Consider the following 57,671-nt stretch of genomic DNA (forward strand, 5'->3'; position numbering starts at 1 on the left):
ATATGAACGCTTACACCATATCGCACAGGTGACCGCCCAGATCATCGCCAACAACTTAGCAACAATTCAGGATGCTGCCGATACGGCAGAAATTAGCTTAGATGATGTGATCGGTTTAATTGTCGACCAGATCATAGATGCACTAGAAATCATCGTCAATGAAGTTGAATTTGTCGAAGAGCAAGGTGGTGAATTTAATCCGGACGATGTTTTAGACTCAGAAGTGGTCACAGATGCCAGCACTGTACCTACCGAGAATTTAGAAGACCAGGTTGCCATCAGGGATGCTGAAGCAAGTGCTGCCGCAGCCAACCTAACTGAATTAGTATCCACCGATGGTATCAATATCTTCGAAGGCGGTTTTCATGGCGATATGATCGATCTCAGATATGCCACTATCTTATATGACTCAGATACACAGACAACTACCGAAACCCGCTTCAAGCTAGTTGAGGGGGTATTTGTAACTGATGATTCCAGCCGGGACAATGAAGATTTAATCCTTACCGAACAAGGCTGGGTTATGGGTAGTGATAACTTTGCCATTGGCGATCTCAACGATGATGGCAGTATCACCTTAGTGAATAATGATCTGCCCATACTCAGCGAAACCCTCACTGCCGAGCAACTTTCTATTGTCAGTCTTAATATAAAACTTTTCCTCGAGGAGAATAATGGCGAACTTTGGCATAAAGCTTTACCTGAAGAAACGACGTTCAGTGAAGGCGCCGAAGCATTCAAACTGAGCTTTAGTAACACCAATGATGTCTACTCTATCTTCAATTGGAATGATTGCGAGCCTGAGCATATGGTCGAAGGCATGTGTAACAGTGTCTGGGCCCATACAGCCGGCAGTGAGATGGATGGACCAGCCATAACCTTGGATAGTTTAGTATCAGCCATAGCCTCAGATGGGATGGTCGAAAATATTGTAGGTCCTCATGTCGCCTGGGATGGCAATCGCTCAGTGATTGCAGAGATGCTTGCTGATGGGACCGCTAACTTCTACAAAATCGAGTGGCAAGCCGAGAGCGACTCTGGAGAAGTTGTCAATATAGCCAGCTTGATTGCAACGAGTAGCTGGCTTGAAGCCACGATACATGGAAAAAGATTATTCCTGTTAACCATGCCGGAGGTTATCCAGGATTTTGGAGACAATGATGACCAGGATGATGTACTGCTACTGGTAGAATATCAAGGCGCTGTTCGTCGAGGTGAATTTGCTGAAGCAGGACAAGAATTTGATGACGATGAGTGGGTCTATAATTTAACCGCCAAGAATGACATTTTGAACAATGTCGATCTCACCTTACTGCAGAATATCACTCCACCTGAGCCGGATCATAGCGATTTTATTTGCCGTGATGGTGATTCTGATTGGGATGAAGTCAACGATCGCCCTAAAGAGGGAACCACTCGATCTTTTGCAGAATATTTGGCTCTCGTCGCTAACTGCCGCGATGGTGAAGCACTCTCCTTTGCCACCGATGTCATAGCCAATCATAGATTAAAAAGTTATGACTCAGACGGCAATATAGAAACTATTTTTGTGTTCAATGCCGATGGCACAGGTAGCATAACTGAACACGACGCCGAGCCTCCCATGGTTGAAAATTTCCATTGGGACGTCAATGCTTCTGGAGAGCTCATCATAGAGATGGGGAATTCGGCTGGGACCAATGATGTGAGAGCCGTGATCAGTTTAATCAGACAAGATGGCAACCACTATTCGATTAAAGGCTTTGTCGAAGATATAGCCTGGTCACCTATGGATGGTACTGCCGGAGAAGTCTGGAGTGAGAAATTAACCTTGTTTCCACTCGAACAACCCACTAACAACATTGCTGTCTGCACCCAGGGGGACTCAGACTGGAACGATGCAAGCGATCAACCCGCACTAGATACATTACGCTCTATGGCTGAATATGAAGAGTTTGTCGCAGCCTGTCGTGAAGGAGAGGCCTTATCCTTTGTCGCGGATGTACTAGCCGACCACAGACTAAAAAGTTTCAATGAAAACGGGGTTATTGAAACCACATTAGCGTTTAACGCTAATGGCACAGGCTTGTTAACAGACCATGAAGATGGGCAAGCCGTAGTGGAAGAGTTTGATTGGGTGGTGAATGCCAACGGTCAAATTATCATTGAAATAGCAAACTCCCAAGGCACTAACGACCTAAGAGCTGTTATCAGCTTAATCATGCAAGATGGTGATCACTTCTCGGTTAAGGGCTTTACCGAAGATATCGAATGGTCACCTATGGACGGCACCGCTGGCGAAGTATGGAGTGGAAAACTACAGCTATTCACCCTTTAATTGACTAAGAGACTAGTTCAAAGAATTCAACAATCTTTACAGACTAAGTTTAGAACCGAATCACTATGATTCGGTTCTTTTTTGCGTAGACAAAAATACAGCTTACCTGTAATGATTAGCCAGACATCGAATTAAATCATTTATAGAGAAACCTATGTGCGGCAGACTCAATTTTATCGACGATCTTTTTATGCGAACACTCATGCATGATTTGTCTATCGCGAATCCAAATGAGATGCAATTTAGCCGATTCAAGATGCCCACCAATGACATTAGCATAGTGCGTGAAATTGATGGGATCAGGCGGTTGCAAACAGCTACCTGGTGGCTATTACAAGAAACAACCTATGACAGTTTCAAACCTAGCTCATTCACCTCTTTTAATACTCGCTATGACAAGCTGAATCAGCAAGGTTCCGCAGGCTACCTCCCCTACAGAGAAAGCAGATGTGTTGTCTTAGCAAAGGGGTTTGGTGAGACAGAGAAGCAAGGGACGAGTACAAAATATTATGATTTTATCGCCCAAGATTCGGCGCTGACATTAGGGGCTCTTTATCGTGAATGGCACCACCCCAAGACCGGAGAATATCGCGTATCCTGTTCGATAATAACTAACCCGCCCCATCCGGATATGATGCCATATCACAGTAAGGCCAGCCCACTCATATTACCCCAAGGCTCTCACCTGCTCGATGCTTGGCTCGACAATGACAATCATCAAACGGATATGTTTTCAGAATTACTCAAACCTGCATTGAGGCATGATTTTCTGGTACAAGAGATACAGAAACCGAGCAGCTATAACAAGATGGGCGAAGCCATGCTACTCCGCCCCAATGACACATTTGCCACATAAACTAAGACTCAATTAAAATAAGTCTTAAGCCTGACTTCCTGCTCAAGCAGGCTCTTGTATAGGGTGAATTGATTCGCCGCACGCTCTAAATTATGATTCTCATGGTGTATATGAAAATAAATATCACCATTAAGGTGATCGGTCAGGAAGCGCACCCCTATCATCAGACAGATCACCCTGGCACCCAGCCATAAACTGGCTTTCTCATCTTGAGTCAGCACAGTTTCGAGTTCACTCAAATAACCACGGCAGATAGCGGCAAAGATAGATTCGCGGACATGAACATTCTCAAGAGATGTCGAGTCTTCCTCTTCTGGCGAGGTAAAGGTTCTCACCATGTCACCGAAGTCATACATGAGATGTCCCTTCATGCAGGTATCAAGATCTATGATAGCTAAACTGCTCATATCACGCTTATCGTAGAGCATATTGTTGATTTTAGTGTCGTTATGACATATTCGAAGAGGTAATATTGGCGAAACTTCGGCAAGTTCTTGCAAAATATCTTGCTGAGAAAATACGAAGTCAACCCAATCACAACAGGTTTCTAATCTATTATGCTGATCACTTTTTACCGCCGCTTTAAGCTGGTCTATGCGCCCGGGAAGGTGATGAAACTGGGGAATAACATCCTCAAGCTGAGTCGCATCAAGATCGCTTAATGCCGATGAGAAATGTCCGAATGCCTTGGCGGCTGAAAAGGCTTCATCTTCAGAACTCACCACATCTATGCTGTGGCTATGGGGAAGATAGTTAATGGCACGCCAGAAACCTTGTTCACCGAGATCGACAGCCAGCAGACCTTTATCGGTACGTACAGGCTTAACAACTTTAAGCGAATAGTCACTGCTCTTACGCTTTCTTGCTAAGTGTTCAGAAATTTTATAAGCATTTTCGACCAAGGCGTTCGGTGTCTTAAATACCTGAGTATTGATCCCCTGAAGAACGAGCTCACCATCACTCCAACGGACTAGGAAAGTATCATTTATATGACCATTCCCCAGAGGGGAAACTTTGGCATCGCTGGTCCGAATACCAAAATAGGGCAGCACAGACTGCCTGACAAAATCGATCACTCAATAACTCCATTTCTCTTATTATGTAAAACTCCTGAGAGTTTTTCTTTCACCCAGGCTACATCCTGAGGGTAAGTTACCCCGAACCAAGCTTCTTGTGCCATCGCCACTCGGATCCGCTTGCTTGACTTGCTATCACGCTCTGCATCTTGATGATGGATGGCATGCATACTCTGCTGCACGACGGCTGGCAGATAACACTCAGATTTAGCCTCCGAACCATGCTCTAAGATGAATCGATTTAGCTCAGACTCTATAATGGAAAATATATCTACAGAAAATCCCCAGCAGGTCATGGAGACAGGTGAAGCACTGTCTAGCGCTCGACGCTTCCCATCAAATTCGCCCGTTAAACCCTGATGTTCCCGGCGAATATCGGTCCACTCGGCCACCCCGGTTAAGCTCCCCAGCTCTACCCGGCATACGCCACGATTAACTCCACCATGATCGGACAGAGTCAGATGCAGTGGATAGGCCACCAGCATCCAATCATTGGGCGCAGCTCTCAAACCTTTGGCAAGCAGCTTAAATGCACTATCGCCATAATAATCATCGGCATTGATGACCGCCATTAGGCCTTTAACCTGATGGCGGGCAGTCCAAAGTGCATGGGCCGTCCCCCAAGGTTTTAACCTGTGGTTTAAATCCTGGGCCTTGGCTAATGCGGCATCAGGCAGATCATTCATCCGCTGATAACAGAAGCTATACTCGAAACTTGATGACACTCTTGGCTTGATGCGCTCTTCAAATAAACGCTCAAGTTGAGCCTCAAGCTCGGGCCGAATCACTAAGACGACTCGGGTAAATCCAGCCTGAAAGGCAGATAGAGTCGACAACTCCAGCATGGTCTCGCCATTAGGACCTAAGCTAGCTAGCTGCTTATCGCCACCGAATCGGCTGCCAAGCCCTGCCGCCATAATGACCAAGGTCAGAGGCGCATCGTCATCACTCATTAATTCAACTGCCATATACGAAATTTCTAGATATTAAAATACAAGTATACTGTAAACCCAGCTCAGCCAAGCAGTCTAAAGTCTAAGTGACATTTATTCCAGCTATAAATAGGGGATAAATGCGGCGTTTTTAGCCAGTGCGGACTGACTCCCCTTGAGGCTGAAATCATAGCCGCATAACTTGATGCTGCCACGCATTGCGATGTCCGAGATTATACCTTGAGTATCTAACGGCGAAAAACGCGCCTCGATAGACGTATCAGGCATATATTCCACCAGCATAGGTCGATAATTACTGCCATCGTTAAAACTCAAATTGGCACAGCTGCTGTCACCCTGTGCAGATGCAAGGGACCAGATCTCACCTTCTGCACGCCTCTCTCCTAACCAGCGAATGATCAGCACATCATTTTCCAGCAGCACGCTAAATCCGTCTGGGATTTTTGCTTCTCCTCTAACTGGCACTGGTACCTGTTTTGATCTTTCTTGAACAAGCTCGCTCGCGACTTGGTTATCAGAAGATAATGCCTCCAACAGGCCTCCTATAAGCACTAAAACACCCAGACCGGCTACGACACCTAACAATAATTTTTTATTCAGTTTGGCCCAATTAGTCCACTGCTTAAGTGCCATCGAGTCCGAAAATTTCTGAGGAGAAGATGCCTTCCATTGCTGATCATCCTCTTCACTCACGCCTTCATATGCATGAGGCTCTTCAGCGTCATACTCATCTAAATCTGCAACGCCCACATGACCACCTAAGCTAGGTTCTACCCTTCTGCGATTAGCGCTAGATCCAGTTGTGACTGCCGGGCCCACATAACCTTGATGATAAAATGTAGCCTTGCCAACGGGGGCGAGCCGGGCAAAAAACAGACTGAGTAAAACAGCGATAACAAGAATAACGACTGCTAGCGCCAGGCTAGCGGCATAGACGAGTGTCATTGAAAACAGCAATAGGGGGATTAAAATCAGGCAGGCATACCAAGTTGGTCGCGCCGCATCACGCATCCTCCTATAGGCACTCAAGCCAAGAACCGGAGCGAGTAAACAGCCTAACACTAAGAGGGCAGCACTTTGACCAAGGAGCACAAAACCAAGTGCTAAGATAAAATACACAGAGGCACTAATTACCGCAAATCTGGCACCGTTATCTCGGCCCTTGAAGCAAAAAAGTGATTGATATTGCATGAAAAAACACCTAATAAAATTAAATACTCTCACCTCAATGAGTTAAGAGTAAAAATGAAACGGCCAATAGGCCTCACATCCCTTAGGCACAATACACCTAAAATGGTCAAATTAACCGTATACAGACTAACCAATTTATTACTCAAAGTCAGTGCCAGCTTGAATAAAGCGAGTAAAGTGGCATTAAACTTGTTTCACTTATGAGTTCGCTCAAAAAAACGTTCAACGGTTTCAGATTAAACTGCCACTGGCGTCACAGGTACAGTCGAGCGTATAATGTACGGCTTCCCGATGCTCGGGAACCACATTTCGTTTTACATTTTTGGATGCTTACCCCATGACCGCACGCGGAAATCTATTTATCGTATCGGCGCCCAGCGGCGCAGGTAAATCCTCTCTCATTTCGGCATTGCTACAAGATAAGCCCGCCGATAAACAAGTTTCTGTGTCGCATACGACCCGCAAACCTCGTCCGGGTGAGGTCAATGGACAGCACTATCATTTCGTGACAACTGAAGAATTTAAATCCTTGATCGCCAAAAATGCTTTTTTCGAATGGGCCGAGGTGTTTGGCAACTACTACGGCACATCACGACAAGTGATCGAGCAAACCTTAACCGATGGCATAGATGTCTTTCTCGATATCGACTGGCAAGGGGCACAACAGGTCAAGAAAGTGATGTCCGAAGCCATTGGAATATTTATTCTTCCCCCCTCAAGAGCCGAATTAGAAAAACGCCTAACGGGTCGTGGCCAAGATAGCAACGAAGTCATCGCCGGCCGTATGGCTCAAGCTGCATCAGAGATATCTCATTATCGCGAATATGACTTCATCATCATTAATGATGACTTCGACACAGCTTTAGCCGACTTAGTCGCAATTATCCGCAGTCAACGCCTAACAGGTGCTGGCCAAATTCATGCACAAAATGATATGATTAAAGATCTGTTGGCAGACTAGCCGCCATCATGTACAATTTTGCGTCATTTTTTCATCCTAACACTGGAGTTCCACACATGGCTCGCGTAACTGTAGAAGACGCCGTAAACCAAATCGGCAACCGTTTTGATATGATCCTGGTTGCAGCGCGTCGTGCTCGCCAAATCGCTGTGCAGGGTAAAGACCCTATGGTTGAAGAAGAGAACGACAAGCCTACGGTTATCGCCCTGCGCGAAATCGAATTAGGTCTAGTAACAGCTGACACTTTGGATGCCGATGAGCGCCAAACTGTTCGTGAACGTGAAGCAGCAGAAATTGCTGCTGTTGCTGCGATTGCCGAAGGTCGCAACAACATAATATAAGGAGTACAACCACTTGTATCTGTTTGAAGGTCTCAAAGAGTCTGCATCAAGTTATTTAGAACCTGATCAGGTAGCATTACTCAAGCAGGCCTATCAGGTGGCGCGTGATGCCCATGAAGGTCAAATGCGCACAAGTGGTGAACCCTATATCACCCACCCGGTTGCGGTCGCCCGCATCCTGGCCGATATGCGTCTCGATCATGAGACGCTTATGGCCGCCCTCCTGCATGACACCATCGAAGATACCCCGGTCACCAAAGATGAATTGGCTGAAATTTTCAGTGAATCAATCGCCGAACTGGTCGAAGGCGTCTCCAAACTCGATAAGCTAAAATTTCGCGATAAGAAAGAGGCACAAGCCGAAAACTTCCGCAAGATGATGATGGCCATGACTCAAGATATCCGAGTTATCCTCATCAAGTTAGCCGACCGAACTCACAATATGCGCACCCTAGGAGCCTTAAGGCCCGATAAGCGTCGCCGTATTGCGCGGGAAACTCTGGAAATTTATGCTCCTATAGCCAATCGTCTCGGTATCCATAATATCAAGATAGAGCTGGAAGACTTAGGCTTCCAGGCATACTACCCTATGCGCTATCGCGTATTGAAAGAGGTAGTAAAAGCCGCTCGAGGTAACCGCAAAGAGTTAATCCAAAGCATAGAAGCCGCGGTACGTACTCGCCTCGAAGATACCAAGATCCCAGGTACCGTCAACGGTCGCGAGAAAAACCTCTACTCCATCTACAATAAGATGCGGAATAAAGAGCTTCAATTTCAGGAAGTCATGGATATCTATGCTTTTCGCATCGTCGTCGATTCCATAGATACCTGCTACCGAGTCATGGGTGCCATGCATGGCCTTTACAAGCCTCGCCCGGGCCGTTTCAAAGATTATATCGCCATTCCAAAGGCCAATGGCTATCAGTCATTGCATACCTCGCTATTTGGCCCACATGGTGTACCGGTCGAAATACAAATACGTACCGAAGATATGGATCAGATGGCGGATAAAGGAGTTGCTGCTCACTGGATCTATAAGAAAGGCAACTCGGCGCAGCCAGGCACGACGAGCCAAGTTCGTGCCCGCAAGTGGATGCAGAGTCTGCTCGAACTGCAGCAGAGCGCCAGCACCTCATTCGAATTTGTGGAAAATTTCAAGACCGAGCTCTTCCCGGAAGAGATCTACGTATTTACCCCTGAAGGTCGTATCCTCGAGCTTCCTGTTGGGGCTACCCCGGTCGATTTTGCCTATGAAGTTCATACCGATGTGGGTAACACCTGTGTCGGCGCTCGCGTTAACCGTCAAGCCTACCCCTTGAGTCAGCCGCTGATCTCGGGGCAGACGATCGAGATCATCACCGCCAAAGGTGCGAGGCCAAATGCGGCCTGGCTAAACTTCGTGGTGACCGGCAAGGCACGCGCTAAGATCCGTCAGCTACTCAAGAGCCTCACCGAAGACGGCGCGATTATCTTAGGTAAACGTCTACTCAATCATGCATTAGGCGAAACCAAATTAGACTCGATCGATCCACAGCAGATCGATAAAGTCGTAAACGACACTAAACATAATACCTTAGATGAATTGCTGGCCGATATCGGCCTGGGCAATGCGATGAGCATAGTGATCGCGCAGAGGTTAGTGGGCGATAAAGTCGTACCTCAGGAACATAATGATTCCCACATGATGCCTATTCGTGGCGCCGAGGGCATGCTTGTCACCTTCGCCAACTGTTGTCGCCCCATTCCGGGTGATGCGGTTATTGCCCACGTAAGTCCTGGAAAAGGCCTGGTCGTTCATATGGAAAGCTGTGCCAATATCCGTGGCTATCAAGGTGAACCAGACAAATATATCCCGGTTCAATGGGATAATGCCGAAGGCGTCGAGTTCCAGGCGAATCTGCGGGTAGAGATAGTGAATCACCAAGGTGCACTAGCCAAGATCACCTCAATTGTCGCCGGAGAAGGTGCCAATATTCACAGCCTGAGTACCGAAGAGCGTGATGGAAGAGTCTTCCTGATCAACCTGCGAATCTCAGTAAGAGACCGAATTCATCTAGCAAACGTGATGCGACGTATCAGGGTTCTGCCCGAAGTACTCAGAACATCCCGTAATCGATAGTTAACTCATCAAGACTAATTAGAGAGAGCGTTATGGCAGAAAAGATCATCATAGCAACCGATAAAGCACCACAGGCGATCGGCACTTATTCTCAGGCTGTTAAAGTGGGTAGCACAGTCTACCTTTCTGGTCAGATCCCATTAGATCCAAAGACTATGCAGATGGTTAGCGATGAATTTGAAGCTCAAGTCGTGCAAGTCTTCGACAACCTGACTGCGGTCTGTGAAGCGGCCGGTGGCTCTCTGAGTGATATCGTAAAACTTAATATTTTCATGACAGATCTGAGCAACTTCGCCACGGTCAACGAGATCATGGAACGTTATTTCTCTCAGCCTTACCCGGCTCGTGCGGCTATCGGGGTGAAACAGCTACCGAAAGACTCACTTGTGGAGATGGATGGAGTAATGGAAGTTTAATCCCTTTCTATTCTCGATCAGGGCGCTTCGGCGCCCTTTTGTTTTCCTTGCATAAATGCAGCTACAGATTTAAGAAGTAACACCATGAGCCCAGAACGTTTAGCACGTATCAATGAAATGTTGGATAACCGTCAGCCAGATCTCACCCTATGTTTAGATAAGGTTCATAAGACCAACAACATAGCAGCCGTGATCCGCACCGCAGATGCCGTAGGTATTCATCAAATTCATGCGGTATGGCCAGATATAGAGATGCGTGTCTCAGGTAATACCGCTTCCGGTAGCCAACAATGGGTGAAAACGATTAAGCACTATCATATGCATGATGCCGAAGCTGCGTTTCGCGCTCAGGGCATGCAAATATTAGCCACCAACTTCTCGGAAGATGCCGTCGATTTTCGTGACATAGATTATACCCGCCCCACCGCCATCATCTTAGGCAATGAACATGATGGTGTGAGCCCCGAAGGCATAGCGGCAGCGGATCAGCATATTATTATTCCCATGATAGGCATGGTGCAATCACTCAATGTCTCGGTAGCATCTGCACTCATCATGTATGAGGCCCAGCGCCAACGACAAGCCGCTGGCATGTACGGCAGTCGCAAGCTAGATGATGACTACTGTCAGATAAAGCTATTTGAACAAGGCCACCCCATCTACGCCAAGGCTTGCAAACGCAAGAACATTCCCTACCCAGGCGTCAATGATCTAGGAGAAATTGTCGCCGATGACATCTGGTGGACAAAAATGCGCTCTCCCGAATTCCACGCGGTATAGTGACTCAAGCTAGTTCACCCAGCATAGCTATTCGCGCTAGTTCATCCAGCTCTCTGGGCTGTTCTAGACTAAAAATTTGGTCTACTTGTCGGATAACAAGTTAGTTAAATATCTTTAGGGGTTAGGTTCATTTGGCGGTTTTGGTATTTGGTTAATTTTTTGGCTAACTAAGCTTCAATTTAATCTATAGCCTGCGGCTCGCTAAATGTGCAAACACTTCTGTGACTCGCCGCAAGCACTCTGACCTCCATGGACGGAGGAAATGCCAAATTTTGTATGGAACAAAATTGGCCCTGTGGGCTCTGCCGTTTCAAACAACTTCCATGTTTAAAGGCCACCTCTCGTTCGAAGAGCTTCACTAAGTGAAGCCTCACCCTGTCACGGAAGGTCACAGCCGCGTTTACACCTGAGTATTTATTTCTTCGATTTGAGTTCTACTGGCTTGTGACTCACTTCAGGACAGAAAGGTTAGTTATGACTTTCCAAGATAAGGAAAGATAAATTCACTAACCTCTTTAGAAGCAACACCAATATCGACTTTTATGCCTTCCTTTTCTAGCGTTTGAATACCCTTTCCATTATTCCTAAGATCAGGGTCTAAAATGGCAACTACAACTCTCTTAATACCTGATTTTACAAGAGTAGAAGCGCATGCGGGAGTTCTACCAACAAATGAGCAAGGTTCAAGAGTAACGTATGCAGTCACTCGCTCCATAGAGCCATCATAAACACTGAGAGCTTCGATCTCAGCATGGTTGTCACCAATTTTCTGTGTATAACCTTCGGCAATTATTTGTTCATCGAGAACTAGCACGCAGCCTACAGGGGGGTTAGGTTGGCATTCAGGCAAAGCTGTCCGAGATATCTTCAATGCTCGAAGCATAAATTTCTTATCTAGATCCATCTTAATAATCCTTTTAAACTTTTGCCATACATTAACAAATGTATGGCAAAAGTGATGTAGAAAGATAATCTTACTGGCGAAGATAACAAGGAAAGGGGCTGACATGAGTTACGAAACCTAGTAATGAAGCTAAATCGAAGAGACCCCATTCTTGTAGAGCAGCCAGGTGTAGATGCGGCTGCGAGCTTCGATTTCAGGGATGAAATCGCAGAGCGTATAGGGATATATTCACAGCGTCTCGCAGAAGTAGCTGCACTTAAGCACGCTGCAGGCGTTAGGTTACAATGAAGAATCGACCTTCAAACTACTACTCAATACCAACTCAGCCAGAAGCTAAAACAGAAAATGTCATCAGCCTTCATTCCAAGGCTAGCCCGATTTTGTATCGATTCATCTCACAGTTATTCAAACCATTTGTCATAGATCACAATTTTCGCCATACTCAAATTAATACCAACAGCAAACACAAGCCTTATAAAAACAAATGTTTGCCGATTGGAATGGAATTAACAATCACAAGTATGGAGTTGCCGATGGAATCACAGATCAAAACACCTGTAGAGATGCTCGACCACTGGGTCGACACACTCGGTGACTCGACCTACCTGAGACAACCGATCAATGGTCAATACCAAGATTTTAGCTGGCGCGAAGTACAGCAGAAGATGCAGCAGCTCGCCGGTGCGCTGAGACACTTAGGCCTAAAACCAGGTGATAAAATCGCCGTGCTCTCTAAAAACTGTGCCGAATGGTTTATCACCGATCTTGCCCTGATGCATGGCGGCTATATCAGTGTGCCCATCTACCCAACTGCCAACGCAGATACCATACGTTACGTGTTGGAGCACAGCGAAGCCAAGGCAATCATTATTGGTAAGCTAGATTACTGGGCCGACCAGGAAGCTGGGGTTGGCGGTGATATCTTAAGAATGGCCATGCCCTACGACACTATGCCGGCTCAATATAAGTGGGAAGGCTTACTTCAACTTGGTGAGCCCCTGTTAGATGCCCCATTTGCCACCCCAGAGCAGATAATGACGTTGATCTATACTTCAGGTTCCACCGGCAAGCCTAAGGGGGCTATTCAGACCTTCGCCAGCTATGCTTGGACCTGTAAGGCGGTGGTAAGAGATCTTAAGACAGGTGTCGACGACAGATTAATCTCTTACCTGCCTCTGGCCCACATCACCGAACGTGTGGCGATGGAAGGCTCCTCATTCTATTCCGGCAGCAGCGTCGCCTTCGTCGAGAGTCTGGATAGTTTCGTTACCGATGTTCAACGTGCCAGACCTACGGTATTTTTCTCAGTCCCCAGACTCTGGAGCCTGTTCCAACAAAATATTATCGGCAAGATAGGCAACAGTAAGCTGAACTTCCTCCTGAAAATTCCTATTATTAACGGCATCATTAAGAAGAAGATCCATTCAGGCTTAGGCCTGGAACATTGTCGCCTGCTGGGATCGGGCTCAGCGCCTATTCCACCATCACTCATACACTGGTATCACAGCATAGGTCTCAATATCAGTGAAGCCTGGGGAATGACAGAAAATAGCGCCTACTCCATTATCAACTATCCCTTCGATGCCAGAAAAATAGGCACAGTCGGCCGCGCCGTCGAAGGTTGTCAACTCAAACAAACCGACAGCGGCGAGCTCTTGGTTAAAAGCCCGGGCTTGATGACTGGTTACTATAAGCAAGATGAGCTGACCGCCGCCTCATTCGATGAAGAAGGCTACTTTCTTACCGGGGATCTCTGCTCCATCGACAGCGATGGCTGCGTGTCAATTACCGGTAGAGTCAAAGATAACTTTAAGACTTCTAAGGGTAAATATGTTGCCCCCGTGCCCATCGAGCGTAAGCTGGCACAAGATCCCCATATTGAACTGCTTTGTGTCATAGGTTCAGGCCTGCCCCACCCGATTGCCTTGGTGCAACTATCTGAAGGCGCCTCCCTGCAACCAAGAGAAGAGGTTCGTAGCTCACTTAAGGCAACGCTGGACACTATCAACCCCAATCTTGAATCCCATGAGACTGTAGATGCCATCATAGTCGTCAAGGATGCCTGGGATGTCGATAACGATGTGCTGACTCCGACACTGAAAATTAAGCGTCATGTACTGGAAAAAAGATTCACTGACAGGGTCGACGGCATACGTGGCGGCAAGATACGCTGGGAAGATGAAATAGACTAACTCTGACCATTTTCACTGCTTAATACAAAATAATAGAGAAGCACGCGTCCAGCGTGCTTTTACATTTAAGGTCCCAATCTGAAACCTATAGAAACATTAATGACATAATATGACGTTAATGTTTGCCTTATGGTGAAAAAACTTTAAGCTAGCTAATCGAAAATTTACCACAGGATAATTGGAACTAAGATGTTAATCGCTCTCTATATCATAGGTGGCTTCGTGATCCTCACCTTAGGTGCCGAAGCTTTAGTGCGGGGCGCCAGCGCTATCGCCCTCAGACTAGGTATTGCACCTCTGATTATCGGCCTTACCATAGTCGCCTTCGGTACCAGTGCCCCCGAACTAGCTGTAAGTTTAAAATCTGCCCTGGCTGGCAATAGCGGCATAGCCTTAGGTAATGTCATCGGCTCTAACATCGCCAACATAGGACTCATCTTGGCAATCACTGCCCTTATACGTCCAATCCAGGTGAAGTCACAGATGGTCAAGCGTGATATCCCCATCATGATCGCTGCCTCTATGCTCTTCTGGGGCTTACTCGTCGATGGCGAGCTCAGCTTCTGGGATGGCGCCCTGCTCTTCAGCTTATTAGTCGGCTATCTCAGCTTCAGCTATATCAGCTCACGCAATGGTGGTGACAGCGAAGAGATAGATGATAGCCCACAAAAACCTATGCTTTCTGTGTTGTTTATTATCATAGGGATCGCCATGCTCGTCAGCGGCGGAATACTCTTCGTCGATGGTGCTGTCGATCTCGCCAGGACATTTGGGATCAGTGAAGTCATCATAGGGTTAACCATAGTCGCCATAGGCACCAGCATGCCTGAGCTAGTCACTTCTATTGTGGCCGCGCGTAAAGGAGAGAGTGACATAGCCATAGGTAACATAGTCGGATCTAATCTGTTCAATATATTGGGTATCTTAGGTGTAACCGCTCTGGTTCATCCTATTGCCTCCGCCGGTATTCAAGACTTCGATTTTATCGTCATGTTGGCGCTATCCCTGCTTTTGCTGCCCTTCGCCTGGACAGGATTCAGAATAGGCCGCCGCGAAGGTGCCATACTGCTAATCGCTTACCTCAGCTATATGGGCTATCTAATCGTTCAAGCCTCAGCCTAATATTCAACTCATCTATACCCTGAGAATAAGATCATGATGACAATTGTCATCATGATCTTATGACTTTTGTGCCTGCAAGTTACCTGCAATCTCTCTGATACTAGTCCTGTACCCAATACAGGGACTTTATTCATTCTCAAGGAGATCATCATGAAAACTATCTTACTATTAGGCAGCCTTAGCGGCATGTTGGCACTCTGTAGCCAAATGGTTATGGCCACCGATATCGAACAGATCGATGTCGCAGCTAACAGGATGAATCTAGAGCAGCTACAAACCTTAAGTCAGCAAAGCCAAGATTATGTTCAAGCATATGCAAATTACCGCCTCGCTATCAGCGCCAACGTACTCGGCCAACCAGTACTTGCTAGTACAGCATTAAACAGTGCTCAATCAGGTCTTGAAGCATTAAATCAAGTCTCATCCAATGCTGAAAACCTCGCCCTGCTTGCATCCGTTTACGGCATGCAGATAGGCTTCAACCCAATGAAAGCCAGTGTCTATGGTGCTAAAGTTGGCCTAGCACTTTCCCAAGCTCAAACACTAGAGCCCGATAACCCTAGAGTGGTGCTCACCGAAGCAATATCGACCTTTAATACGCCGGCAGCCTATGGTGGCAGCATGGAAAATGCTATTAGCTTAAGCAGTAAGGCTATTGATCTCTTTGCGAATCCTTGCGATAACATCTGTTGGGGTCACGCCGAGGCGTATACTTGGCGAGGGCTGGCAAAACAGAGTAGCGGAGATAGACAAGGTGCGATAGACGATTGGCACGAAGCGGTTAATGTACAGCCTGATTACGGCTGGGCTCACTTCTTACTCAAGCAAGACAAGAATGCAAGTCAGTAACCCAAATAAAGCTGCTTAGTGATGAGCTGAGCGGCCTTATCTCAAAGGAAAGAGTTATGAATAACCTTAATGCTATCGTCGATTCAGAGAAGCGTTCACCAGAGGATAAACTCGCCTGGGTTTATCTGGTAAACCTAGTCTTCTATCTAATCCCTCTGTTCATAGGTGACAAGCCTATATGGCAAATAGCCATAAGCCTGCTAACTCTGGTCCCCTTCATTTATTGTTATTTCCGGGCATATCGTAGCCCGAAAGATAAAGCTATCTATCCCATTCTAGCCATGATAATTCTGGGCATAGCGATTACTCCGATCAATACCGGCTCCCTTTCTCTATTCACATTCGCCGGCTTCTTCATCGGTTTCTACTATTCACTGAGAACGGCTTTTATCAGTCTGATAGGCTTTGTGGCACTGCTTGCTACGCTCACATTTTTACTGGAAATAAATCATTATTACTTTATCAGTTACGGTGGACTACTGATCGCCGGAGTGGGCTTATTCGGCGTCGCCGAGCAAAAGCGTGTCGAAGCTCATTGTCGAGCACAAAAGAGTAAAGCCGAAATCAGTCAGCTGGCCACCATGTTGGAGCGAGAGCGTATCGCAAGAGATCTCCATGACATCATGGGTCACAACCTATCCAGCATCTCCTTGAAGGCAGAGTTGGCCGCAAAGCTCTTAGACAAAAATCAGATTGAGCAAGCCAAGGTGCAGCTAAGAGAACTAAACGAAATAGCCAGAGATAGCTTGAGTCAGGTACGGCAAACCGTCTCAGGCTACAAACATAAAGGCTTGAGTTCCAGCGTAATGCACCTCTGCCAAACTTTGCGAGACAAGGGATTAAGTGTGAGTCTGGAGGGAGATATTCCCCAGCTCAATTCTAAACTTGAAACTCAAGTTATTTTAAGTCTCACAGAGCTTTGCAATAATGTGATCTGCCATAGTCGGGCCGATCATTGCAGCCTTACTTTTGACAGATCTGCAGACCAGCTCACCATAAGCATCACAGATAACGGTAAAGCAGCAAAAATTGTCGAAGGTAATGGTTTGAAAGGCATAAGAGAGCGCTTGAAAGACGTTCAGGGGAAGTTAGATTACATGGTGGATCAGCAAAGTAGATTCACCATCACGCTCCCACCTCAGCAAGCATCATAAGGAGTCACTCGGGGATGAAAATTTTATTGGCAGAAGATCAGGCCATGGTCAGGGGCGCACTGGCTGCACTCTTGAGCTTAGATGGTGAATTTGAAATCACTCAAGCGTGTGACGGAAATGAAGCCCTATCTCTACTCAAAGCCAACCGCTATGATCTTCTGCTAACCGATATTGAAATGCCGGGATTAACCGGGCTGGAACTGGCCAAATGGTGCCAGCAGCAAGAACCCGTAATTAAAGTGATCATTCTCACCACGTTCGGCAGAGCCGGTTACATTAAACGCGCTATAGAATCTGGTGCCGGAGGCTTCTTACTCAAGGATGCCCCCTCTGACAGCCTTATTCATGCAATAAAACAGGTGATGGCTGGTAAGCGGGTCATCGACCCTGAACTGGCTATCATGGCCATAGGAGATGAAATTGATCCCCTCAATGACAAAGAGCGCCGTGCACTTCGTCTAGCCGCAGAGGGAAAAACAACCGCCGAGATAGCCACCAGCCTCTTCATCGCCGAGGGCACTGTGCGTAATTACCTCTCGGAGGCCATCGGCAAGCTCAACGCCACGAACAGAATCGATGCCGCCCGGATCGCGAGGCAGAAGGGCTGGCTGTAAAGGGTTAAATCGGCCCTAACATTGCCATCATGGGTTTATCTGATAGTATATGTATATAAATACAGTGTTTGAGTGTTTCGCTCAGATAACATTCAACTGATAAAATGGGTAGCGGGCGTGAAGAGACTCGATCTTGTTCCTGTCACAGATCTTAAGGGCGTTGCCAAGAAGATGGCCGAACGTCTGGCTAAGCTCGGCATCATCACGGTACAAGATCTACTATTCCACCTACCACTAAGATATGAAGACCGTACTCAGATATACCCAATAGCCTCACTCTATCCAGGCAGTTACGGCACCATAGAAGCCGTGATCCAGTCCAGTCAGATCATCCAGGGGCGTAAGCGCATGATGACCTGTACAGTACGAGATGACACTGGCTACTTAACCCTCAGGTTTTTTAATTTTTCTGTGGCGCAGAAGAATGGCTTAGTCAATGGTACAAGCATCAGGGCCTATGGTGAGATACGTCGCGGCAAACATCAGGCCGAGATCATTCACCCTGAATACAAGCTGATTCACGAAGATGCCGATCTGGTGATGAGTGAAACGCTGACGCCTGTGTACCCGACAACCGAAGGCTTAAAGCAGGCAAGTTGGATAAAACTGACAGACCAAGCCTTAGCCATGCTCGACGAGGGCGGTTTGCAGGAACTACTCCCACCTCAGCTGCAACCGAACAATCTGAGTCTCAATGCGGCCTTACAGCTATTACATAGACCCAATAACCAGGTTTCCCTGTTCGATCTGGAACAAGGTCACCACCCGGCGCAGCTACGCTTGATCCAAGAGGAACTTCTGGCCCATAACCTGAGCATGCTCAAGTTACGTCAACGCAGCAATCGCGACCATGCTGTGAGCCTGGTCGCAACGGGCAAACTACTCAACCCTTTCCTGAAGGCACTGCCATTTAACCCCACTGGGGCGCAACAAAGAGTCGGCGTTGAAATCTGCAGCGATCTCGAAAAAAACTCACCTATGATGCGCCTGGTTCAGGGGGATGTTGGCTCGGGGAAGACGTTAGTGGCAGCCTTAGCGGCATTACAAGCCATAGAAAATGGCTATCAGGTAGCTATGATGGCCCCTACTGAATTGTTAGCCGAGCAACACGCCGATAACTTCGCTCTCTGGTTTGAACCTCTCGGGCTAAAAGTCGGCTGGCTAGCCGGTAAAATAAAGGGCAAGGCCAGAGCACAATCTTTACAAGATATTGAGTCCGGTGCGGCTAATATCGTTATCGGCACCCATGCCATATTCCAGGAGCAAGTAGTCTTCAACAATCTTGCCCTGATCATTATCGATGAACAACATAGATTCGGCGTTCATCAACGACTTGGCTTACGAGAGAAAGGCATCAGCCAGGGCTTCCACCCTCATCAGCTGATCATGACCGCCACGCCGATTCCACGCACCTTGGCCATGACCGCCTATGCCGATCTCGATACTTCAGTGATCGACGAGCTGCCGCCCGGGCGAACTCCGGTGACAACCGTAGCCGTTGCCGATATGAGGCGCGATGAAGTAATAGAGAGAGTTCGCCATGCCGCCACCCATGATGGCAGGCAGACCTACTGGGTATGCACCTTGATCGAAGAGTCCGAAGCTCTGGAATGTCAGGCGGCAGAAGATACCGCCGCAGAGCTGACATTAGCACTACCCGAACTCAAGATTGGCTTGATCCATGGGCGCATGAAGTCCGCCGAGAAACAGGCCATTATGGCCGAGTTCAAATCTGGCGAATTGAACCTTCTGGTTGCCACCACAGTCATAGAAGTGGGAGTCGATGTTCCTAATGCCAGCCTGATGATCATAGAAAACCCGGAACGTTTAGGCCTGGCTCAATTGCATCAACTCAGGGGACGAGTCGGGCGAGGCGCCGTCGCCAGTCACTGCGTACTCATGTATAAGGCCCCCTTGTCACCGACGGCAACCAAGCGATTGGGGGTACTTAGGAGTAGCAACGATGGCTTCATCATAGCCCAGAAGGATCTGGAAATAAGAGGCCCAGGCGAAGTATTAGGTACCAAGCAGACTGGCATTGCCGATATGAAAATTGCCGATCTGGTTCGAGACCAGGCGCTGATCCCCCACATTCAGAAGCTAGCCGTGCATATCATGGAGCAGGTCCCGGATAATGTCGATGGCATAGTGCAACGTTGGCTAGGTGATCGAGAGCAGTACGTTCAAGCTTAGAGAACAGGCATAAATCCGTTAATTTTTATTCGATTAATTATTCTTTAATTCGGCCAATACCTATAGACATGGCCGCTAAATTTTGCAAAATGGAGAAGCCCTCTTTTTGGTACTCCACCTTATACCATTCCGAGTAAGTATCTGATCATTCAGCGGGAGTTCAAAGCGCTGTAGGCAAGGCGGATGTTTGAAGCTAATAGTTATTCTATATCGAGAACATTCAACGTAGCATAAAGGGCTTTGAAACCCGCACTGCGTGAGGCTCTCAATGTTTCCACTTCTGTGTTGCATTGACTTAAAAGGGAATAACCATTTCCTCATCAATGCGCCTTGAATTGAAAAAACTGAGAGTCTCTGAACTGACCAGATACTTATATGGAATGGTATTAGAACCGTCACCTCCTGTAACCGAGTCCTATTTATAAAAGGTATTACATGCAAGTCAATCAAGAAGATAGAATCGCGCCACAAGAGAAGTCAGCGAATACCAATACCTTAGCCATTGTTGCCGTTGCGGTTGCTGCGATCATTGCAGGAGGTGCCTATTATTACTTCCAAGCCGGTGAACCTGAGCCTGTGCCGCAGCCTCTTGAAATAGCAGACATCATTGAAGAGCCCCTGGTAACGGTTGCTGATATTCCGGAACCTGTGATCGAAGAGATAGTAGAAACTGAAGTCATTGAAGTAGAACCTCAAGTTCAAGTGGAGCCTCTGCCAACGTTAAGTAACAGCGATGGCTATGTACATAAAAAAACGGTAGAAATTGCCGATGGCATGAAGATCGAGCCTCTGTTAGTCGAGAAAGATCTGGTCAGACATTTCGTGGTCTTCGTCGATAACTTAGCCCAAGGTGAACTGGCACGAAAAGTGAGCCCACTGAAGGCACCCGACAGAATCTTCACCGTTTCTGACATAACCAACAAGACCTATCTTAATCCCGATAGCTATCACAGATATGATCTGTACGCCAATTTCGTCGCCAACCTGGATGAACAGCAACTCGCAGCGACCTACAAGGAGTTAACGCCTTTGCTGGGAGAGGCATTCCAGGAGTTAGGCTATGGTGAGATGAGCTTCAATCAGAGGTTACTACAGGCGATCGACATCATGCTGGCGGCACCTGTCATAGAGCAGCCCATTGAGTTAGATGGTGTCAGCGTAAACTATCAATTTGTCGACCCTCAGCTCGAAGCACTACCCAACGCTCAGAAACTCCTGGTCCGCATGGGTCCGGAAAACACTAAGAAAGTGAAAGCGGCGCTGCGTAAGCTGAAAAAGTATTTAGCAGGCTAACCCTAACAAACTGACCCGCGGCTCTGACTGCGGGTTTTAACACTTCAGACTACACAAGTGTATACATATCAACAACACCTGTATCTCAAAACACTTCATCATCTCAGTTAATCTAGTGTAGAATAACGCCAAAATGACAATTAACTGGCTCGGGAACTGACTAGGTCATCCCTTGATTTAACTGGTTATATTCTCAATCTTTATTAGTAGTGTCAGAGGCATTCCGTTGCAGTTAAGGTTTAATATTTGTTCTTGGGGAGCCTGGTCCCCCCGATATCAGCAACCCCAAGATTGGCAGCATTGGCAAAGTTCCGATGATCACCAAAGCTCCTCTGTGCCTGATGCACCTAAATTAGCTCAAGTCCCTGCGATGAAGCGACGACGCTATAGCGCCTTGACTAAGATGCAACTCGAGGCCGCATTTCAGGCCGATGCAGCTAATTCATGCCGCACAATTTTTGCCTCCAGGCACGGAGAGTTACATCGCACCATAGGCTTACTGGATAACATAGTAGAAGAAGAACCTCTTTCTCCGACGGCCTTTAGCCAATCAGTGCACAACACAGCAAGCGGTATTTACAGTATTCTTACGGATAATCGAGCACCATCGACTTCTATCGCCGCAGGTGAAGAAAGCTTGCCACAGGCGCTTATCGAAGCATATGCTCAACTCTATGAAGATTCAACGCCGGTATTACTCGTCTTCGGCGATCAGCCTGTGCCTGACATATACACACATTTTGTTGATGAAATTGGCCTTCCCCTCTCTCTCGCCTTAGTTCTCAAGCGATACGATGAGACATGTGCAAAACCGCAATTAACGCTCAGTCAGACCCGGGAAGTGAAAAATATTAGTTATGGTGAGCTAGTACACAGTTTGTCTGTTGCCAGGCCTCTAGCCGGTAATTTGGGTAACTATCATTGGCAACTCAGCTTTGACTGACACGCCTGCTGTCAGATTAACAGGATTAGCCTATATTCCCAGATGGATTGGGGGCGTCAGTTGTTATATCACCTTTGGTATCGGCGGATTGCTGAGCTCATTAACCATCTTACCTCTGTTGAGATTCTGGCCAGGCACAGAATTAGAGCGAATCCGCCGTGTACAGAAAACGGTGCACATCATGTTTCGCGGTTTCGTTTATATGCTGAGCTGGACTGGGGTCATCAAGGTTAGTCCTGATAATATAGCGCGTCTCGCCTCGGCTAAAGGAAGAGTGGTGATCGTTAATCATCCCACCCTAGTCGATGTGGTAGTGTTGATAAGCTTGATGCCCAACGCGGGCTGTATCGTTAAACAAGGGATTTGGCGAAACCCTTTCATGCGAGGTGTGGTCGCCTGTGCCGGCTATATCCCCAATCGAGGCGCCGAATTACTACTCGAAGATTGCAGACATGTGCTAAAAAGCGGGACCAATTTAATTATTTTCCCCGAAGGCACACGCACAGTCTTAGGCACCAGCATTAACAACTTTGCCAGAGGCGCCGCCAATATTGCACTGAGAACCAAGACAGATTTATTGCCTGTGGTTCTTCGTACCGATGCACCAGGCTTGAGTAAACAAGAAGCTTGGTATCAAATACCCCGTCGCACCATAGGCATGCGAGTCGAAGTAGGCGAAACCATCGACCATATCAGGTATGATGCGATTGCCGGTGGCGATGCGAAAATGGCACGTCAACTGACACGGGATCTGGAAGATTACTTTAAAACGAACTTAGAAGATGATGAAACTACATAACGAAATAAAACAATTAATCATAGATTGCCTGGATCTCGAAGATGTCACTATCGATGACATCGATACCGAGGCGGCGCTATTCGGTGAAGGCCTGGGACTAGACTCAATCGATGCCCTGGAGCTTGGATTGGCAATCAAGAAGCAATTCGATGTCAAAATCGAAGCCAATTCAGACGCCACTAAGGCACATTTTCATAGCGTGTCGAGTCTGGCCAGCTTTATCGAATCACAGCGAGCTTAGGAGATATTATGCAAAGCCGTGAACAAATACTGCAAGCCTTAACTCGCATCTTAGTTGATGAATTTGAGATCGATGAGGCTGATATATCACCATCAGCTTCCCTATATGAAGAACTCGATCTGGACAGTATCGATGCTGTCGATCTCGTCATCAAGCTACAACAGATGACAGGCAAGAAGATCAAACCTGAAGAGTTTAAAGCCGTGCGCACCGTAGACGATGTGGTTTCAGCCATCGAAGGACTCGTCGAAGAATAATGCGGTTATTTTTGCAAATAGTCACAGGTATTCTGCTGCTGGGATACCCTTTAGCAGTCTATTTCGGACTCAACTATTTGCCTGCTGGCACCATAGCTATGGTGCTTTGTTTCATCTTAATTCTACGATTATTGATTCAGAAGCAACAAGTCAAAGCCATGATCTTGCCTATCATAGTAGGCATAGGGTTAACGGCGGCGAGTTTTATTGCCAAACGGCATGACTGGTTACTCTATTATCCTGTGGTCATAAACCTCAGCATGCTGATGCTGTTTGTTTACTCTCTAAAGTTAGGCCCCAGCATGATAGAGAGGCTAGCAAGATTGAAGGAGCCCGAACTTCCGGACGAGGCGATTCCTTACCTGAAAAAAGTCACCCAGATATGGTGTGGCTTATTTGTTTTTAATGGGTCAGTGGCTTTATACACGGCACACTACGCCTCATTAGAGATCTGGACACTGTATAACGGGCTCATCGCCTATCTGCTTATCGGTTCGCTACTGGGTGGCGAGTGGTTGTATAGAACTATTTGGTTGAATAAATCATGACAGAGTTACTCAAATCTTGGTTATCCAAGGGGCCTTCGAGCCAACAGCTTATCAGTTTTAACCATCATGATATTATCACTGGCGGTGCATTCACCAACCAGGTTGCGAGTGTGCATCGGCAGCTGATCCAATCACCTTGCCGACGTTGGTTATTGGCCTGCGATTCCAGTGACCTGTTTGCTGTCGGTTTATGTGCCGCACTACTTGCCGGAAAAGAGATCATCTTACCTGCTAATACCCAAGCGGGTAGCTTGAGTGAGTTGACCCATAAATTCGATGGCGTGATTTCAGATAAGGCCTTATGTGAAGGTAAGGCTTTAGTCATGCTTAAAAAAGAGCTCTCATCGGCTACAAGCCAATGGCCGACTAGTGAGAAATGGGGCGAGTTGGTGCTGTATACCTCAGGAAGTAGTGGCCAGCCCAAAGCCGTCCGTAAGTCACTCGCTCAATTAGACGCCGAAGTCACCGTATTAGAGCACACGTTCGCCAAACATTTGCCTCAATGTAGCGTGGTATCGACGGTTTCACATCAACATATTTATGGCTTGTTGTTCAAAATCCTCTGGCCATTGGCCGCCGGGCGTCCCTTCTTGAGTGATATCATCGAATATCCGGAGACCCTGACCTACTACACCAGCCTGTTCCCTAATCTATGTCTCATCAGCAGCCCGGCTCAGTTGTCCCGTTTGCCTGAGTCTCTGGACAACGAGAAGCAGCTGAGATCACCCAGCTTAGTCTTCAGTTCCGGCGGTCCATTGAGTTTCGACGCGGCTCAAGGCATAGCCCATTGTTATGGACGTCAGCCCATCGAAGTTTTCGGTAGCACGGAAACCGGTGGTATCGGCTATCGACGCCAGATGAGACAAGATCAACCATGGCAAGCCTTTGCCAATGTTGAAATATCACAAGACCCCAAAGATGGCGCCCTCACCGTCAAGTCCCCCTATTTAGAAGACCAGGATTGGCTTAGATGTGAAGATAAGATAACCCTCATCGAACCTGGGCTGTTTCGACTGGAAGGACGCCTGGATCGCATCATCAAGATCGAAGAAAAACGTGTCTCTCTGGTGCAGATGGAGACATTACTCGAGAGTCATCCCCTCGTCAGTCATGCCGCCTTGGTTATGTTAAACCAGCCACGTATGCAACTGGGCGCCGTCATCGAACTATCGAAACATGGCAAGGCCCACCTCGAGAGTGAAGGCAAGCTGAGCCTGAACAACTTGCTCAAGGCCCAGCTGTTGAGCCAATTTGAACGAGTGACCTTACCCAGACGTTGGCGCTATCCGGATCTGCTGCCCGTCAACAAACAAGGGAAACGCATTCAGGCAAAGCTAACCGAGCTCTTCGACCATGATTAAATCCAGTTTGCCTCAGATCCTATCCAAGAGCAGTGATGGCGATGCCATCATATTTCGCCTCTTCATAGCCGCAAATTTGCCATTTTTTAATGGTCACTTTCCCGATCAAGCCGTGCTCCCAGGCGTGACTCAACTGGATTGGGCCATTCGCTTAGGTTGTCAGCATTTCGGCTACCCACGAAATATTGCCACCTTAGAGGTGCTCAAGTTTCAGCAATTGATGTTACCGGACTCGGAAGTGACCCTGGAGATCAGCGAGAACAAGGCAAAGACCAAGTTAATTTTCAGTTACTTCGATGGCGACAAACGCTTCGCATCTGGCCGTCTTGCACTCGCGACTCAATCAACACCTATTTGTGAGGTCAACTGATGCAAGTTGCATTAGTCATCCCCAATTACAACCATGTTGTCGCCATCGAGGAAACCCTCGAGAAACTGGCACATCTTGAGCTGGCTTGCTATTTAGTTAACGATGGCAGCGATGATGCCACTCGCCACCTGCTGACATCTCTAGCCAATCGTTATTCTTGGGTCACCCTGTTGCACCACCCCTTTAACCGGGGCAAAGGCGCCGCGGTTACCACAGGGTTGAGAGCCGCCTACAAGGATGGTTACAGCCATGCATTACAGATCGATGCCGATGGCCAACATAATTTAGACGACATTCCGGCCATGCTTGCTCAGGCCGAAGAAAAACCAGAGGCACTCATATCCGGCTTACCTCAATATGATGAGTCTGTGCCTAAGATTAGATTTTACGCCCGCTACCTCACCCATTTTTGGGTCTGGGTTGAGACCTTAAGTTTCGATATCCAGGACTCCATGTGCGGTTTTCGAGTCTATCCTCTGGCTGTAACCGAGCAGATTTTCCTCACCAGTGCCTTGGGCGAACGCATGGATTTCGATACCGAAATCATGGTTCGCTTGCACTGGCAAGGCGTTCAAATCATTCATCTTCCGACCCGAGTCATCTACCCCGAAGACGGCATCAGCCATTTTCAGGGCTTATGGGATAATTTACGTATTTCAGCCATGCATACCCGCCTTTTCTTCGGCATGCTAAAACGCTTGCCTCGCAAGATTCTAGGAGGCGGCAATCGAGATGAATCAGACTCTCACTGGTCAAGCATAGGCGAGCGAGGTAGTTACTGGGGCATCAAGTTGCTGGCATCTAGCTATAAACTCGGTGGCCACTGGCTCTGTCGCGCCATCATGTATCCGGTGATCTTGTATTTCTTCCTCACCGGGCACAACGCGAGAAAGGCCTCCCTCGAGTTTCTCAACAAGGTGAAAAAATTCGATCCCGAGCACCCTCAACTGCAGGGTGACTTGGGATGGCAGCACGGCCTCAAACATTTCTTTGGCTTTGGTAATGCGGCACTAGATCGCATCGATGCCTGGTGCGACCGCATCCAACTCAGCCAGGTAGACTTTCCTAATAGAGCCCTGCTGGCAGATCAGCTCGAAGCCGGTCAGGGCGCCGTATTACTGGTGTCTCACTTAGGTAATTTAGAGCTATGCCGCGCGATATCGGTTCACCAAAAAAAGGTGAAAGTGAACGTCATGGTGCTGACAGACAATGCCGAGAACTTTAACCGGGTGCTGAAACAGCTGAACCCGGATAGTTCAGTCAACCTGATCCAGGTCAGCGAACTCGGTCCCAGCACCTCTATGCTACTGCAGCAGAAGATAGAAGACGGTGAACTGGTCGTCATAGCAGGAGACAGGACCTCGTCCAACAGCCAAGGACGGGTCATATATGCCCCTTTCATGGGAGAACCAGCCCCCTTCCCTCAGGGGCCCTTTATTCTTGCCGGTCTGCTCGATTGTCCTGTCTACCTTATGTTCTGCTTACGGGAACAGGGCCGCTATGTGGTCCACCTGGAAACATTCTCAAATACACTCAAAGGCCCCAGAAAAGGCCGCATGCAAAGGCTCGAAGAAGCCGTCAATCACTACAGTGCTCGACTCGAATATTTTGCACGGCGAGAACCCTTGCAATGGTTTAATTTTTTTGATTTTTGGCATAACGATGACGACATCCAACGCGCCAACTCTCAGGGTAAAGATAGGACAGATAAATAGATGACTCAGAATAATCAACCAAACCCAACGGACATGATTGTTCAATTTGGTCACAGGGCATTAACCCTGGAAGATGTGGTGGCTGTAGCCAAAGGCGCTAAGGCAAAATTAAAAGATACAGGCGATTTTCAGACCTATATCCAGAAGGGTGCTCTCTTCATCGATAGCCTGCTCAATGAAGAAGGCGTCGTCTATGGCGTAACCACAGGCTATGGTGACTCGTGTACTGTCACGGTCGGACTCGATCTGGTTCACGAACTGCCTTTGCATCTTTCTCGCTTTCACGGTTGTGGACTCGGTGACATCCTGAGCACAGTACAAGCCAGAGCAGTTATGGCCTGTCGTCTCAGCTCTCTGGCCATTGGAAAGTCTGGCGTGACCTATGAACTGCTGCAGCGCATAGAGACGCTACTCAACTTAGATATTATTCCTGTGATCCCCGAAGAGGGTTCAGTCGGTGCCAGTGGTGACCTCACCCCCTTATCTTATCTTGCCGCCGTGATTGTGGGTGAGCGCGACGTGATCTACCAAGGCGTACGTCAGCCGACTGCCGATGTCTATGCCAAGCTTAACATCAAGCCATTAAAGCTACGTCCCAAAGAGGGATTAGCTTTAATGAACGGCACAGCCGTCATGACAGCACTCGCCTGTCTGGCCTTTGACAGGGGTCAGTACCTGTGTCGTCTGGCCAGTCGCCTCACTGCCATGGCTTCCCTCACTTTGAAGGGTAACTCGAACCACTTCGACGATATTTTATTTGCCGCCAAGCCTCATCCGGGACAGAACCAGATAGCCGCCTGGATCCGCACAGATCTCAATCACCATGAGCATCCGCGCAATTCCGACAGGCTGCAGGACAGATATTCCATTCGCTGCGCACCGCATATTATAGGTGTGATGCAAGATGCATTGCCCTTCATGCGCCAGTTTATCGAGACCGAGCTTAACAGTGCCAACGACAACCCAATTGTCGATGCAGAAGGTGAGCACATACTTCATGGTGGTCACTTCTACGGCGGTCATATCGCCTTCGTTATGGACTCGATGAAGAACACAGTCGCCAACATCGCCGATCTTATCGATCGTCAATTGGCTCTGGTCATGGATCCTAAGTTCAACAACGGTCTTCCCGCTAATTTATCGGCGGCGACCGGAGCCAGACGCTCCATCAACCATGGCTTCAAGGCTGTACAGATAGGTGCATCCGCCTGGACCGCCGAAGCCCTGAAGAATACCATGCCAGCCAGCGTATTTTCCCGCTCCACCGAATGTCACAATCAGGACAAGGTGAGCATGGGCACCATAGCCGCGCGAGATTGCATGCGGGTATTACAGCTGACCGAGCAGGTAGCAGCAGCGGCCTTGCTGGCTATGACTCAAGGGATCAATTTACGTATATCACAAGATGAACTGTGCCAGTCTTCACTTACCTCTTCGTTGGCGAAAACCTTAGATCAGGTCAAGGCAGATTTCGAGCTGTTAACCGAAGACAGGCCACTAGAGTCTGTGCTTAGACAGACGGTAGATAAAATCCAGGCTGGTGAGTGGGAAGTCTGTTCATGACCTCAATGTCCAGCAAATCCATCTTAACCACAGAGCTGGAAATCTTGATCCCCTTTCATGATGTCGACTCCATGGGGATCACCTGGCATGGCAACTATCTGCGTTATTTCGAGATGGCTAGGTGTCAGCTGCTGGATCTGTTCGGATATGGCTATCGTGAAATGTTAGCCTCGGGCTATTCCTGGCCAATCGTAGATCTACAGATAAAATATGTGCAACCTAGCACCTTCGATCAAAAAGTGAAGGTGATAGCCTCCTTGGTCGAGTGGGAAAACCGCCTGAAGATCAACTACCAAGTCAGAGATCTAGCCAGTAATAAACGTCTCACTAAAGGTTATACCATCCAAGCCGCCGTAGATAAAAACAATGAGCTGTGCTTCGTGACTCCGACCGTATTCAGGCAGAAGCTAGCCCAGTTCATTCCCACTCTTGATATCGACAGCGCTCAAACTGAAAGCATTAAAACTAAAAGTACTGAGGGGAACGGTCGATGATAGACATTAATTTCAGCTCTCGAGAGCGACTAACTCCGGCGCTATTACTACTATCGACTCTGTTACTCTCACTCTTGGCCAGCAGCCCAGTTCAGGCTAACACCAGTGAATTATCTGTTGTCAGTGCACAAACAGCCAAGTTTGAGGCTCTGTTTCAAGCTGAAGTAAACAATCAACAGATAGAGAAACTCAGCAAGAGACTCGAATTGAGCCAACATGCCAAGGGAAAGTTTACTCAATACCGAAGTCTCAAGGTGCTTAAAAAACCTTTGATTAGCAAGGGGAGTTTTATATTCGATGCCCAACTGGGTCTGGTCTGGAGTCAAGAGGCTCCCTTCAAATCCACCTTAATACTCAAGGATGATGCATTAATTCAAATCGATAGTTCGGGTAAGCAACAGGTCTCTCAAACCCGCGGTAATCAAGGAGCCGGCGCCCTGGCGCAGACCTTGCCAACCCTGCTAAAAGCCCTACTCGGTGGAGAACTGCAGACCTTAGATGAGCACTTTAGCTTTTACCTGCTGGCAGCAGATCCACAGGCACCCTGGACACTTGGCTTGATCCCCAAAGATCCCTTGATGCTAAAAGCCATCCCTCAGATGATATTAGAAGGTACCAATCAGATCTCGGCGCTCACATTAGTTAGCGCTAATGGGGACACCAGCAGAATCGAATTCGAAGAGATCAACAATGCTCCCTTGACTGAGGCGGAGTTAGAGCTAGTTTCACCTGGTTTCATTCAGGAACAAGGCAAGCCTTCTCAAGCCATCACCGAGCCCGAACTTAAACCTAAGCAGGCATCATGATCGATAAGTTCGCCACTCTGCTGAGCCAATATTCGGCAAAATTTAAATTCTCCATCTGGCTAACCATGATGTCCCTCATTGTGATTATCGGTTGCTCACTCTGGCAAGGTGGCGCTAGAGTTCAGAGTGATATTTTAGCCATGTTGCCAAATGTTCAGGAAGATCCCCTCACAGATATCGCCCTGTCGCGGGTAGAAGAACAGCTATCAAACTCCATCTACCTTGGTTTTGTTGCCGATAACCAGGCACAAGCTATCCAAGCTGCACAAGGGGTGATGGCAGAACTCAATGAACAGGGGAAAGGCATCTTTGTCGACATAAAGAGCGCCGATATCAATCAGGCCGAGTCTCTCAATAACTATTATTTCCCCCATAGGTTTAGCCTGCTAACGCCAGATCAGGCTCAAACACTAGAGAGCGGCAAGCTAGATAGCCTCATAGGACAAGCTCAACAGCAACTCTATAACGCATTTAGCTACGCAACCAGCGGCCTGCTAGCCAATGATCCCCTGCTACTCTATCCGCAAAACCTGCAAGCTTTAGCTCCTAAACAAGCATTAGAAGTACATCAAGGTATTCTGATTGCCAGGCTGCCGGCAGAAGATTCAAAGGTCAAAGTGGCTGCCATCGTCATGGCAAAAGGAGTCGGCAGCGCCTTCAATCCTAAGGTGCAAGATCGGCAGATGTCGGTACTCACCCAGGCATTCGAGCGGTTAGCGCTACAAGATACAGATATAGAGATACTCAGAGCAGGTGCACTTTTCCATGCCGCCGCCGCAACCCAACTCGCTAAGAGTGAAGTCACCAGCTTGGGTCTGGCCTCACTCATAGGCGTATGCCTATTGGTCTGGCTGGCATTTCGCTCCCTGATGCCACTGACCATAGCCTTACTGACCATCTCGACTAGCATGTTAGTCGCCGTCGTCATGACCACCTGGGTGTTTTCTGAGCTGCACCTGCTGACGCTCGTCTTCGGCACCAGCTTGATAGGCATCGCCATCGACTATAGTTTTCATTTCTATTGTGAGCGCTTGAATAAGCCTGATGCCAGTGCGACCCAAGTTATCCAACACATATTTCCCGCGATCACTCTGGCCCTTATCACCAGCGTCTTAGCATACTCCAGCATAGGTTTTGCACCATTCCCCGGCATGCAACAGGTTGCCGTTTTCTGTGCTTCCGGCCTCATCTCGGCTTATATCACTTTAGTACTTGCCTATCCATTACTGGCATCGGGCACCTTGCCTAAGGGCGAGAAGCAACTCAAATTAGCAGACCTATATCTACAAAGAATTAACACCCTACTGGTAAAGCTCCCAACTAAAGGCTTGAGCTTAATCGTTATCATCTGCTTATCGGTATCAAGTTTTGGCATACTGAGACTGACAAGCGATGATGATATCCGCAACCTGCAGCAGAGCCCACCTGAGGTACAAGTACAAGAGAACACATTGAGAGCTCTGCTCAGTGGTGGCACGGATAATCAATTTCTGTTAGTCAGGGGCGACAGCGAGCAAGCTTTGCTACAGCACTTAGAGGAGCTGGCCCCAAGATTAAACAATGCGCTTAATCAACAGCTAATTGGTAACTCATTCAGCCTGAGCAATTATCTCCCAAGTCATCACAGGCAAGAGAACAATTATCGCCTTCAGGGTGAGATTTATCAGCAGAATCTAAACCAGGTTATTGACACTCTTGGTCTGGATGATGAGCTAGCCCCTCAGCTTAAACAGGCGTATCTGGCAGCCAAGGGGAATTATATCGATGCCAGCTCATTCTTAAGTTCGCAAGCAGGAAAACTCTTCGCCCCCTTATGGATCGCACCTTCAGCTGGTCAAGAAGAATTCGGTGCCATAGTCTTAATCGGCGGGATCTCAGATATAGATAAACTCAGTCATTTCTTCGCAGATTACCCTCATGTGCAGCTGGTCGATAAGGTCGGCGATATATCTAAGGTCATGGGCAAGTATCGTCAGCTGACCTTGATACTGCTGGCTGTGGCCATGCTGGCTGCAGTACTGATTTTTTGCAGCCGGTTCAGTATAAAGTTAGCCTGCCTGGTCGTTGCCGTACCGGCACTATCGGCGATTTTCACCTTAGCCATACTCGGAATAACGGGTGCCTCACTCACCCTATTCCATTCCCTGGCACTGATCCTCGTTTTCGGTATCGGCGTAGATTACAGTGTGTTCTTCGCCGAATCTAAACAACAGAGTCGAGGCGTAATGATGGCTGTGTTTATGTCGGCTAGCTCTACGATACTGGCATTTGGCTTACTGGCATTTAGCAGTACCCCAGCAATACACTTTTTTGGATTAACCCTACTGATAGGGATAGGTTTCACCTTTATGCTCTCCCCCTTTATTCAAACGTTTACAAGGACTGTTAAGTGATGCAAGCACCCCACTCAAACCCAGGCATACGAGCAAGTTACGACGTTGCAATTATCGGTGCCGGTCCATCGGGTAGCATTGCCGCCAGCCTACTCCACCAGCAAGGAAAGCGAGTCATAGTCATAGAGAAGCAAGATTTCCCCCGCTTCTCTATCGGTGAGAGTCTATTACCAGCCTGCATGAGTGTCATCGAAGAAGCCAACATGCTCGAGGCTGTTAACAATGCAGGTTTTCAGTTTAAGAATGGTGCCGCCTTCAGCTCTAAAGGCAAATATACCCACTTCGATTTCACCGATAAATTTTCCAGTGGCCCCGGCACTACGTTTCAGGTAGAGCGCGCAAGTTTCGATAAACTACTGGCAGATACGGCCGAGTCCCAAGGGGTAGAGATACGTTTCGGTGAATCGGTTCAAGCCATAGATCTGACTCAAGACCCGATACTAACCATAAGAGACCGCGAGGGAGAAGACTATTGTATTCAGGCTAAATACCTACTCGATGCCAGTGGGTTTGGTCGAGTGCTACCTAGATTATTAGATCTGGAGAAGCCCTCTTGCCTACCGAGCCGCACCGCCGTATTTACCCATATTCAGGATAATATCGACCCCAGTGCCCAGGAAAATGTCCATTTCGATCGGCAGAAGATTCTAATCAGTGTTCATCCTGAAAATAAAGATATCTGGTACTGGTTGATCCCCTTGAGTGACAGCAGGTGTTCATTAGGCGTTGTAGCCGAGCCACATCTCTTGGGGGATGCCGAAGCCGATCTGCAGACAGTGCTCATGGAGATGATAAAACAGGAACCAAACTTACACCGACTCTTAGCCAATGCCGAGGTAGTACGGGAATGCTCACTGCTCAAGGGATATTCCGCTAATGTCACCACCCTTGCTACCGACAAATTTGCCTTACTGGGCAATGCCGGAGAGTTTCTCGACCCCGTTTTTTCTTCTGGGGTAACTATCGCTATGCAATCAGCCTCCATGGCGGCTAAATGTGTCGTCAGACAACTCAATGGTGAAGAGTTGGACTGGGATAACGAGTACGCTAAGCCTCTTATGCGCGGCGTCGATACTTTTAGAACCTATGTCGAGGCTTGGTATGATGGCCGTTTCCAGGAGATCATATTTTTCGATGCTCCCGATAATAAGATCAAGCAGATGATCTGCTCCATCTTAGCCGGATACGCCTGGGATGAAACCAACCCCTTCGTGAGTGACTCGGCGCGTCGCTTAAACATGATTGTCGAATTATGCAGATAAGGGTTTCATAGTGATTTCACTGACCTTGCTTATAAGCCTTAAACACAAACTAAAGAGTGTGATAGCACTGAGTGCCGTTATCCTATTGGCATTCATGCTGTCTGCCTGCAGTCAGACGTTTCAGAGACAAACTTGTGTAGCTCTGGCCAAAGACGTTAATTATTGTCTGGCACCTATCCCCTTAGACCAAACGAGTCAGACCTGGGTACGCTCGGCAACGCAAAAAGCAGGCATTAGAGTCGATTCGTCTCAACATGAGCTGATGACACAAGTCGAGATTGACGCCAATGGGCTCACCTTAGTCGGACTGGCCCCCTTGGGTCAGGCACTGTTCACCTTGATCTATGACGGCAGCACGCTCACCAGTGAACAGAGTGTTTTATTGGGAAGTGAGTTCAAGGCCGAGTATCTACTGGCACTTATTCAATTAATATATTGGCCCGAAGAGACTGTAAATGCTCATTTACAAGGAGCAAAACTAACCTCAAGTGACTGTGGTGCGTCCAGATGCCGAAAAATATATGCTCTTGGCTCCAACCCGGCCATAAATGTAAACACAGGCACTCAGAATGACAGTATTGTAAATATCGAGTACAGTCATGATGACCCTTGGCAGGCAGAAATAGCGCTGAAGATACCGCAAGCTAAATTTGAGTTAACACTAACGCCAATTTAGGTCGCTGATATTTTTCATGGCCCACACTATCAAAAAGTGAAGATAAATAGAGACAATGACTAAAATAGCCATCTCACACTTAGGCTTGTGTACGCCTCTGGGCAAGACTGCTGAAAGCGTACTACCCCGACTCTCGAGGGGAGATACTGGCGCGATGAAGAATCGAACCGATATCATCCCCGATGCCGAAACCTTAGTGGGAGAAGTCACCTTCGAGTTGCCTGTGATACCCAAGCTCCTGGCCAAATATGACTGCCGCAACAATCGACTGCTCCTGTGTGCAGCAGAGCAGATTGCCGACAGAGTTGCCCGGGCAATAGCAGACTGGGGCCCTCAAAGGATAGGTATTGTCATAGGCACCAGCACATCCGGGATCGGCGCGGGTGAAGATGCCTTAAAGGTAAGATCACAAACCGGGGCCTTTCCTGAACAATATCAGTATTCCCAGCAAGAGCTAGGTAACAGCAGTGATTTTTTACGTCACTACTTCGACATTTCCGGCCCTTGTTACACAGTATCCACCGCCTGCTCATCCAGCGCCAAGGTCTTCGCCAGTGCCAGACGCCTACTGCAAGCGGATCTGTGCGATCTGGTGATCGTCGGCGGCGGCGACAGTCTTTGCAAGCTAACCCTTAACGGTTTTAGCTCGCTGGAATCTGTCTCTAAGGGTCACTGCCAACCCTTCAGTATTAACCGGGATGGCATCAACATAGGTGAAGGCGCAGCTCTTTTTACACTGGAAAAACTAACAGCTGACGACACCAGCAGTGTGATCTTAGCCGGAATTGGCGAGTCCAGTGACGCCCATCACATCTCTGCGCCACATCCCGAAGGACGCGGCGCCATAGCTGCCATCCAGTCGGCACTGAAAGATGCCAATCTGATTGCTGAAGACATCGACTACATCAACCTACATGGCACAGCTACACAGAAAAATGATGCCATGGAAAGCAGAGCAATTAAGCAGGTTTTCGGCTCGACGCCTCCGCCCTGTAGCTCCACCAAGCCAATCACAGGCCACACTCTAGGCGCAGCTGGCGCCATAGAAGCAGCATTTTGTTACCTGTTATTGAGCCAGGAAAGCAGCCAACAAACCTTGCCACCTCAGATATGGGACGGCGTTCAAGATCCACAAGATCCGTCACTTCCCTTAGTCAGCCAAGGTCAGAGTGCTGAACTTAACTATTTGATGAGCAACTCCTTCGCCTTCGGCGGCAGTAACGCCAGCCTCATTCTCGCCAGAAACCAGCGAGGGAAAAATAAATAATGAGTCCACAACAGATGTCACCCCAAGAACTATCTCAGATGGCGATTGCAGATGTAATCCCCCATAGAGATCCTATGATCTTGATCGATCACCTCATCAGCTATGAAACTGACAGCCTATTGACCCAGGTGGATATCGGCGAACTCAGCCCCTATTTCGATACACAGCTCAACGCCGTACCCAATTACGTTGGTATCGAGTATATGGCTCAGAGCATTGCCGCCCTCGCGGGTGTGGAAGCTAAGTCCCGTGGCGATATTATCCGCGTCGGTTTCTTGCTTGGCACACGTAAGCTTCAGATGCATATACCAGAGTACCGGCTGGGGGAAAGTTATCAGACTCGAGTCACCAGACTCTACCAAGAGGAGTCCGGACTGGCGGTATTCGATTGTCAGATATTCCATCGGCAAACCTTAGTCGCAACAGCGAATGTGAATGTATTTCAGCCTCAGGATGTCGAAACCTATATCTCTGAGAGCAAGCAGGAAGAGCAAAAATGAACAACGAAAACAGAAGAGTACTGATCACAGGTTCTAGCCGCGGCATAGGGAAAGCCATAGCCTTACAGTTGGCAGAGGCCGGATTCGATATCGCCCTGCACTTTCACAGCAATGTCGAAGCGGCCGAACAGACTAAGCGCGAGCTTATTGCGCTGGGTGTCACAGTTTCTTGCCTACAGTTTGATATCGCCCATCGCGAGCAGGTCAAAACCGCCATCACAGCCGATATCGAGCAGCATGGCGCCTATTATGGCGTGATACTCAATGCGGGTATCAATTGTGATACCGCATTTCCCGCCATGACAGAAAATGAATGGGACAAGGTAGTACATACCAATTTAGATGGTTTCTACAATGTGATTCATCCCACCATAATGCCGATGATTCAGACGCGCCAAGGCGGCCGCATAATAACTATGGCATCGGTATCAGGTATCGCAGGTAACAGAGGTCAGGTCAATTACAGCGCCTCGAAAGCCGGCATCATAGGCGCGACGAAGGCCCTTTCTCTTGAGCTGGCTAAACGTAAGATCACCGTAAACTGCATCGCTCCCGGACTTATAGAGACAGATATGGTCGCAGATTTCCCCAAAGATATGATCAAGGATATCGTGCCTATGCGCCGCATGGGTAAACCTGCTGAAATCGCGGGACTCGCTAAGTTTTTGATGTCTGAAGATGCAGCGTACATCACCAGGCAAGTTATCTCGGTTAACGGAGGCATGATCTAATGTCCAGACGTGTAGTGATCACCGGCATAGGGGGCATATCCAGCTTGGGCCAGGACTGGCCGACTATTGCCAGAAATTTAAAAGCTCAGAAAAACTGCGTGGTTCGCTTCGACGAATGGAATAGATATGATGGTCTCAACACCCGCTTAGCGGCCCCGGTGACAGACTTCGAGAAACCGGCACACTACTCGCGTAAAAAGGTACGCTCCATGGGACGCGTCTCTTTAATGGCAACTAGAGCCAGTGAACTCGCCCTTATAGATGCAAACCTACTCGATGACCCGGTTGTCAGTTCTGGCGCCATGGGCATAGCCTATGGTTCATCTACAGGCAGTACGGACCCTATTATAGCCTTCGGCGACATGCTCAAGGATGGTGACATGTCAGGCATCACCGCCACCAGCTACATTCGCATGATGGCCCACACTACTGCTGTCAATGTAGGCGTCTTCTTCGGTCTCAAGGGCCGGGTCCACACCACCAGCAGCGCCTGCACATCGGGTAGCCAGGGAATAGGTTATGCCTATGAATCGATAAAATATGGTCAGCAAGACCTGATGCTTGCCGGCGGCGGCGAAGAGCTATGCGCCACCGAAGCCGTCGTCTTCGATACTCTATTTGCCACCAGCACCAAGAATGACTCACCTGAGTTGAGTCCCAGCCCCTTCGATAAGAATCGTGATGGTCTGGTTATCGGTGAAGGTGCCTGCACCTTAGTGCTCGAAGAGCTGGAACATGCTCAGTCCAGAGGCGCTAAAATCTATGCCGAGGTCGTCGGCTTTGGTACTAACTCTGATGGCGTACATGTAACTCAGCCCAATGCGACCACCATGGAAGTCGCCATCAGACACGCATTGAAAGATGCCCAATTAGCTCCCGATGCCATCGGCTATGTCAACGCCCATGGTACAGCGACAGATAGAGGCGATATAGCCGAGACTCAAGCCACCAACTCAGTGTTTGGTCCTAACATGCCAATCTCTTCCCTCAAGAGCTACACGGGTCACACCTTAGGTGCCTGCGGTGCACTAGAAGCCTGGGTCAGCATAGAGATGATGAATGAAGGCTGGTTCGCGCCAACACTAAACCTGACCGAGATCGATCCCGCTTGCGGCAGGTTAGATTACATCCGAGATAACATTCGCCATATCGACACAGATCATGTGATGAGTAACAACTTCGCCTTCGGTGGGATCAACACATCACTGATTTTTAAACGATGGAATAGATAGGAAGTCTAATGAGAACATTATTATTGATCATCGGCTTAAGCTTAAGCCACCACAGGTGATGAGAAATATAAACTGACTATCGAGCTATTGGTACAAAGCAGTAGCGAGAAGAAGCTGCGTAAATATGCCTCAAAATACTTAAAGAAATATTACTAATACCCATAGCTATAAACACTAAAGGCGCCCTTAGGCGCCTTTTTTACAAAAGTGTATAATTATGCCGCTATAGCATTCAATGCAGCTTTTGCTTCGCTCATGGCTTTCTCTGTCGCCTCAGGGCCCATACTCAGCGCTTCGCCATAGACTGTTTCAACATCTTCGATGCCGATAAAGCCCAGCACTGTCTTCAAATACGGTACAACATGATCCGCAGGGCTGTCTTTATGCACCCCACCACGGGTTGTGATCAGTAGGGCGCGCTTGCCTGTGATCAGTCCCTCTGGGCCATTCTCGGTATAGGTAAAGCTCACCCCGGCGCGGGCTATTAGGTCTATCCAGTTCTTAAGCTGAGTCGGAATGGAGAAATTATACATAGGAGCAGCTATCACTATGGTGTCGTGATCTTTAAGCTCTTGAATCAGCTGGTTAGATAGATTTAACACCTCTTGCTGACGCTCAGAAAGATCATCCCCACCTCTTAATCCCATGGCTATTTCACCATCGAGAACCGGTAAAGGCTCAGCCGCCAGATCGCGAACCGTGATATCGGCTCCCTGCTCCGTCCAAAGCTGACTTAAATGTTCAATCAAGTGACCCGATTGCGAGTAGCCACCTAAGATGCTCGATTTCAATATTAAAACTTTAGACATAATAAACTCCAGCTGATCCAGTGATTGAGAAATCATCTCTCAATTCGATGAAGCTAGTTTAATAAACCATAAAAAAGAATAAAAGCGGATAAAATCTATCAAAACATCCTAAAAAATAGAACTGTATCGATGTAAGCGGGTTTCAACCTTGGGATGGAAAATGAGTTTTGATTATAAATAATCGATATAATGCCAGTCGATAATAAGTATCCAGCTTAGGATATACATCATAGAAAAAAGTGTCGGTTTTAAGGTAAAATCTGGTATTAGCTCGACGTTTACCAACGTACGCCTGAGCCATTACTATTAGTTATCGATCAAGGTTATTCATATCTATGAGTAACTTATTTATTTTAGAAGAGAAATTATGACTCCAGTTGCAACTTACGAACACATCATAGATGAGTTAGCTACCAAGGACTATGTGGTAGTCGATGGTCTGATCGAGCCTAAGATATTATTCGAATTGAAAACTGAACTCCTCAAAAAGCATACCGAGGAAGAGTTGAAACGGGCCGAGATCGGCAATGGTGCCAACAGCTCAATCAATGATCTTATCCGCTCTGATAAAATATCCTGGATCGACACCAATTCCAAGGTTCCCTGTGAACAGGCTTATTATCAAGCTGTACATGCCTTCTATAGCTATCTGAACCGAGCCTGCTTCACCGGAATTTCTGACTTTGAATTTCATTACGCCTGTTATGAGAAAAGCACCTTTTACCAGAAACACATAGATCGCTTCAAGAATGACTCCAATCGAAAGTTTTCTTTTATCACCTATCTGAATGACACCTGGCAACAGGGAGATGGTGGCGAACTAAAGCTGCACCTCGACGATGAGGTGATCGAGGTCGAGCCTATTTTTGGTAAAACCGTGATCTTTAAAAGCCATCTCATCGAACATGAAGTGGTCGAGAATCATAAACAAAGGTTTAGTGTGACGGGTTGGCTGAAATAACAGCAGCTATAGATATACGGATTAGCCAAGTTTATCTAGCTCAGAGTAACTCAGCTCAGACTTACTCGCCCTTAGGTTGACTAATATAGAGGCCTTCAAATGTCGCACAACATGTGTCACCACAATAGAGTTTAACCTCGAGCCTTACCTTGAGTCGGCGGCCCTTAGATAACACGGACATATCCACATCAGGCCAAGTCACCTTAGCCACGGGTGCCGTCTCTATGGGGGCTAAATATCTTATCTTGGCATCGGCTAGGACGATATCACCCCTTAAGCCAGCAAGAGACTGTTGTAACCACACCATGCCCCAGCCAGTGAGCGTCATCAGAGTATAGATACTGCCGGCAAACATGGTTTGATGCAGGTTAATATTAGGCTCGAGTGGTGCCGTGGTGAGAAACTCCTTATCAGAATATGCCACGGGTATGATCCCCATAAAGCCGCTGACAGGAATGGTCTTATGCCAGGTCTGCTGCAACTCAGACAAGAGCTTGTCTATGTTTCCCAGCTTCTCTGAGTCTTTCTGCTCAGCACATTGATCTGAATTAGCCATCAAAACCTAGCCTATACGGTAAGGTTAAAGGTAACAGGACCATCATTGACCAGACTCACCTGCATGTCGGCAGCAAACTCACCGGTCTGAGTTGCCACACCTTTAGACTGACAGAATGCGATAAATTCTTCATATAGCACTCTTGCCTGCTCCGGCGTACCCACCCCGGAGAAACTAGGCCTCAAGCCACGCCCGGTATCCGCCGCCAGAGTAAATTGAGAGACCACCAGCAAGGAGCCTCCTGCCTGCTGCAGATTTAGATTCATCTTGCCATTTTCATCGGAAAAGACACGATAGCTCATCACCTTAGTGGCTAATTTTTCCATTTTAGCCGTATCATCTTCACGTTCTACACCAAGCAGTACCAATAAACCTTTATCGATTGCACCGATAGTTTCACCATCGACATCGACCTTGGCCTGCTTTACACGCTGAATTAGGGCTATCACGTTTCAATTTACTCTTATGTAAGAAGTTCCTAGGTTCTAGGAACTAGGAACTTAAGTGGATCACAAAGACTGAGATTGCTGCATTACCGGGATAGGCTTGATTAGCTGCTCCGAGCCTTTTGGTAGAGAGTGACCGACCTGACGTAGACCTTCATCTGTCCACAACATAAATCTTCTGATCTCTTCCAGCTCTATGGTGTTGACGAAGGTCGCAGCGCCTTGCACCTGAATCACGGCGCCATTATCTCTGAGAGTGAACTTTGCGAAATTCAGCTTATGGTTGAGAGTACCGATTAAAATAAGCAGCTCTCTGCTGCCCCTCAGTTTGGGATGCACGGCATAGAAGCGATTCATCATGATGCGATCGATACCATTCGGGTTAATGCTTGGTTGCAGCAAAAACTGGTTATCATCAAACTGCAGGGCAATCCTATTCGGACTCGCCATAGTCGCCAAATAATTCTTATGGATCAATGCCTCGAATAAGGTTTTAGTCGCTTCTTCATTCGTCATGCCGCCTAAGGTGACACTCTCCGGAGCCACAACGGCAGTCGCAGCCCCATCGCTAGATTCCGTCGCCGCACAGGCACTCAATGTGATGGCCAAGCCAGCGATAATCAATTTTTTCATTTATCTATACTTCCTTTATATTATTTGCCATTTCCCGTATGGCATAGACGACTTCCCGAAACATCTTATCATCGGCTAATCCATGATACCCACTTTTAATCACAGAGTAATTTATGGTGTCACAGCCAAACTGAGTTAAGAAATTTTCAACTATTTGAGTGGGACAGACCCAATCCATCTCACCCTGTAATATAATGCTTGGAGCCTGAATCCCAGCTGATATTTCTCGCATTAATGAATAAGCTCCAAAATATTGATGACTGGCATAATGGAGCTCTATTTCGGCTAAACTTTTACTCATAAATGCATCGGAGCCAGACATCTCATTTGCAGGCATAGCAAGCGCAGACTCCCAAGCTAGCCAAGAACGAATATAATGATGACGAGTATCGGCATCATTATGCTTCAATCCGAGTCGATATGTTTTAAATAACTGATCTACATTGGAACAGAAAGGCGTAAGAGCTGTAAATGCCAAATACTCATCAGCGAACAGGTTAGCAGCGCCTTTATTCGAATACAGCCAATTTGTGCCATCCTCACTGGGGATAAACAGTCCCCAATATACCTGAGACAGCACTTTTTCAGGATATAAACCACTATAGAGCATGCCTAAGGTGGCACCAAAGGAGCCCCCGACTAAACACCAGGCCGGGATCCCTAGCCATAGGCGTACTTTTTCCAGATCTTTAAGCAAGGCTAATACATTATTTTTCTCTATCTCACCCAGAGGCTTAGATCGCCCGGTTCCCCGCTGGTCTAACATCAACACATGACAGTTATCACCATCAAACAGGGCTAATTCGTCACTCATACAACCCGCCCCGGGTCCGCCATGAAGATAGAGCACGGGAACACCATCTGGATCGCCGTATTGCGCCAAATGAAGCTGATGGCCATCACCCACATCTAGCCAATCTCGGCGAATAAATGTGGGTAATGACGTCATAGCTTAGTCACTTTCTCTGTCGATATCTCTGCGACCTTATCTTCAACTTTTTGTTCGACCTTCTTCTCTGGCCCAACTTCTAAGATATGGCTGGTATAGGAAATGCTGGTCTTTATCGCATCTTTAGCAGATGCAGTATCCGGTGACGACTCGGAAGAGGTTGGCAATGTCTTATCCAGATATTCCGGCAAGGCCGCCGTTATTTCGGCGCCAATCAAGACTATCATCCAAGAGAGGTACACCCAGATAAACAGGATGGGAATTGTCGCCAACGCACCATATATCGCCTCGTAGCTCGGGAACTGAGTCAGATAGAAGGCGAAGCCTTTCTTGCCGAACTCGAACAATAGTGCCGCTGCAATCGCCCCTAGCAGGGCATGAAAAAACTTAACCTTAGTATTAGGCACAACCATATAGATAAGCAGGAAGGTAGCGACCGAGAAAAACATAGGTAAACGCTCAACCAATAAGGGGACAACACCCGAGAGATCGGCGCCATTGAACACCTTGAGTGACACCACATAGGACGTTGCCACCAGGCTTGCCCCCATCAATACAGGGCCAAGGGTCAATACCATCCAATACATGGAAAATGACACCACCATGGAACGTTTCTCCTTGGTGCGCCAAATACTGTTGAGGGACTTATCTATGTTAGATATCAGCATTATCGCCACGACCATCAATGCCGCAATACCCACAGCCGTCCCCTTGGAAGCATTGTCGACAAATTCATTGATATAAACCTGAACACTGTCACCGGCAGCTGGCAGAAAGTTATCATAGATAAAGCTTTCTATCTGATTCCTAATCCCGCTAAACACAGGAAAGGCTGACAACATAGACATGGTCACTGCCACCATTGGCACCAAAGACAATAAGGTGACATAGGCTAGATGCCCCGCACGAATATTGATCTGATCTTCCGCTAATCTCTGTTTTAGATGTACCATGAAATGCCAAATGCTTAGCCCCAAGGTACGAAAATGTGTTCCATCTATCTTATTTATCACTGCGATCTCTTGATTGTGTTGATTTGAAGACTTGGTATTAAATACGTATATTCGTACAATAAAGCTTATAACCTAAGATTTACAAGTGTAAGGAATAAATAGATGTCACAACAAGGCTCGGCAGGTAACGTGATTGCCGCCATCGCAAGCTTCTTTTTTCCCGGCTTAGGGCAGTTGGTACAGGGAAGAATCATGGCAGCATTGCTTTTCTGTATAATAACTATCGTAGGCTATGCCATGTGGTGGCTGATCTTCCCAGCAATTATAGGCGGTATCGCTCACCTATGGAGCATCATTGACGCCGCACGATTCAAAGCCGATTAATCGTTTAGATTCGACCGAACTCAGTTTCCAGTTATGGACAAGGATCATCCAAAAATGAAGAGATACATATCAATTGCCATCGTGGCCACCAGCTTACTCCTGACGGGCTGTCAGAGTGCCTATTATGGTGCCATGGAGAAAGTGGGTTATCACAAGCGTGACATCATGGTCGACCGGGTAGAGGATGCCAGAGAGTCTCAGGAAGAGGCGCAGAAGCAATTTAGCTCGGCACTCGAAGAGATGCAGGCCCTGCTTAACCATGATGGTGGCGATCTGGAGACTGCCTATAACAAGGCCAAGGATGAATATGAATCCTCTCAGGATGCGGCTGATGACGTCAGCAACCGCATCGAAAAAGTGGAAGATGTGGCCGATGCTCTGTTCGATGAATGGCAAACTGAGATAGGCGAAATAAGCAAGGCCAGCCTACGCCGTAGCAGTGAGAGCAAGTTGCGTGAGACTCAGCGCTCCTACGAGCAGTTAGTTCGCACCATGAAGCGCGCCGAGAGCAAGATGGCACCAGTATTAACCGCAATGAAAGACAATATGCTTTATCTGAAGCATAACTTGAATGCTCAGGCAATCGGAGCCATCAAGGGTGAGTTTGCCAGCCTGCAGACCGATATATCAGGTTTAATCAAAGAGATGAACAAGTCTATCGAAGAGTCCAACAAGTTTATAGCTTCCATGGAAGGAAACTAGGTTTTAGGATCGAGTAATACCAATCGGTATAAATAAACAAAAAGGCCCTGAGCATATAGGTTCAGGGCCTTTGTAGCTTTTATATACTCGTTTTTTCTTCCCTACCCCAGATACCAATATACACAAGCCATGCAATCATAATTTTGTGATACAGCTCCTAGCCTAGCCTCAAACACCAGCTGTTATTTAGAGGCGACACACAAAAGCATTTTATGTGAAGAACTTACTTTAAAATCGAACCTCTGACTGATACACCTTGTCACTCACATCAGATTATTATGACCTTTGTAGAATCATTAACCTTAATGCTTGCACTCGCCTATAGCGCAAGCTTACTTTATTGGAGTGGGAAAAAATCAGGAGCCTTGGCCACTATCATTCTAGCTATTGGCGCCAGTATAAGCTCACTGTATTGGCCCTTGATGCTCGCGAGTGCTATCGCCGCGTTTTCGATCTTTCTGCTCACTAAATTTAAACCTGAGCTAGCCAGAGGTGAACAGAGAATAAATACCCTGCGAGATACAATTCAACATCTACTGGCACTATCTATGTTGTTAGTCGGAGTTCAATTTGCGATAAACACAGCATTATTAAAAGCCGGCATCACGCCTTGGCTAATGAGGCCAGATGTCGGCGACGCCTTTTTACCCATCGCCGGAGGCATAGAACTCAAGGCCATACTGACTCTAGGCCTATGGAATCAGACTCATCCAGCCGCTGCCGTGATGTTAGCCGTGGTCTTGCTGACTGGACTGCTATGCAAACGCGCCTTCTGTGGTTGGGCCTGCCCCTTGGGGCTCGCGGGGGAATACTTGTATAGGCTGAGAAAACGCTTCATTAAGAATGAGATGCTACCACCAGCCTGGTTAGACTGGCCCCTTCGTATGCTCAAATATCTGCTGTTAGCCGCATTGCTCTACATCATCATTAGCATGCCTGTTCAATCTATCCCGCACTATCTGGAGGGAAACTACCACAAGATAGCCGATCTCAAGATGGGCCTGTTCTTCATCACCCCGGGGTTAGTGACCTTAGCCTGCTTTGCCTTCATCTTGGGACTCTCTGCATGGCGACGTCAGGGCTTCTGCCGCTACATCTGTCCTTATGGTGCCTTATTAGGTTTAATCAGCTTCCTGAGCCCATTTAAGATACGCAGAAGCACGCAACACTGCTTGATCGAGTCAAAGAAAATGAGCTGCGACAAATGTACCCGCGCCTGTCCGGCCAATATTTCAGTCCACACTCAGAGGAATATTCGCTCCGACGAATGCCAGGCCTGCATGCGCTGCGTATCGGCCTGCCCCAAGAAGGAAGCGCTACACTTCAGCACCCGCAATGGGATTAAGCTATCCGCAAGGGGATTAACCATAATCCTGCTACTCATTATGTTCCTCATCCCATTAGGCACCTATGTGGGCGGGTTTTGGCATAGCCAAACACCCGATGAGGATCGCATCTATCTGATACAGCACTTAGGTTCAATTGGGCATTGATACTCTAGCCTTCAAAATGGATGGCCTTCGAATGAAGGCTGATTTCATTTTTTGAGTTTTAGCGTCTGGCTTATTTGGTATTGGGTATGCTTATTGAGGGTCGCTCCTTCATGGCAATCTACCGCCTCCCAGCGGGAGATGTGCAGATACTTCTGCGAGACGCCGTGAACACTTCCATGTGGGCTCTACCAAAACATCCTTGTTTTGGAAGCTCGCAGCCGCATCTACACTTGGTTATTTTCCTCTTCGATTCGGCTTTCTTGAGAAATTCTAGTTTCAATCTGTAGCTCGTTTCTGCCCAGTTATGAGTTACAAGCGATAAACGGTCTTGATAAGAAACAGGGCAGTTGACTTACTTTTACTAATCTATAAGTCACACTTATTGGTTACTTTCGACAAGACACCAACACCAATATCAATGCTCAGTTTCGATCCGTTGTGCTCGTTTTTCCTGCTGAAATTTGATAAAGTACTTTTTAATCAATAGCTTTACTAAGTTGAGGATTAAATGATAAGTTTATTAAATGTGCATGCGCGTTTTGCTAAATATACGCGCATGAGCACTATACAAATATGTACCTAGGTAAGCCCATATGAGTAAGAACAATAGTTTGTATAGTTACCGAGCATTAAATAGCCTATCTCATGTTTACAGGTGTGTTGAATGTGGTACGTATGTCAGTAAACAAGACTTTGTTTGCTATCGCTGTAATCATGAATTTACAAAGAATGATTGCGCTCGAATGATTGAGGCGTATAAAAAAACTAAGCAGGTTAGCTGGCCGGATATGCTTTTGTTTGTGGTGGTTTTTTTACTGGTATTACTGGTTTCCGTTTAACTAAACCTATAACAAGCTGCTGAATTCAGACTCACCAAGTCTGTCATGCCATTCGCTGAGCAAATCGCCCGCCAGTAGATGGTTCACTTATTGGCAGGGCGTGATGCGTACTAATAATATGAATGATTTAACAATCGAAGGGCCAGTTTTCTACGGCGAGGAAGATGAGAATATATTCTTCCAGTGCATCTATAACCTATCTGGATTCAAAGAGGTTGTGGGTGCTGGCACCGCGCTCACTATAAGCTTTCATTCCTGCAACGCCGAGAAAGTTAAAGAGCAAATAGAGGTTTTGTGTCGCAGGTGGGATACAAAAATATGTACTTAATAAGCATATTGAGCAGCTGCAGGTATAACAAGTTTGTCAACGTTCGCCCTTCGGCTAGACAGCTTTAATCGTGGCTTCGCCACAAAACTGCCCGTTACAAAGGCGTTACTGCATATCCGATCAGCATACATTTCCTATTACCACTCTTTACCTTCTAGTACCTTAACCTAAAACGTTTTGTCCAGAAACGAGTTACAAACCCGTAGAGCTGAAATCGAAGAAGTAAATACTCTGGTGTGAACGCGGCTGTGACCTTCGACAGCAAGGCGAGGTTTCACAGCGTGAAACTCTCCGAGCGAAAGATAGGGTGAATATGGCAAAGCCATAAGCTCATGAACGAGAAGCATGGAAGCTGAACTGGCATTTGTATATGGACATATTTTATCGAACTGGCTCTTAAACATGGAGGTTGTTTGATGTCGCAGAGACTATAGGGACCCTTTCTGTCAATAGAGAGGGCGCCGTGACACAGGAGTGATTGCACTTAAGGTCGTTCATTCACATCCATGTGATCACGACATTCGTACATCCTGTACAGCACCCACGGCAGGAGATAGACAACAATGAAGCCTAACTCTCCTATTAAGTAATCCAATGTCCATAAGGTTAGCCCTATGAAACTGACACTATCTGCCAGTCCGCAGATACTTATCCCCTTCTAGTACATCTGACCGCCATGGATGGTGCGAATGCCAATAAATGAATGGAACATTTATGGCCATATACAAATACCAGTACTTGTCCATCCCTGGGTACTGGCATAAATGTTCCCGACATAAAAAAACCCTGAGCATTTGCATGCTCAGGGCTTTTCTTACGAAACTCGAAACCTTACGTTTCGGCTAACATAACCAACTCAAGTAAATTACTTACGGTTGTGACGCTTACGCTCGTTCTCACTCAAGTAACGCTTACGAACACGGATGTTCAGCGGTGTTACTTCTACCAACTCATCATCATCGATGAACTCAAGCGCTTGCTCAAGTGTCATGTCAATATGTGGAGTCAGTACTTGTGCTTCATCGGTACCCGATGCACGCATGTTAGTTAGCTGCTTACCTTTCAAACAGTTAACAGTCAAATCATTTGCACGAGCGTGAAGACCGACAACCTGACCTTCATAAACTTCTGCGGCGTGAGTAATAAACAGACGACCACGAGCTTGAAGGTTAAACAATGCGAATGTCAGTGCTTTACCAGTTGCGTTAGAGACCAATACGCCACGAGCACGTTGACCAATATCGCCGCCTTTCACTGGACCGTAATGGTCGAATGAATGGTAGATAAGACCAGAACCTGAAGTGGCAGTCATGAAGTCAGTTTGGAAACCGATTAGACCACGGCTTGGGATAACGAAATCGATACGTACACGACCCTTACCGTCTAGCTGCATGTCTTTCATGTCACCCTTACGGATACCAAGCTTCTCGATAACGCTACCTTGATGCTGCTCTTCAACATCGACAGTCAAGTTTTCGAATGGCTCACACATCTCGCCATCGATCTCTTTAACGATAACTTCAGGACGAGAAACGGCTAACTCGTAACCTTCACGACGCATATTTTCAATCAAGATTGAAAGGTGAAGCTCACCACGACCTGAAACACGGAAACGATCCGGGCTTTCAGTTTCTTCAACGCGCAATGCAACGTTGTGAACTAATTCCTGCTGCAGACGCTCAAGGATGTTACGTGAAGTTACGTACTTACCTTCTTTACCAGCGAATGGAGAGGTGTTGACCTGGAAGGTCATCGTTAGCGTTGGCTCATCAACAGATAGCGGCGGTAACGCCTCTACATTAGTCGTAGCACAAACAGTATCTGAGATAAGTAGTTGACCCAGACCTGTGATAGCCACGATGTCACCGGCATTACCGACTTCGACTTCGTTACGATCAAGACCCATGTAACCTAATACCTGGCCAACTTTACCGTTACGCTTCTTACCATCGGCACTGATTATAGTAACCTGCTGGTTAGTCTTGATACTACCGCGCTTGATGCGACCGATACCGATAACGCCCACATAGGAGTTGTAATCGATCTGGGAGATCTGCATCTGTAAATCACCTTCTCCATCAGCATCTGGTGAAGAAACTTTCTCGACGATAGTCTCGAACAATGGCGTCATGTCGCCTTCGGTGATATCAGGATCCAGACCTGCAAAACCGTTCAATGCAGAAGCATAAACGATTGGGAAGTCTAACTGCTCATCGGTAGCACCTAAGTTGTCGAACAGGTCGAAAACTTGGTCGATAACCCAATCAGGACGCGCGCCAGGACGGTCAATTTTGTTGATAACAACAATAGGCTTAAGGCCTAGGGCGAAAGCTTTCTTAGTCACGAAGCGAGTCTGTGGCATTGGACCGTCGACTGCGTCGACAAGAAGCAATACTGAATCAACCATAGAAAGAACGCGCTCAACTTCACCACCGAAATCGGCGTGACCTGGAGTATCCACGATGTTGATACGGTAATCATTCCACTTGATGGCAGTGTTCTTTGCAAGAATCGTGATTCCACGTTCCTTTTCAAGATCGTTTGAATCCATCACCCGCTCAGTGGCTTCTCCTCGGGTCTCAAGGGTTCCAGACTGCGACAGCAACTTATCTACCAAGGTAGTTTTACCATGGTCGACGTGTGCAATAATGGCGATGTTACGTAAATTCTCTAACACTGATAAACCTCTTACCATCTATATAGTGGGATATTTGAAACAGCCTTAATAATAGCTGTTGCAATAAAAAACGTGTCATTCTACTCTAGCCGAGGGCTCTCGCACAGGATTATTTTTTAGTCAGCTATGAATAATATGTTTTGTCTGTCTTCGCACCATCATGGTGATCGCACCAAGATCGACCACTCAGCGCACCATTACAGTGCAACCTTTCATTTTTGCGAGCAGCCTATCGTTTCTGTTCTCTTAAAAATCATAAGCTTACGATTTTGGCACGAGTCTAGCTTATTAAAAGTCAGAATCGCATAAGAAGCGCTAATAGAAGTTTAGAATTAAATAAGGGCTTACCCTTTACCCTACTCGGAGACTTAGAATGTCAGCTGAATCAGTTTTACAACAACTCGAAGAATTAGAAGTTAAGTTTGTTGATCTACGCTTTACCGATACCCGTGGTAAAGAGCAGCACGTCTCAATCCCTTCGCATCAGGTCGATGCAGACTTTTTTGAAGACGGCAAGATGTTCGATGGTTCATCTATTAATGGTTGGAAGGGAATCAACGAATCAGACATGGTGTTGATGCCAGACCCTAAAAGCTTCGTATTGGATCCTTTCACAGTCGAGACCACAGCCAACATTCGTTGTGACATCCTTAACCCTGGCACTATGACAGGTTATAACCGTGACCCACGCTCTATCGCCAAGAAAGCCGAAGAGTACCTACGTTCTACCGGTATAGCAGATACAGTCTTGCTCGGCCCAGAACCAGAGTTCTTCCTATTTGATGACGTTAAATATGGCGCCGATATGTCAGGTTGTTTCTACAAGGTTGATGCCGAAGAAGCAGCCTGGAATTCAGGTACTAGCTATGAAGGCGGTAACACGGGTCACCGCCCAAGCGTTAAAGGTGGTTACTTCCCTGTTGCACCGGTCGACTCTTCACAAGACATACGTTCAGCCATGTGTCTGGTTCTCGAAGAGATGGGTCAGGTCGTAGAAGCACATCACCACGAGGTGGCAACTGCTGGTCAAAACGAGATCGCGACTCGCTTCAACACGCTAACGCTCAAGGCCGATGAAGTTCAGGTACTTAAATATGTCGTTCATAACGTGGCTCACTCTTATGGTAAGACGGCCACCTTTATGCCTAAGCCTATCGTTGGCGACAATGGTAGCGGCATGCACGTGCATATCTCGCTGGCCAAAGATGGCACTAACCTATTCGCCGGTGACAAATACGGCGGATTGAGCGAGATGGCAATCTACTTTATCGGTGGAGTTATCAAGCATGCTCGCGCCATCAACGCTTTCTCCAACCCGGCCACCAACTCGTACAAACGTCTGATCCCACATTTCGAAGCGCCTGTAATGCTGGCATACTCTGCGGCTAACCGCAGCGCTTCGATTCGTATACCTTTGGTTCCAAGCCCTAAGGGACGTCGTATCGAACTAAGATTCGGTGACCCAATGGCTAACCCATATTTGGCATTCTCGGCTATGCTGATGGCTGGCCTGGATGGCATCCAGAACAAGATCCACCCAGGTGAAGCCATGGACAAAGATCTATATGATCTGCCTCCTGAAGAGGCTGCTGAAATTCCAACAGTAGCAACTTCACTTGAAAATGCACTCGAGTGTCTGGATGCGGATCGTGAATTCCTGACTCGCGGCGAAGTATTTAGCAACGATTTCATCGATTCATATATCACGCTGAAGACTGAAGATGTTGAGCGTGTTAATCAGACAACTCACCCTGTCGAGTTCGAGCTTTACTACAGCTTGTAATCTCAATAGCTGCAAGTTAAGCAGCTGGTATTTAGAGGCTCTAAACATCTTGTTTAGGGCCTTTTTCTTGCCACTAGCTTTATTGCATAGCCACTTCATCTCACTCTGCCGATTAATAAGAGTAATACAGACTACTCAGAAGCAATAAAAAATCGCTTCTAAATCGAGCAATTATGTTAGCTTATGATAAGTCTCAGATAGAAGGAGCAGTCATGCCTGCAAAAATATCAGTTTATTTACGCGTTATCTTCGCCGCTATTGTCCTCCTCTCAATAGGGACACTCAATGTCAGCGCCAACACCATAAAATGGCCACAGGAGGTAACAGCCAAAGAAGGCACTATTGTTGTTTATCAACCTCAACCCGAATCTCTTTCTGGTAATATTCTTCAAGGGCGAGCGGCGATGTCGCTCGAACTTATCGACACAGAAGATCCCATATTTGGTGCGTTTTGGTTTAGTGCACGTATTGATACCGATAATAACAACGCGACAGTCAGAAATGTAAGAGTCACCCGGGTGAGGTGGCCAGATTCAACAGAGGCTGATGAACAAAGGTTTACCCAAGTGGTAGAGAAAGCGTTGGCTGCAAGCAGCTTCGAGATATCTATGGACAGACTATCCGCCAGTCTTGCCAATGCCCAACAAGAAAAGAAAAGCCTTCAGGCCATTAAAAATGATGCCCCCAATATTCTTTTCCGTCAGCAACTTAGCGTTTTACTCTCATATGATGGCCATCCACAATTTAGGGAGATAGAAAACAGTCCCTATGAGCGAGCATTAAATACGCCTTTCGCTGTTGCTCGCAGTACTAAAACTAACAAGGTTTATCTCAGCAGTGGGGCTTTCTGGTACGTCGCGGATAACCCAATGGGACCATGGCAGATTACCGACTACCCCCCAGCAGATCTGGTGAAGATGATACCCACATCAGATCAGGCAAGCTCTATGGCTGGCGATGCTCCGGCTGTGATAGCCGTCGATGAACCCAGCGAGCTAGTGGCAACAGACGGCAAGCCTGAGTGGAAGAGCCTAACTCAAGGCAAACTACTTTATGTGAGTAATACTGAAACGGCATGGATAAGAGAGACTGCGACTGGCGACATGTATCTGCTCCTCTCTGGGCGCTGGTTTAAAGCCAAGAAAGAGGCCGGTCCCTGGATATTTGTCCGCGCCGATAAGCTGCCTGCTAGTTTTAATGACATTCCGCCAGAGTCTGATATAGGCGGCTTAAGAGTATCCGTTGCCGGCACATCGGAAGCCGACCAGGCGATGCTCGATGCACAAATCCCACAAACAGCGGCCATTAAACGTAACGAAGCAAAACTTAACGTTACATATGATGGTGAGCCTAAGTTCGAATCAATTCCTGGAACCCAAGTAGCTTATGCCGTTAACACTGGCACTCAGGTTTTGAAGATTAATGGCCAATATTACGCGGTCGACAACGGGGTTTGGTTCACCGCCAGCTCGGCAAATGGCCCATGGAAAGTCGCGGATAAAGTCCCCACGGAAGAGTTAGCCAAGATCCCACCAAGCTCACCAGTCTACAACACCACCTATGTAGAAATATATGATTCCACGCCTGAGGTGGTTTACGTGGGATACACTCCTGGATATATGTGGTCCTACCCATACTACGGTGTGCCCGTCTACGGCACTGGCTGGTATTACCCACCTTACTGGGGCCGATACTACTACCCTCGCCCACCCACTTGGGGGCTACATGTTGGCTACAACCCATGGACGGGATGGAATGTCGGCGTCAGTTGGAGTAATGGATTCTTCAGTGTAGGTGTAGGCTGGAATGCAGGCTGGGGTAACCACTACTATCCGGGTCGTTGTTGCGGCGGTTACTATGGTGGTGGCTATCGTCGACCTGTGGTGATTAACACTGGCGATATCAATATTGGTAATAGCATTAGCATAGGTAACCGAACCAACATCTCCAATAAGCTGGTTAAAAATAACAATATTTCAGGCAATCGAGTGAGCAAGAACAGCCTCTATAATCGCCCGGAGAACCGAAAGCGTAATGCCGATCCTGTTAAGCTCAATAATCAGTTTAAGCAAGCGACTCATAATGCTAATCGTGCCAATAATGTCTTTGCCGACAAAAATGGCAACCTTGCTCGAGATAACAAGGGGCAATGGCAGAGCCGTGATAGAGGCAGTTGGGCTCCCACGCCTGAGGTGCGTCAGAAAATCGATACTGGTTTAAATAATCGCAATATAAATATGCCTACGACTATGCCAGCCAGACCGAATAATATTAATCAGCAGATGAATAATCGCAATATAGATCGCGAAGGACTAAATCGTTCTCGCAATGCCCGCCAGCACGGCGTGATGAGAGAAGGCAGGAGAGGACGTTAGTGAGTCTAAAGCTGACAATGAGTTAGACTAAAACAGGCCTGTGATTTTACAGGCCTGTTTTAGTTATTATGTCACTGATATGATTGACTTAAAATGGAATAGTCATTTCCTCATCAATGCGCCTTGAATTGAAAAAACTGAGAGTCTCTGAACTGACCAGATACTTATATGGAATGGTATTAGCTGATAAGTTGACACTTTGATGCAGCTTATTATAGTTTGGAGCCTCTAAGTCATGGTAAGTCTGTGATCTGACATAAAATTAATGGATCTATTGTATGTGGCAAAAACTTGAACCCTATCGCTCGTCCATCATTTTACTTTCAGCTCTACTTATCGGTGGTTGTGTCGGAGTCTTCGCCCCCGAGTTTGCCCTTAAACTCAAACCTATAGGGCAAGTTTTCCTTAACTTGCTGTTTATGATAATTGTGCCACTCGTCGCCATCAGCGTGACCTCATCAATTGCGCGCATGACAGACTTAAAAAAGCTCGGCGTTATCCTTATCACTATATTGTTGGTATCGATTGTGATGGCAATTATTCCCGCTCTGTCCATAGTAGGGCTAGCACTGGCCTTTGACCCTGCTCAAGGTGTCATATTGGACCTTCATCAGAGCGTCGAAACGGGCTCAGGCAGCATGGATTTTGTTGGACTGCTTACCACTAATGATTTTGTCGGCTTATTATCAAAATCGAATATTTTAGCTCTCATTATTATGTCTGTGATTTCGGGCATTGCCATAGGTCAATCGGGTGAAGATGGGGTTAAAGTCTCCCGTATGCTCGACAGCCTTAATACTGTCATCATGAAGATAGTTTCCATTCTGATGGTTGCGGCCCCTGTGGGCTTAGGTGCCTACTTTGCCTCGACTATGGCGGGTCAGGATACACATCTACTCAGCACCTTCGCCCGCGCTATAGGCTTATTTTTTATCGCTGCTGTTACCTATTTTACCTTAGGCTCCACTTTCTATGCCTGGCTCGGTGGTGGCGTTAAGGGGGTTAGACAATTCTGGAAACATGCTATCGAACCTTCGGTAACCGCCTTAGGCACCAGTTCTTCCCTTGCCACCCTACCGGTCAATATCCGTGCTGCGGGTAAGATGGGGATCAGAGAAGAAATTGCCGATATCTGTTTGCCGCTACTGGTCAATTTAAATAAGGGCGGCGCCTCGATGACAACCGCACTTAAGATCGTCTTCATCTATTCACTTCTAGGCTTAGAATTTACCCCAGATGTATTTGCCATCACGATTATGATTTCAGTGCTGTCAGCCTTCGTTATAGGTGGCGTGCCCGGTGGCGCATTTTTGGGTGAAATCTTTATTGTCACCACACTTGGCTTGCCTATTGAGGTCATTCCTATCCTAGTGATAATCGGCGCAGTTACCGATGCTCCAGCGACCTTAATCAACGTGATCCATGACCTCAATGCGACACAGATCATCGAGCGCATAAATGGTAAGCGATACGGAGACAAGTCGATTGAAAGTGCACAATAGCGATCAATTTTACTTCATTAGGAACATATCGGCTTCAAAAGAACTCCCACTGCGAGATACTTCATCGACATAACTAAGCTAGTCATTTCGATGAAGTATCCATGGTAAATCTTGAATCTATTACGCTAAGAAAATTTACTCATGATTTTTGCCTGAAAAAAAGCTAATCTTGAAGAGCATACAAATATGTAACAAAGGAACTTCTATGCGCTTATCTATTACCATTTTCCTGCTATTTTTTACCCTATTCGCCCAAGCCACTGTGTATAAGTGGGTCGATAAAGACGGCAAGATACATTATTCGGATAAACCCATCGAAAACTCTGAAGCCGTCGAGTTTAAGAGTAATACTCAAAACCAGATCAAGTTGCAGATACCTAAGGCTAACGCTTCAGCTAGCAATGACGATCCCGAATCCTTAACTCAGTATAAGTTGAGTATCGCCTCTCCAGCCGAAGAGGAAACCATTCGGGATAACGAAGGCAAGATCACCATCATGGCTAGAATTTCCCCGGATTTGGAGTCCAAACATGTATTGGTACTTCTAATGGATGGGGTTGTTGTTGGCACTCCACAAACCAGCCCTATATTTAGCCTCAAAGATATCGACAGAGGCGAGCATAACTTTGTTATCAAGGCTGTAGCACAAAACGGCAAACAACTTGCATCAACACCTCCAAGAAAGATATACCTTCACAGAGCTATCATTAGTCGCCAGGGAACACCAACACCTTTTAGCGGTGTAAACTAGAAAAGGCATTTATTTTAGATAGTTAGCCATAATCTAGATATAAAACACTCAGTGAAGGGTATTGCACGGCGCACCAAAATGGTGCACTGTGATGGTGCATCGAATTTGCTGGGAGCTCTAATGGATCTGAAACACCTGTTCAATAACCTTGTTACCGCAGTCATGGTCATAGATGTAGATCTTAGGTTATGTTATGCCAATGCTGCAGCCGAGCAGTTATTAGGCGTCAGCAGCCATCGCTTAACTGAGCATTCTCTTGCAGATAACTTTCAAGTCTTAGGCGTAAGTACACAAATACTCAGTAATGCAATCAGGGATAATCAGGGGTTAACTGTCAACACTGCACCTCTAGTGACACTTGATAATCAACATCATACTGTGGATATAACCTTAACCCCATTAGAAGATGAGCAAGGTTTAGGCCTGCTCGAATTGAGACAGGTAGATCAGCAACGCCGAATTCATCAGCAATTGACTCTCGACGCGCAGCAACAGGCAGCACAATATCTAGTGCGTAATTTGGCGCACGAAATAAAAAACCCATTAGGTGGACTAAGGGGGGCGGCCCAACTGCTTTCTCGTGAACTACATGACCCCGAATTAAATGAGTTCACCGACATGATTATCGAGCAAGCCGATAGATTAAGAAATCTCGTCGATCGCTTGCTTGGGCCGCAAAAACCCACCCAACATACACTGCATAATATTCATGAAGTAATTCAAAAAGTGCTTAAGCTTGTCACCATGGCACTGCCGGAAAACATTCAATTCAAGCAAGACTACGACCCCTCAATTCCAGATATAAATATGGATCCGGAGCAACTTCAACAAGCTGTGCTTAATATTATGCAAAATGCGGTTCAGGCCTTGGAAGGTATTGGTGGCAATATAACCATAAAGACACGCACCCAACACCAAGTCACTATTGGTACCCAGAGGCATAAAATCGTGATTGCCTTGTCTATAATCGACAATGGCCCAGGCATCAAACCTGAGCTCATGGATACCTTGTTTTATCCTATGGTAACAGGCAGGGCTCAA

The 57,671-nt window shown here is 47.2% G+C and carries 54 protein-coding genes (2 of these 54 cut by a window edge); 43 read left to right on the plus strand and 11 right to left on the minus strand.

Translation table 11 applies throughout. The features are described 5' to 3' along the window. Both FS373_RS28780 and FS373_RS28785 read left to right on the plus strand, forming a co-directional pair. Nucleotides 1-2,317: the 3' portion of a hypothetical protein gene (locus FS373_RS28780; protein ID WP_152831190.1), read on the plus strand. It extends 539 nt beyond the left edge of the window; only the last 2,317 of its 2,856 coding nucleotides appear in the window; its start codon lies beyond the left edge, outside the window; it ends in the stop codon at nt 2,315-2,317. A gap of 154 nt (nt 2,318-2,471) precedes the next feature. Further along, nucleotides 2,472-3,173 carry an SOS response-associated peptidase family protein gene (locus FS373_RS28785; RefSeq protein WP_152831191.1) on the plus strand — a complete coding sequence of 234 codons (702 nt, stop codon included), beginning with the start codon at nt 2,472-2,474 and terminating at the stop codon, nt 3,171-3,173. Nucleotides 3,174-3,181: 8 nt separating this feature from the next. On the opposite strand, the gene FS373_RS28790 is transcribed toward FS373_RS28785, so the two are convergent. The 3 genes from FS373_RS28790 to FS373_RS28800 all read right to left on the minus strand — a co-directional run bounded on the left by FS373_RS28790 (nt 3,182) and on the right by FS373_RS28800 (nt 6,393). Next, nucleotides 3,182-4,249 (minus strand): phosphotransferase enzyme family protein, encoded by a 1,068-nt coding sequence (locus tag FS373_RS28790; RefSeq protein WP_185976918.1) that lies wholly within the window; start codon nt 4,247-4,249, stop codon nt 3,182-3,184. After that, complete coding sequence (locus FS373_RS28795) at nt 4,246-5,217, minus strand: NTP transferase domain-containing protein (RefSeq protein WP_407695619.1); 972 nt, start codon at nt 5,215-5,217, stop codon at nt 4,246-4,248. The genes FS373_RS28790 and FS373_RS28795 overlap by 4 nt, the downstream gene beginning before the upstream one ends. Before the next feature lie 87 nt (nt 5,218-5,304). After that, nucleotides 5,305-6,393: a DUF805 domain-containing protein gene (locus FS373_RS28800; protein WP_144048446.1), complete on the minus strand. Its 1,089-nt coding sequence runs from the start codon at nt 6,391-6,393 to the stop codon at nt 5,305-5,307. Nucleotides 6,394-6,730: 337 nt separating this feature from the next. Here FS373_RS28800 and gmk point away from each other — a divergent pair, with 337 nt between their 5' ends. The 5 genes from gmk to trmH all read left to right on the plus strand — a co-directional run bounded on the left by gmk (nt 6,731) and on the right by trmH (nt 11,010). After that, a complete protein-coding gene (gene gmk / locus FS373_RS28805) occupies nt 6,731-7,354 on the plus strand; it encodes a guanylate kinase (protein ID WP_152831193.1) in 624 nt (207 codons plus the stop codon). Between the two features lie 56 nt (nt 7,355-7,410). Further along, entirely contained in the window at nt 7,411-7,695 is a 285-nt protein-coding gene (gene rpoZ / locus FS373_RS28810) for a DNA-directed RNA polymerase subunit omega (RefSeq protein WP_144048447.1), read from the plus strand. A 13-nt stretch (nt 7,696-7,708) separates the two neighbouring features. Beyond that, nucleotides 7,709-9,814 (plus strand): bifunctional GTP diphosphokinase/guanosine-3',5'-bis pyrophosphate 3'-pyrophosphohydrolase, encoded by a 2,106-nt coding sequence (gene spoT, locus FS373_RS28815; RefSeq protein ID WP_152831195.1) that lies wholly within the window; start codon nt 7,709-7,711, stop codon nt 9,812-9,814. Nucleotides 9,815-9,846: 32 nt separating this feature from the next. After that, the gene (locus FS373_RS28820) at nt 9,847-10,230 is read left to right on the plus strand and encodes a RidA family protein (RefSeq protein ID WP_144048449.1); all 384 of its coding nucleotides are present in this window, start codon (nt 9,847-9,849) and stop codon (nt 10,228-10,230) included. Between the two features lie 84 nt (nt 10,231-10,314). Further along, nucleotides 10,315-11,010: a tRNA (guanosine(18)-2'-O)-methyltransferase TrmH gene (gene trmH, locus FS373_RS28825; protein WP_152831197.1), complete on the plus strand. Its 696-nt coding sequence runs from the start codon at nt 10,315-10,317 to the stop codon at nt 11,008-11,010. Nucleotides 11,011-11,482: 472 nt separating this feature from the next. Here the strand turns inward: trmH and FS373_RS28830 are convergent, their stop codons facing one another. Then, nucleotides 11,483-11,914 (minus strand): bifunctional diaminohydroxyphosphoribosylaminopyrimidine deaminase/5-amino-6-(5-phosphoribosylamino)uracil reductase RibD, encoded by a 432-nt coding sequence (locus FS373_RS28830; RefSeq protein ID WP_152831199.1) that lies wholly within the window; start codon nt 11,912-11,914, stop codon nt 11,483-11,485. Between the two features lie 123 nt (nt 11,915-12,037). On the opposite strand from FS373_RS28830, the gene FS373_RS31720 reads away from it, so the two are divergent. From FS373_RS31720 to FS373_RS28960, 26 genes are all read left to right on the plus strand, one after another. Then, the gene (locus tag FS373_RS31720; RefSeq protein ID WP_194165951.1) at nt 12,038-12,202 is read left to right on the plus strand and encodes a hypothetical protein; all 165 of its coding nucleotides are present in this window, start codon (nt 12,038-12,040) and stop codon (nt 12,200-12,202) included. A 245-nt stretch (nt 12,203-12,447) separates the two neighbouring features. Beyond that, complete coding sequence (locus tag FS373_RS28835) at nt 12,448-14,106, plus strand: AMP-binding protein (RefSeq protein WP_152831201.1); 1,659 nt, start codon at nt 12,448-12,450, stop codon at nt 14,104-14,106. 189 nt (nt 14,107-14,295) lie between these two features. Beyond that, nucleotides 14,296-15,228 carry a calcium/sodium antiporter gene (locus FS373_RS28840; protein ID WP_152831203.1) on the plus strand — a complete coding sequence of 311 codons (933 nt, stop codon included), beginning with the start codon at nt 14,296-14,298 and terminating at the stop codon, nt 15,226-15,228. Nucleotides 15,229-15,378: 150 nt separating this feature from the next. Further along, nucleotides 15,379-16,077 carry a tetratricopeptide repeat protein gene (locus FS373_RS28845; RefSeq protein ID WP_144048453.1) on the plus strand — a complete coding sequence of 233 codons (699 nt, stop codon included), beginning with the start codon at nt 15,379-15,381 and terminating at the stop codon, nt 16,075-16,077. 56 nt (nt 16,078-16,133) lie between these two features. Beyond that, nucleotides 16,134-17,231 (plus strand): sensor histidine kinase, encoded by a 1,098-nt coding sequence (locus FS373_RS28850; protein ID WP_152831205.1) that lies wholly within the window; start codon nt 16,134-16,136, stop codon nt 17,229-17,231. Nucleotides 17,232-17,245: 14 nt separating this feature from the next. Next, the gene (locus tag FS373_RS28855; protein WP_144048455.1) at nt 17,246-17,845 is read left to right on the plus strand and encodes a response regulator transcription factor; all 600 of its coding nucleotides are present in this window, start codon (nt 17,246-17,248) and stop codon (nt 17,843-17,845) included. A 117-nt stretch (nt 17,846-17,962) separates the two neighbouring features. Next, nucleotides 17,963-20,038: an ATP-dependent DNA helicase RecG gene (gene recG, locus FS373_RS28860; RefSeq protein ID WP_144048456.1), complete on the plus strand. Its 2,076-nt coding sequence runs from the start codon at nt 17,963-17,965 to the stop codon at nt 20,036-20,038. Between the two features lie 435 nt (nt 20,039-20,473). Continuing rightward, on the plus strand, nt 20,474-21,331 hold the full coding sequence (locus FS373_RS28870; protein ID WP_152831207.1) for a DUF3014 domain-containing protein: 858 nt from the start codon (nt 20,474-20,476) through the stop codon (nt 21,329-21,331). Nucleotides 21,332-21,557: 226 nt separating this feature from the next. After that, complete coding sequence (locus tag FS373_RS28875) at nt 21,558-22,274, plus strand: beta-ketoacyl synthase chain length factor (protein ID WP_144048459.1); 717 nt, start codon at nt 21,558-21,560, stop codon at nt 22,272-22,274. Further along, nucleotides 22,267-23,073 (plus strand): lysophospholipid acyltransferase family protein, encoded by an 807-nt coding sequence (locus FS373_RS28880; RefSeq protein ID WP_144048460.1) that lies wholly within the window; start codon nt 22,267-22,269, stop codon nt 23,071-23,073. The genes FS373_RS28875 and FS373_RS28880 overlap by 8 nt, the downstream gene beginning before the upstream one ends. Further along, nucleotides 23,060-23,314, plus strand: coding sequence for a phosphopantetheine-binding protein (locus tag FS373_RS28885; RefSeq protein ID WP_144049151.1), 255 nt, complete (start codon nt 23,060-23,062; stop codon nt 23,312-23,314). Before FS373_RS28880 ends, FS373_RS28885 begins: the two co-directional genes overlap by 14 nt. Nucleotides 23,315-23,322: 8 nt before the next feature. Further along, nucleotides 23,323-23,571: an acyl carrier protein gene (locus tag FS373_RS28890; RefSeq protein ID WP_112350979.1), complete on the plus strand. Its 249-nt coding sequence runs from the start codon at nt 23,323-23,325 to the stop codon at nt 23,569-23,571. Next, nucleotides 23,571-24,119, plus strand: coding sequence for a hypothetical protein (locus FS373_RS28895; RefSeq protein ID WP_144048461.1), 549 nt, complete (start codon nt 23,571-23,573; stop codon nt 24,117-24,119). The genes FS373_RS28890 and FS373_RS28895 overlap by 1 nt, the downstream gene beginning before the upstream one ends. Then, entirely contained in the window at nt 24,116-25,480 is a 1,365-nt protein-coding gene (locus tag FS373_RS28900) for an AMP-binding protein (protein ID WP_144048462.1), read from the plus strand. Before FS373_RS28895 ends, FS373_RS28900 begins: the two co-directional genes overlap by 4 nt. Beyond that, a complete protein-coding gene (locus FS373_RS28905; RefSeq protein WP_144048463.1) occupies nt 25,473-25,850 on the plus strand; it encodes a thioester dehydrase in 378 nt (125 codons plus the stop codon). The genes FS373_RS28900 and FS373_RS28905 overlap by 8 nt, the downstream gene beginning before the upstream one ends. Beyond that, nucleotides 25,850-27,565 carry a glycosyltransferase family 2 protein gene (locus FS373_RS28910; RefSeq protein WP_144048464.1) on the plus strand — a complete coding sequence of 572 codons (1,716 nt, stop codon included), beginning with the start codon at nt 25,850-25,852 and terminating at the stop codon, nt 27,563-27,565. Before FS373_RS28905 ends, FS373_RS28910 begins: the two co-directional genes overlap by 1 nt. Continuing rightward, complete coding sequence (locus FS373_RS28915) at nt 27,566-29,128, plus strand: HAL/PAL/TAL family ammonia-lyase (protein ID WP_144048465.1); 1,563 nt, start codon at nt 27,566-27,568, stop codon at nt 29,126-29,128. Beyond that, nucleotides 29,125-29,622, plus strand: a complete 498-nt coding sequence (locus FS373_RS28920) for an acyl-CoA thioesterase (RefSeq protein ID WP_144048466.1) — start codon at nt 29,125-29,127, stop codon at nt 29,620-29,622. The genes FS373_RS28915 and FS373_RS28920 overlap by 4 nt, the downstream gene beginning before the upstream one ends. Further along, the gene (locus tag FS373_RS28925; RefSeq protein WP_152831209.1) at nt 29,619-30,428 is read left to right on the plus strand and encodes an outer membrane lipoprotein carrier protein LolA; all 810 of its coding nucleotides are present in this window, start codon (nt 29,619-29,621) and stop codon (nt 30,426-30,428) included. The genes FS373_RS28920 and FS373_RS28925 overlap by 4 nt, the downstream gene beginning before the upstream one ends. Next, nucleotides 30,425-32,821, plus strand: coding sequence for an MMPL family transporter (locus FS373_RS28930; RefSeq protein WP_144048468.1), 2,397 nt, complete (start codon nt 30,425-30,427; stop codon nt 32,819-32,821). The genes FS373_RS28925 and FS373_RS28930 overlap by 4 nt, the downstream gene beginning before the upstream one ends. Further along, on the plus strand, nt 32,821-34,083 hold the full coding sequence (locus FS373_RS28935) for an NAD(P)/FAD-dependent oxidoreductase (protein WP_152831240.1): 1,263 nt from the start codon (nt 32,821-32,823) through the stop codon (nt 34,081-34,083). The genes FS373_RS28930 and FS373_RS28935 overlap by 1 nt, the downstream gene beginning before the upstream one ends. 10 nt (nt 34,084-34,093) lie before the next feature. Continuing rightward, nucleotides 34,094-34,759: a DUF3261 domain-containing protein gene (locus FS373_RS28940; RefSeq protein ID WP_144048469.1), complete on the plus strand. Its 666-nt coding sequence runs from the start codon at nt 34,094-34,096 to the stop codon at nt 34,757-34,759. 55 nt (nt 34,760-34,814) lie between these two features. Further along, complete coding sequence (locus tag FS373_RS28945) at nt 34,815-36,026, plus strand: beta-ketoacyl-[acyl-carrier-protein] synthase family protein (RefSeq protein WP_144048470.1); 1,212 nt, start codon at nt 34,815-34,817, stop codon at nt 36,024-36,026. Further along, nucleotides 36,026-36,526 carry a hotdog family protein gene (locus tag FS373_RS28950; protein WP_227993384.1) on the plus strand — a complete coding sequence of 167 codons (501 nt, stop codon included), beginning with the start codon at nt 36,026-36,028 and terminating at the stop codon, nt 36,524-36,526. Before FS373_RS28945 ends, FS373_RS28950 begins: the two co-directional genes overlap by 1 nt. Next, nucleotides 36,523-37,257 (plus strand): 3-ketoacyl-ACP reductase FabG2, encoded by a 735-nt coding sequence (locus FS373_RS28955; RefSeq protein WP_144048471.1) that lies wholly within the window; start codon nt 36,523-36,525, stop codon nt 37,255-37,257. The genes FS373_RS28950 and FS373_RS28955 overlap by 4 nt, the downstream gene beginning before the upstream one ends. After that, nucleotides 37,257-38,489: a beta-ketoacyl-ACP synthase gene (locus FS373_RS28960; RefSeq protein ID WP_152831211.1), complete on the plus strand. Its 1,233-nt coding sequence runs from the start codon at nt 37,257-37,259 to the stop codon at nt 38,487-38,489. The genes FS373_RS28955 and FS373_RS28960 overlap by 1 nt, the downstream gene beginning before the upstream one ends. A 215-nt stretch (nt 38,490-38,704) precedes the next feature. Here the strand turns inward: FS373_RS28960 and FS373_RS28965 are convergent, their stop codons facing one another. Beyond that, the gene (locus FS373_RS28965; protein WP_144048473.1) at nt 38,705-39,298 is read right to left on the minus strand and encodes an FMN-dependent NADH-azoreductase; all 594 of its coding nucleotides are present in this window, start codon (nt 39,296-39,298) and stop codon (nt 38,705-38,707) included. A 367-nt stretch (nt 39,299-39,665) separates the two neighbouring features. Here FS373_RS28965 and FS373_RS28970 point away from each other — a divergent pair, with 367 nt between their 5' ends. Continuing rightward, nucleotides 39,666-40,259 carry a 2OG-Fe(II) oxygenase gene (locus tag FS373_RS28970; protein WP_144048474.1) on the plus strand — a complete coding sequence of 198 codons (594 nt, stop codon included), beginning with the start codon at nt 39,666-39,668 and terminating at the stop codon, nt 40,257-40,259. 61 nt (nt 40,260-40,320) lie between these two features. Here FS373_RS28970 and FS373_RS28975 read toward each other — a convergent pair whose 3' ends face one another. Genes FS373_RS28975 through FS373_RS28995 form a run of 5 tightly spaced genes read right to left on the minus strand, consistent with a single transcriptional unit; the run spans nt 40,321 to nt 43,796 of the window. Next, on the minus strand, nt 40,321-40,815 hold the full coding sequence (locus tag FS373_RS28975; protein WP_144048475.1) for a thioesterase domain-containing protein: 495 nt from the start codon (nt 40,813-40,815) through the stop codon (nt 40,321-40,323). A gap of 11 nt (nt 40,816-40,826) precedes the next feature. After that, nucleotides 40,827-41,264 (minus strand): D-aminoacyl-tRNA deacylase, encoded by a 438-nt coding sequence (gene dtd, locus FS373_RS28980; protein ID WP_322619582.1) that lies wholly within the window; start codon nt 41,262-41,264, stop codon nt 40,827-40,829. A 60-nt stretch (nt 41,265-41,324) separates the two neighbouring features. Continuing rightward, the gene (locus FS373_RS28985) at nt 41,325-41,894 is read right to left on the minus strand and encodes a hypothetical protein (protein ID WP_144048477.1); all 570 of its coding nucleotides are present in this window, start codon (nt 41,892-41,894) and stop codon (nt 41,325-41,327) included. 4 nt (nt 41,895-41,898) lie between these two features. After that, entirely contained in the window at nt 41,899-42,843 is a 945-nt protein-coding gene (locus FS373_RS28990) for an alpha/beta fold hydrolase (protein WP_144048478.1), read from the minus strand. After that, nucleotides 42,840-43,796, minus strand: a complete 957-nt coding sequence (locus FS373_RS28995; RefSeq protein ID WP_229381258.1) for a virulence factor BrkB family protein — start codon at nt 43,794-43,796, stop codon at nt 42,840-42,842. Before FS373_RS28995 ends, FS373_RS28990 begins: the two co-directional genes overlap by 4 nt. Before the next feature lie 162 nt (nt 43,797-43,958). Here FS373_RS28995 and FS373_RS29000 point away from each other — a divergent pair, with 162 nt between their 5' ends. The 4 genes from FS373_RS29000 to FS373_RS32315 all read left to right on the plus strand — a co-directional run bounded on the left by FS373_RS29000 (nt 43,959) and on the right by FS373_RS32315 (nt 47,542). Beyond that, nucleotides 43,959-44,180 carry a hypothetical protein gene (locus tag FS373_RS29000; RefSeq protein ID WP_077753532.1) on the plus strand — a complete coding sequence of 74 codons (222 nt, stop codon included), beginning with the start codon at nt 43,959-43,961 and terminating at the stop codon, nt 44,178-44,180. A gap of 54 nt (nt 44,181-44,234) precedes the next feature. Continuing rightward, nucleotides 44,235-44,882: a DUF2959 domain-containing protein gene (locus FS373_RS29005; RefSeq protein WP_152831213.1), complete on the plus strand. Its 648-nt coding sequence runs from the start codon at nt 44,235-44,237 to the stop codon at nt 44,880-44,882. Nucleotides 44,883-45,160: 278 nt separating this feature from the next. After that, the gene (locus FS373_RS29010; RefSeq protein WP_152831216.1) at nt 45,161-46,375 is read left to right on the plus strand and encodes a 4Fe-4S binding protein; all 1,215 of its coding nucleotides are present in this window, start codon (nt 45,161-45,163) and stop codon (nt 46,373-46,375) included. A gap of 942 nt (nt 46,376-47,317) precedes the next feature. Continuing rightward, nucleotides 47,318-47,542 (plus strand): hypothetical protein, encoded by a 225-nt coding sequence (locus tag FS373_RS32315; protein ID WP_152831217.1) that lies wholly within the window; start codon nt 47,318-47,320, stop codon nt 47,540-47,542. 865 nt (nt 47,543-48,407) lie between these two features. Here FS373_RS32315 and typA read toward each other — a convergent pair. Next, a complete protein-coding gene (gene typA, locus FS373_RS29020; RefSeq protein WP_152831219.1) occupies nt 48,408-50,237 on the minus strand; it encodes a translational GTPase TypA in 1,830 nt (609 codons plus the stop codon). A 355-nt stretch (nt 50,238-50,592) separates the two neighbouring features. Here typA and glnA point away from each other — a divergent pair, with 355 nt between their 5' ends. From glnA to glnL, 5 genes are all read left to right on the plus strand, one after another. After that, the gene (gene glnA / locus FS373_RS29025; RefSeq protein ID WP_152831221.1) at nt 50,593-52,002 is read left to right on the plus strand and encodes a glutamate--ammonia ligase; all 1,410 of its coding nucleotides are present in this window, start codon (nt 50,593-50,595) and stop codon (nt 52,000-52,002) included. Nucleotides 52,003-52,214: 212 nt separating this feature from the next. After that, a complete protein-coding gene (locus tag FS373_RS29030) occupies nt 52,215-54,377 on the plus strand; it encodes a carbohydrate-binding family V/XII (protein WP_227993385.1) in 2,163 nt (720 codons plus the stop codon). 278 nt (nt 54,378-54,655) lie between these two features. Then, entirely contained in the window at nt 54,656-55,879 is a 1,224-nt protein-coding gene (locus FS373_RS29035) for a dicarboxylate/amino acid:cation symporter (protein WP_152831225.1), read from the plus strand. A gap of 205 nt (nt 55,880-56,084) precedes the next feature. Continuing rightward, on the plus strand, nt 56,085-56,630 hold the full coding sequence (locus FS373_RS29040) for a DUF4124 domain-containing protein (protein ID WP_152831227.1): 546 nt from the start codon (nt 56,085-56,087) through the stop codon (nt 56,628-56,630). A gap of 120 nt (nt 56,631-56,750) precedes the next feature. Then, on the plus strand, nt 56,751-57,671 hold the 5' portion of the coding sequence (gene glnL, locus FS373_RS29045) for a nitrogen regulation protein NR(II) (protein WP_152831230.1). 123 nt of this gene lie beyond the right edge of the window; only the first 921 of its 1,044 coding nucleotides appear in the window; the start codon lies at nt 56,751-56,753; its stop codon lies off the right edge, out of view.

Source organism: Shewanella sp. YLB-07 (genome assembly GCF_009377275.1).

Coding starts and splice junctions, on each gene's coding strand:
- FS373_RS28965 (WP_144048473.1), bottom strand. CDS start 39,298: ATGTCTAAAGTTTTAATATTGAAATCGAGCATCTTAGGTGGCTACTCG.
- FS373_RS28975 (WP_144048475.1), bottom strand. CDS start 40,815: ATGGCTAATTCAGATCAATGTGCTGAGCAGAAAGACTCAGAGAAGCTG.
- FS373_RS28795 (WP_407695619.1), bottom strand. CDS start 5,217: ATGGCAGTTGAATTAATGAGTGATGACGATGCGCCTCTGACCTTGGTC.
- FS373_RS29040 (WP_152831227.1), top strand. CDS start 56,085: ATGCGCTTATCTATTACCATTTTCCTGCTATTTTTTACCCTATTCGCC.
- FS373_RS31720 (WP_194165951.1), top strand. CDS start 12,038: ATGAAGCTAAATCGAAGAGACCCCATTCTTGTAGAGCAGCCAGGTGTA.
- FS373_RS29000 (WP_077753532.1), top strand. CDS start 43,959: ATGTCACAACAAGGCTCGGCAGGTAACGTGATTGCCGCCATCGCAAGC.
- FS373_RS29010 (WP_152831216.1), top strand. CDS start 45,161: ATGACCTTTGTAGAATCATTAACCTTAATGCTTGCACTCGCCTATAGC.
- FS373_RS28945 (WP_144048470.1), top strand. CDS start 34,815: ATGACTAAAATAGCCATCTCACACTTAGGCTTGTGTACGCCTCTGGGC.
- FS373_RS28905 (WP_144048463.1), top strand. CDS start 25,473: ATGATTAAATCCAGTTTGCCTCAGATCCTATCCAAGAGCAGTGATGGC.
- FS373_RS28995 (WP_229381258.1), bottom strand. CDS start 43,796: ATGGTACATCTAAAACAGAGATTAGCGGAAGATCAGATCAATATTCGT.
- FS373_RS29005 (WP_152831213.1), top strand. CDS start 44,235: ATGAAGAGATACATATCAATTGCCATCGTGGCCACCAGCTTACTCCTG.
- FS373_RS28955 (WP_144048471.1), top strand. CDS start 36,523: ATGAACAACGAAAACAGAAGAGTACTGATCACAGGTTCTAGCCGCGGC.
- FS373_RS32315 (WP_152831217.1), top strand. CDS start 47,318: ATGCGTACTAATAATATGAATGATTTAACAATCGAAGGGCCAGTTTTC.
- FS373_RS28785 (WP_152831191.1), top strand. CDS start 2,472: ATGTGCGGCAGACTCAATTTTATCGACGATCTTTTTATGCGAACACTC.
- FS373_RS28885 (WP_144049151.1), top strand. CDS start 23,060: ATGAAACTACATAACGAAATAAAACAATTAATCATAGATTGCCTGGAT.
- FS373_RS28910 (WP_144048464.1), top strand. CDS start 25,850: ATGCAAGTTGCATTAGTCATCCCCAATTACAACCATGTTGTCGCCATC.
- FS373_RS28970 (WP_144048474.1), top strand. CDS start 39,666: ATGACTCCAGTTGCAACTTACGAACACATCATAGATGAGTTAGCTACC.
- FS373_RS28850 (WP_152831205.1), top strand. CDS start 16,134: ATGAATAACCTTAATGCTATCGTCGATTCAGAGAAGCGTTCACCAGAG.
- FS373_RS28935 (WP_152831240.1), top strand. CDS start 32,821: ATGCAAGCACCCCACTCAAACCCAGGCATACGAGCAAGTTACGACGTT.
- FS373_RS28930 (WP_144048468.1), top strand. CDS start 30,425: ATGATCGATAAGTTCGCCACTCTGCTGAGCCAATATTCGGCAAAATTT.
- trmH (WP_152831197.1), top strand. CDS start 10,315: ATGAGCCCAGAACGTTTAGCACGTATCAATGAAATGTTGGATAACCGT.
- FS373_RS28855 (WP_144048455.1), top strand. CDS start 17,246: ATGAAAATTTTATTGGCAGAAGATCAGGCCATGGTCAGGGGCGCACTG.
- FS373_RS28920 (WP_144048466.1), top strand. CDS start 29,125: ATGACCTCAATGTCCAGCAAATCCATCTTAACCACAGAGCTGGAAATC.
- FS373_RS28950 (WP_227993384.1), top strand. CDS start 36,026: ATGAGTCCACAACAGATGTCACCCCAAGAACTATCTCAGATGGCGATT.
- FS373_RS28990 (WP_144048478.1), bottom strand. CDS start 42,843: ATGACGTCATTACCCACATTTATTCGCCGAGATTGGCTAGATGTGGGT.
- FS373_RS28870 (WP_152831207.1), top strand. CDS start 20,474: ATGCAAGTCAATCAAGAAGATAGAATCGCGCCACAAGAGAAGTCAGCG.
- FS373_RS28985 (WP_144048477.1), bottom strand. CDS start 41,894: ATGAAAAAATTGATTATCGCTGGCTTGGCCATCACATTGAGTGCCTGT.
- gmk (WP_152831193.1), top strand. CDS start 6,731: ATGACCGCACGCGGAAATCTATTTATCGTATCGGCGCCCAGCGGCGCA.
- FS373_RS28900 (WP_144048462.1), top strand. CDS start 24,116: ATGACAGAGTTACTCAAATCTTGGTTATCCAAGGGGCCTTCGAGCCAA.
- FS373_RS28895 (WP_144048461.1), top strand. CDS start 23,571: ATGCGGTTATTTTTGCAAATAGTCACAGGTATTCTGCTGCTGGGATAC.
- FS373_RS28800 (WP_144048446.1), bottom strand. CDS start 6,393: ATGCAATATCAATCACTTTTTTGCTTCAAGGGCCGAGATAACGGTGCC.
- FS373_RS28915 (WP_144048465.1), top strand. CDS start 27,566: ATGACTCAGAATAATCAACCAAACCCAACGGACATGATTGTTCAATTT.
- typA (WP_152831219.1), bottom strand. CDS start 50,237: ATGGTAAGAGGTTTATCAGTGTTAGAGAATTTACGTAACATCGCCATT.
- FS373_RS28830 (WP_152831199.1), bottom strand. CDS start 11,914: ATGGATCTAGATAAGAAATTTATGCTTCGAGCATTGAAGATATCTCGG.
- FS373_RS28845 (WP_144048453.1), top strand. CDS start 15,379: ATGAAAACTATCTTACTATTAGGCAGCCTTAGCGGCATGTTGGCACTC.
- FS373_RS28840 (WP_152831203.1), top strand. CDS start 14,296: ATGTTAATCGCTCTCTATATCATAGGTGGCTTCGTGATCCTCACCTTA.
- FS373_RS28835 (WP_152831201.1), top strand. CDS start 12,448: ATGGAATCACAGATCAAAACACCTGTAGAGATGCTCGACCACTGGGTC.
- FS373_RS29030 (WP_227993385.1), top strand. CDS start 52,215: ATGCCTGCAAAAATATCAGTTTATTTACGCGTTATCTTCGCCGCTATT.
- FS373_RS28820 (WP_144048449.1), top strand. CDS start 9,847: ATGGCAGAAAAGATCATCATAGCAACCGATAAAGCACCACAGGCGATC.
- FS373_RS29035 (WP_152831225.1), top strand. CDS start 54,656: ATGTGGCAAAAACTTGAACCCTATCGCTCGTCCATCATTTTACTTTCA.
- FS373_RS28960 (WP_152831211.1), top strand. CDS start 37,257: ATGTCCAGACGTGTAGTGATCACCGGCATAGGGGGCATATCCAGCTTG.
- FS373_RS28890 (WP_112350979.1), top strand. CDS start 23,323: ATGCAAAGCCGTGAACAAATACTGCAAGCCTTAACTCGCATCTTAGTT.
- rpoZ (WP_144048447.1), top strand. CDS start 7,411: ATGGCTCGCGTAACTGTAGAAGACGCCGTAAACCAAATCGGCAACCGT.
- FS373_RS28925 (WP_152831209.1), top strand. CDS start 29,619: ATGATAGACATTAATTTCAGCTCTCGAGAGCGACTAACTCCGGCGCTA.
- glnA (WP_152831221.1), top strand. CDS start 50,593: ATGTCAGCTGAATCAGTTTTACAACAACTCGAAGAATTAGAAGTTAAG.